Here is a 45,839-nt window from a genome sequence, read left to right as displayed (position 1 = left end):
CCGTTCGGGCGGTCCGTCCGTCGTTGAGCTTCGAACGAATGGACTAGATCACCTCATCATTTTGATGACCGGAAAACTTCCTCCTCGCTGCGTGGCCGAGCTTCTTGCCGGGGTTTGAGGTGATCGTTTAGAAGAATGTCCGCCAGATGTTCGGTCAGGCGCTGCGAGCCAATTGCGCCCAGGGACCCGCCTATGCCCGCCCGCGGCCATGTCCGACTGGTGGATCAACCAAATCCCGGACGTTCGTTCGCGAAAATCGTCCGATTGGGGGAGGTCCGATACCGGACATCCGGCCAACACTGAATCCGAACGGCGACGGCGGACCCGGTCTGTTGTCGATGAATCGCCGACCGGGGTGTAAGAACTGGCTTCGGCGCGACATAAAGAGGGCATGAAACCGATGGGGGATCCACTCGAGGCAGCCTTCACAGCCGCCTACGAAGCGCACTACGCGGCAGTGCTCCGCTACGCGAGCCGCCGGGTGGATCACAACCTGGCGCGTGACGTGACCGCCGAGACCTTCGCCGTCGCATGGCGCCGCCGGGAGGAACTGGCCTTCGACGAGATCCTGCCGTGGCTGTACCGCACGGCCGGACTGGTCACCGCCAACGACCGAAGGCGCGTGTACCGGCAGCAAGACTTGCACGTGAAGCTGCGGGCCGAGATCGACCCGCCGCCGGCCGGTGATCATGACGGCCTGAACGCCGAGGCCCGCCTGGCCGAAACGCTCGACGCATTGGCGACGTTGAGCGATGCCGACCAGCAGATCCTGCGACTGCACGCCTGGGAGGAACTCGACGGGCGGGCATTGGCAACAGCCGTCGGTTGCAGCACGACCGCGGCAGGAGTGCGACTGCACCACGCCCGCCGCAGACTGCAACGCGCCCTACGCAGCCGCGACCAGCCCACCTCCGCGGACTCGAAGCCAACTGCCGGCACAACCCCGACCGCGTGGCCGGGACCGACCTTCGAAGGAAGCCGCAATGCCTGAGCGCGACGCGATGCGGGATCTCCGCGAGATGAATCCCGTCCCACACACTGCCGAATCCACCCTCGACGCCCGCGCCAGTGCCGACCTGCACCGCATCCTGACCGGCGACCTGCAAACCGGCGACGCGAACCCCACCGCTCCCGGGCGTCGTCCAGGTATGAAACGGGCCCGCATCGGCGGCCTGACGCTCGTCCTGGCCATCGGGGGGTCGGCCGCAGCCCATGCAGCGGTCGGTGGCGGATCCGGCAGCCCGATCCCGGGCGGGCCCAACCCTCCCGCCGACAAGCAGGCCATCCAGCAGGCCTACGCTGCCCGGCAGGCCGCAGGCGAGGCGAACCCGGCTCCGAAGAACCCCGCAGCAGCCGCGGCCATCGCGCAGGCGGCCAATGCCCAGAACGGCCCAACCCAGACACCGCCCACTGGCATCCTGGACACACAGGAGGGTCCGTTCTCGGCCTCGAATTTCCTCGTCCAGAACGAGTGGCAGGGCCCGGTCGGCGGCAACTGGGTGGCGGTATACGCCGGGGAGATCATGCGAGGGGAGCAGGACCCCACAAAGGGCCAGCCCGGCCTGTACGTGTACGTCTACAAGAGCCCCGGGACCGGCACGCCCACCAGCCACACCTACCAGCAGGCGCCAGGAGCCGAGGGCGATACAGCCAAGATCCTCAGCGAGTCCAACGGTGCCCTGACCATCCAGACCTCCGGCGGAAGACAAAGCAAGTTCGACCCCGCGACAGAGAAGTTCGAGTAGCCCCCACCCGACACTTGCCGGCGAGGATCGCGACTCCATGTGATTGATCCGAGCGGCGCCCCAGGCGCCGCGAGGAACACGAGTAGCGCCGCATGCTGAGGAAGGCCCGTCGGACCCCGTCCGGCGGGCCTTTTCGCGCGCCACGACTCGCCGCAAGCGTTCACAGAAACCAAAAAGGCAGCACTCAGGGATTGCGCAGGCGCAGGCCCAAATATCTGACCAAGCCGCTTCCCCGGGGGGGTCTCGAAGGAGCGGTCGGCTGGGGGGCCGGAAGATGTCGAAGAAGTGGCTGCCGCTCGCGTCCGCGCTGACCGCGACAGGTGTCGCCGCGGTGCTGCTCGTCGCGACGCCGGGCGGCACGGTAGGGGTCGCGCACGCGGCGACCGCGACCGGCACGACCCACACGGCGAGTACCGCCAAGTCGGCCTCGACCGCGACCCGGACCGCGGCCACCCCGACGGCCCCGTCAGCCCCGTCGCTCAGCGCGAAGGCGGCGAAGAAGTTGGCCGAGTCGGCCGCGAACCGGGTGTCCTCGGCGATCGTGGACGTGGATGCCAGCAACTCGACGACCGGGGCGGCGGGCACCGGGATCGTGCTCACCGCTACCGGTGAGGTGCTGACCAACAACCACGTCGTCGCCGGCTTCGACCGGATCACGGCGACCGACATCGCAACCGGGAAGACCTACACGGCCAAGGTCGTCGGGACCGACCCGGCCGACGACATCGCGGTGCTTGCGTTGGTCGACGCCTCCGGCCTGCCGGTCGCGAGCCTGGCGACGAGCGCGCTGAGCGTCGGTTCGGCCGTGGTCGCGGTGGGCAACGCGAACGGGACCGGTGGCGCGCCGAAGTGGGCGTTGGGTTCGGTGACCGTTCTGGGCGCGTCGGTCACCGCGACCAACGAGGAGGGCAAGTCGCCGGAGAGCCTGACCGGGATGCTGAAGACGACCACGCCGATCGTTCCGGGCTACTCGGGCGGGCCGCTGGTGAACAGCGCCGGCCAAGTGGTCGGCATGGACACCTCGGGCCAGTTCTCGTCGCTGAGCAAGCCGGCGACCGCGGCCTACGCGATCCCGATCGCACAGGCGCTGGCCGTGGCGAACCAGCTGGTCGCCGCCGCGCAGTAGGCGGTCTCGGGGGGCCCGGCCGCCGGATCAGGCGGGAGCGCCCGCCAGCGCTCGGCCCGTCGGCGCGGTCTGCGGAGCGTCCGCGACCCGGCCCGGCGGCGGGATCAGCCCGATCACCAGGCGGACGACCGCGCACGCCATCCCGATGCTGACCAGAGTCCCGAACCGCACCCAGTTCGGCGAGGTGTCCTGCGCGTTGATCGCGATGATGACCGCCGCGCCGGCACCGAAGTTCCCGCCGAGCATCGTGATCGGGAAGATCGCGACCGTCCCCAGCGCCGACCACTTGTCCCTGGCCCGGTGCAGCAGGTTCGCGCACACCACCGCGAACGTGACGGTCTGCACGCCCTCCAGCACCGCGATCACGATGGGGTAGTGCCAGAGCCGGAACACGTGCGGGCCCCAGTAGGTGTAGGTGCCCATGTTGATGCCCGCGATCTCGAACACGCAGGACTCGAGGATCTCGATGCCGAACCACATCCAGAGCCGGTTCGGGGTCATCCTGCCGTCGTGGATCTCCTTGACGATGAAGATCGCCGGCAGGCCGTAGAGGATCACGTAGCCGCTGTAGGCCCACACCGGCTGCGGGATGTTGAAGATCGTGTACGTCTTCTGCATCCCGCGGCCGGAGTAGAAATACAGGTTGAACATCACGTCGTACAGCGGCTCGGCGAGTGCCCCGACCCCGGCGGCCACGATCATGCAGGCGTAGATGGGGTGCTTGGCCCGTCGGCTCATCCAGATCGACAGGCCGAACACCGCGGCGGTGATCACCCAACTGGCGATCGTCAGCACGTTCTGGCCGGCGTGGTTCAGGTGGTGGGCGGTGACGCCGGGCGGCGTGACGACCATGTGGGTGGCCCTTCCAATGCGATTCTTCGAAGGGCAGCAACGTAGGAGTTAGCCATCGCTAACGTCTAGAGCAAACGACTACTCCCCCACCAGGATCCGCACCCGGAACCGGCGCTGAGCGATCATGCAGTGCGGCTTCGAATGAAGGCACGGGGCGTCGGTGGTCGCGCTCAGGTGCGCCGTACCGCCTGTCGCGGCACGGAACTGCGCGGAGACCGGACCCGGTGCCGGGTAGCCGCCGACGTGCGCGGTCGGTGTCAGCACCTCCGGGGCGTCGCTTTCGGGCGCGTCCCAGGACGGGCCGCCCGACGACGGCAGGTTCACGACGACCAACGTGCCTCGGCGGATGATGTACGACCGGCCGGAGTCCTGGACGGTCAACGTGAGCACGCTCTTGCCGGGCGGTGGCAACTCGCCGGCCCGGGCCGCGGCCGGGCCTGTGCAAAGCAGTGCCGCGGTCAGCGCGACCAGCGCGGCGCAACGACCTCCGGACAAGCTTCCGACCCCCTCCCGTCGCCGGCACCGGTACGCGAGGGACCCTCGCGAACGGCCGGGACATTCATCACAGCAAGGCATCCATTGCGGTGCAAATCCCGACATCGGTACGACCGGCCCGGATCGGACCCGCCAGAATGGGGCGTCCCACGTGAGCCGGTCGGAAGCAGGTCCATGCGTCTACGCAACCCGCAGTGGTTGGCCGTCGCGGCCGCCGTCGCGGTTCTGAGCAGTGTCGCGGGCTGCGGCTCCGGCTCTGCGCACCCGACGCCGTCCACGAAGGCGCTCCCGCCGACCGCTGCCGATGCCCACGCGGTGGCCCAGGCCCTGGCCGCGCTGCCGGACAAGCCTGCCGACTACGTGGCGACCGACGTGCGCTCGGCAGTGACCCCGCAGTTGGCCACCGCGCTGCCCACCGGTGCGACGCTGTCCGCCGACGAGGCCACCTGGCACCCGGACGGGCTCGACGGCGGCACGATCACGGTCACGATGACCGCGCCCGGCACCCCGCCGGCGGTCTTCAGCGCCGTGATGATCAAGGAGCCGAGCGGCTGGAAGGTCGTCGGGACGATGCCGATGAACCCAGGCGCCCCGCCCGCCGCCACCGGCACCGCGCCGGTCGCGCCGCCTGCGCAGGCGCCGGCCGAGAACCCGCCCCCCACGCCGAAGGCCAAGAAGCACAAGAAGGCCGTCCCGAGCCCCAGTCCCAGCGCCGACCTCGGATCGACCCAGTGAGCCGTACCCGGTTCGCCGCCGTCACGATCGCCGCCCTGAGCCTGCTGGCCCCCGCTGCGGCACTGGCCCGACCGGCCGCGGCCGCCGTGCCCACCGCCGGCCCCCCGTCCGCGTCGAACTGCGGGCAGGTGCAACTGGCGCCGGTGCTGGCCAGCGACCCCGGCGACAACGGCTCGGCGATCACCCCGCAGCCGGACCGCCGCGGTGTCTACGTGCCGATCATCATGGTCCCGGACTGGACCGGCCTGGCCACCCATGACGACTCCCGGACCGGCGACTTCTCCGCGCCGCTGGACATGAGCAGCACGGGCAACCCGCCGGCCGCCTCGCGCGCATCGCTGATCGGGACCCTGCAGCAGATCCCCGGCGCGGCCGTCTACACGTTCGACTACCGCAAGAGCGCCGGCAAATGGGTCGATGACCCGGGTATCGGCCCGGCGCTCGGCGACGCCATCGACTGCCTCACCGCCGACCTCGGCCAGAAGGCCATGCTGGTGACCCACGGCCTCGGCGGCGTGGCCGCCCGCTGGGCGGTGGCGGGCAACGTCGCCGGGCACGACCGCGGCGACAAGGTGAGCGACGTCATCGGCTACGGCTCCCCGCAGCAGGGTTCGCAGATCGCCGACCTGCTGAACACCGGAGTCGGCATCACCGCCTCCGAGCCCCGGACCATGCTCCGACTGCTGATCGGCGCCTGCGCCGGGCTGGCGCCGACACCGCTGGACCCCCGTTCGCCCTGCGGGTTCCTGCCGGCGCAGGCGCAGGCGCTCGGACTCGGCGGCGGCGACGGCTACCAGGCGACCTCGCAGCAGCAACAGAGCCTGCAGCCCTACCCGGCCGGTGTGAACGTCGACTCATTCGCCGGTGACGTCACGGTCAAGGCGCCGGCGCTGGGCTGGTTCAACGCCCGGCCGTTCCGAACCGACGCGATCCCGATGGGCGACCTGGTCGCCTCCGCGGCCTCGACCACCGCCGGAGCGCACACCCAGCTCCGGGCCGGGTGCTCGTTCGCCACCACGGCGTTCGGCACCGGCTCGCAGAGCGTCGGCCTGGCGCTGACCAACGCGAACGCGGCGGCCGCCGGGCCGTGGGCCTCCACCGACCAGCCGTGCTACTCCGCCGACCTGCCCAGGGTCTCGGAGTTCGCCGACTCGTTGACCCAGATCGTCACCAAGGAGATCCGCAACCGGCAGCCGCTGCTGTCCAGCGAGGTGCAGTCGCTGCCGGTACCCGAGCTTTGCGGCCACCCGGCGGGCAACCTGGTGAACGGGAAGCTGCCGAACGTCGACCCGACTCAGGGCTATGTCGCGCTGGCCGCCTCCCTGGACCCGAACCGGACTGGCGACTACATCGCCTACGGCGACATCACCCACGACAGCGTCCCGGACACAGTCGTGGTGCTGCAGTGCAGCGACTCGAGCAACGTGGTGCAGCAGATCGTCGCGGCCTACGACAGCCAGGGCACCGCGCTCGGCGTGATCGCGCTGGACCAGATCACCAAGCAGCCGCGCAACGACATCTACTCGGTCAAGGTCGCCGGCGAGCAGGGCGAGATCCGGTGGCGGACCACCCGCCCGACCGACTCGGCCTGCTGCCCGACCGTCGACGCCTACGCGACGTTCACCTGGGACCAGACCGCCGGGCTGAAGGCCGGCACGCTCCAGTCCTACAACGAGACGATCCCGGCCGGGCAGCTGATGGACTTCGCCCGGACCGCGAACACCGGCAAGAAGGCCCTGCAGTTGGTGGCCTCGGCGGACATCCTGAACGCGATGATCGCGGCCAACCGAGACACCGCCGCGTTCGAGTCCCTGACCTGTTACGGCCCGTCGCCGGCCGACACCAGCTGGCCCAAGGAGGCCCTGACCGAGTACGGGCAGACGTGGCCGCCGAACGACGGGATCCAGCACGGCGACCGGTTCTGCCTGATCAAGCTGAGCTCGCAGAGCGCCACGGCCGCCTCGGCGAACCCGGCGGCGCCGGGCGCCCCGCCCAACCCGCAGGAGCCGGAGCGCTACGCCCTGCTCGGCATGCAGCACGCCGGGTTCAAGTCCTGGAAGGCCGTGGAGTTCCGGATGCCGAACGGTCAGGTGACCACCCCGGGCGGCTCGCAGCCCGGCGGCCCCATCGGCGGCGGCGGGGGCGGGTTGTTCGGGGGCGGCGGGCCGCTCGGCGACTTCGGTCCGCATCAGCGCCGGTCGCCGTAGCGCCCCGGGAACGGAAGAGGACTTCGGCCCGGCCGGGCGACGACCCGGCCAGAGCGAAGTCCTCGACCTGCGCCGCGGGGTGCGTCCCCAGCGTCGGCCCGGTCCGCGGTGCAGCCGGCAGCCGTCGCGGCCTCACGCGACGATCACCTGATCCGCATTCGGCCGGCGCCCGACGCCGGTTTGGTGGAGTTTGTCGCCGCCGCGCGGACTCCTCAGGCCGCGGCCCAGACCTCGACCAGGCCGCGGGGTGCCGTGTGCCCGACGAGCCGGTACCCGTTGGCCAATGCGGCCCGGGTGGCGGCCAAGGCGGGGGCCGCAGCCCCCGTCGCGCGGTCGACGCCGACCAGCAGCACGAAGGCGATCGGCGCCCCGGTCAGGCGGCGGGCGCCGTCCAGGTCGACCCGGGGCGGGACCTGCTCCAGCCCGGTGAGCGTGGGGTCCACGGCTCGGCGCAGGTCACGGTCGGGCCGGAAGCGGGCCGGGAAGTAGTCGAACACCGCCTCGTAGTGGCCGACGTCGATCGAGGCGGAGCGCACGGCCAGTTCGGAGGACAGATGCCGCAGCGGGTCGGCGTGCGGGTTGCGCCCGGCGGACGGCGTGAACTCGGCGAAGCGCAGCGCGATCAGCGTCGAGCCGGGCCGCAGGAATTTGGCCGCCGAGACGTATTCCGCGGCCAGGCGGTCCTCCCGTCGCAACTCGGGCAGGCGGACGGCGCCCAGAGCCGCGGTTGCCACCAGGCAGGCCCCGACTGCCGCCGCCGCCCACCGGGTCGGGATCGGCCGGGCGAGCAACCAGAGCAACCCGAACAGGATCGGGAACACACTGAGCCGTTCGCCGATGAACCCGAACGCGGTCCCCAGGTCCTCCGGGGCGAGCAGGAACAGTCCGACGGCCGCGCAGGCCGCCAGAGCGATCGACTCAACAGCCTCAGCCGGGGGCGCGGCCCGCCGGGTGGCGACGGCAATCGCGAACAGCACCGCCGCCAGCGCGCCGGCCACCACGTTGTCCGCCCGCGTCCAGGTGACCAACTGGGTGTGCAGGCTGATCAGCCCGCCGAGCGCCCCGAACGGTCCGGCCCAGTGCGGCGCGCCGCTCCCGGAGCCGTGGACCAGGTAGGCCCCGGTCAGCCCCAGCCCCGGCGCGGTGGTGAGCGCCGGGGGCAGCAGGCGCCGCGGTCGGATCGCCACCACCACGGCGCCGAGCAGGACCAGCGCCGCCACGAAGCCGAGCAGGTGGGTGAACCAGGTGGCCGTCAGCAGCACACCGAGCGCCACGGTGCGGGTGGGCGTCCAGGCCGGGGCGGCCCGCAGCGCGACACCGGCCGCGCCCAGGCACAAGGCGGTGGCCAGGCAGAAGTTGTGAAAGCCGTAGACGTAGAGGTAGTTGAAGGCCAGCGGCAACGCCGCGATCCCGGCCCAGCCGCATTCCGGGCGCAACGCGGTGATCGCGTACCGCAGGCCCAGCGGCAGAGCCACCACGCAAGCCATCAGGACCGTGCGCGCGGCGGCGTCCGGCCCGAACAGTCGGATCAGGCCGGCCAGCAGCAGGCTGGTGGACAGGTTCGGCGTCGGGAACCAGTCGAGGCGGTAGTACTCGCCGAAGACGGCGACGTCGCCGTGCCGGGCGATCACGTCGCCGCCGAGCAGGTGGGCCGGGCCGTCCACGGTGTGCGGCGGGAAGACCGCGACGGTCGCCCCGGCCACCAGCAGCGGCAGCCAGAACGCGGACTCGGTCAGGACCCGTGCGCTTCGCAGTCGCTCACTCGGGCTGCCTAGCACGTGCCAATTGACCCACGCGCCGCCGAGGCGACGCCGAACGGGTCAGGCAGGTTCGGCGGCGGAGACCGAACCGGCCGGGACGAGCACCGGCAGCCGGTCGTCGAGCGGAGTTTGGTCCAGCTCGGTGCTGGTGCCGTCGAAGCCCGCGGGCCCGACGCCGTGGCGCAACTGGAGGCGGCTGAGCCGGACCGGGCCGGAGCCGGTTCCGGAGCCCGGCTGGTGGTGGACCACCCAGACGCGGCGGTCCGGCAGCAGGGCGGCGTTGCGCGTCAGGAAGCGGAGGGTCTCCCGACGCCCGGCCCGGGAATGCCCCGACCAGCCCAGGAAGATCGCGACGTACGGCTCGACGGTGGGCACGTAGGTGATCGGCTGGACGTCGACCTCCAGACCGCTCACCTCGGCGATCTGGCTCGCGACAGCACCTGCCTGCCGGCTGGTGAAGCCGGTACTGGCCGCGTACGCGACTAGCACTCGAGCGGTCATCCTGCTCTCTCCCGTGCCGTCGACGCAGCCTCTGCGCCGGTGCTGCACATCTTTCGGCGTCAACCCACTAACGGCTGAACCGACCGGATATTTCCAAGAATAACCTGAGAATCAGGTCACGGAAGGCAAAACCTGAAACTGGCACCCACCGCAGGGGCGGTGGTCGGTACTGAGATTTCATCGGCATCCGGTTTGTCGATCATGAGGATTCCACGTCGGCAACCCGTTCCGGCAGACCCAAACGGGGTGGGAATTCGCGGCGCCGCCGGGCGGGCCGCCTCTACGCTGAGACGGTGGAGATCACCCAGTCCAGCAAGCTGTCCAACGTCGCGTACGACGTCCGCGGTCCGGTGCTCGAGGAGGCGAACCGGCTCGAGCAGACCGGCCACCGCATCCTCAAGCTGAACATCGGCAACCCGGCCCCGTTCGGCTTCGACGCCCCCGACGACATCGTCGCCGCGATCGTCCGGAACCTGCCGAATGCAGCCGGATACAGCGACTCCAAGGGCCTGTTCTCGGCCCGCACCGCGGTCGCGCAGTACTACACGACCCTCGGGGTCGACGACGTCGACGTCGACAGCATCTACCTGGGTAACGGCGTCTCCGAGCTGATCGCGATGTCCTTGCAGGCGTTGCTGAACACCGGGGACGAGATCCTCATCCCGGCCCCGGACTACCCGCTGTGGACCGCGGTGGCGACCCTGGCCGGCGGGCAGGCGGTGCACTACCTGTGCGACGAGGACTCCGACTGGATGCCCGACCTGGCCGACGTCGAGGCCAAGATCACCTCGCGCACCAAGGCCCTGGTCGTGATCAACCCGAACAACCCGACCGGCGCGGTGTACTCCCGGGAGATGCTCGAGGCGCTGGCCGCGCTGGCCCGCCGGCACAACCTGGTGCTGTTCTCCGACGAGATCTACGACCGGATCCTCTACGACGACGCGGTCCACGTCCCGATGGCCATCGTGGCGCCGGACGTCCTGACGATCACCTTCGGCGGCCTGTCGAAGTGCTACCGCGTGGCCGGGTTCCGATCGGGCTGGGCCGTGATCACCGGCCCGCGCCAGCACGCCCGCAGCTACCTCGAAGGCATCACCATCCTGGCGAACATGCGGCTGTGCGCGAACGTGCCCTCACAATGGGCGATCCAGACCGCGCTGTCCTCGGCGCACGGCATCGACGACCTGGTCCTGCCCGGCGGCCGCCTGCTCGAGCAGCGCGACACCGCCTACGAGATGTTGAACGCGATCCCCGGCGTCTCCTGCACGAAGCCCAAGGGCGCGCTGTACTGCTTCCCGCGCCTGGACCCGAAGGTGCACCCGATCGTCGACGACGAACGGCTCTGCCTGGACCTGCTGCGCAGCGAACGGATCCTGCTGGTGCAGGGCCGCGGCTTCAACTGGCCGCGCCCGGACCACGTCCGCATCGTCACGCTGCCGCACGTCGAGGATCTGCGCGAGGCGATCACCCGCATCGCTCGCTTCCTGGAGACCTACCGCCAGTAGGGCCGCCCGGCCGCCCGGCCGCCCGCCAACAAACCGCACTTCTGCTGCCTGTCCCACCTATCGGCGCGCTCCGATGGGTGGGACAGGCAGCAGAAGTGGCGTGGTTCGGGGGGGTCAGGTGGTCAGGTCAGGTCAGGTCAGGAGCCGAGGTGAGCCTCGCGGCGGGCCAGCTCGGCGACGCCGGTAGACAGCTCGCAGGCCAGGTCCAGCGCCCGGTCGGACATCGGGTTGCGGCGGATCCACCAGCAGATCAGGTGGGTGATCTGGCCGGCCAACTCCGGGTGCAGGCGCAGCGCCTCGGCGGCGCTGACCTTACGGGCCGAGGCCGCCAGCAAGGCGTACCACTGCCCGTCGCGGAACCCCAGCTCGCGGCCCAGCGGACCGGACAACGTCGCGTCGTAGCCTCTGCTGACGTCCGCGTCGAGCCAACCGGCCGGGCTGTCCGGGACGGTCGCGGCCGGTGGCCAGACACCGGCCTGCGGCAGCGGACCGGACGGGTGCTCACTGTCCAGGATCGGGTCGGCACGGAACAGCTCGGACAGGTCGACCGGCTGGGTGCGCTGGTCGAGGTGTCCGCCCCGGACGGCCACGTCGCCCCACAGTTCGACCGGCTGGGTCGCGTCGGTGGCCGCGGGCGCGGGCGCCGGCTCGGCGGGCGTCATGTCGGTGGCCATGTCCAAGGCCTCGGTGTCCTGCTGGGCGGTCGTCGGCCAGGGGTCGGTCAGCGGGTCCCAGTGCCCGTCCGCCGTGACGGCCGGCTTTCCCAGGCCGCGACGGATCACGTCGGCATCACCGATCTGCTCGAAGCCGGTCTCCCCGAGGTGCCAGTACTGGGCACGGAACTCGTAGTCGCCGGCCTCGGCCGGGGCGAACTCCGGGTACCCGAACGCGGGCGCGGTGGTACCACCGCTCAACTGCGCGGTAATCGACGAAGGGCCGGTCAGCAGATCGGCGGGATCAGGACGCGAACCACGCCCGGTGGGCGAGGTGGCCGGTTGGGGCCATGCGTCATCTTGGTGGCGGGCCATGAAAGTTCTCCTCCCCGGGGCGGCGTTGGGTAACCGGCGCGGGCGACATTGGCAGAGTCGATTCGTGGAGCACGCTCGTCAAGACGCGCGAAGCCGAATTGCCCGCACTTTGACTTCACAGGGGACCAAGCACAGGACTCGCCCCGACCCGATTTGCGCGACTGTTGCCGCGCCTTCGCGGAGATCACGAACGCCGCATCCTGGCTGAGTGCTCCCGGGGGCCCGGGAGACAAACCCCGCACGGCGCTGTAAGGATGCCTGGGCAACCCCCGACCAGGAGCCGCCGATGCGCAGCACCATGCAGGACTCGCCGCTGACGATCAGCCGGATCGTCCGCTACGCGACCACCGTCCACTCCGAGGCGGAGGTGGTCACCTGGACCGGTTCCGACTCCCGCCGGGCCTCCTACGAGACGCTCGGACGCCGCGCCGCGCGTCTGGCGAACGCCCTGCGCGGGCTGGGCATCACCGGGGACCAACGCGTCGGCACGTTCGCGTGGAACAACGCCGAACACCTCGAGGCCTACGCCGCCGTGCCGGCGATGGGCGCGGTGCTGCACACGTTGAACATCCGGCTGTTCGCGGAGCAGTTGTCCTACATCGCCAACCACGCCGGTGACGAGGTGATCATCGTCGACGGCAGCCTGGTCGGGCTGCTCGCGCCGATGCTTCCGCACATGCTGACGGTTCGTCACGTCCTCGTGACCGGCGGCGCCGACCGCTCGCCGCTGGAGGGCTGCGGCAAGGCTGTCCACGACTACGAGGAGGTCCTGGCCGCCGCCTCCGACGAGTTCGACTTCTCCGACGACCTCATCGACGACGAACACGACGCCGCGGCGATGTGCTACACGAGCGGCACCACCGGCAACCCCAAGGGCGTCGTCTACTCGCACCGTTCGATCTGGCTGCACTCGATGCAGTGCTGCATGGCCGAGACGTTCGGGATGTCGGCCCGCGACCGGTCATTGCTCATCGTGCCGATGTTCCACGCGATGGCCTGGGGCATGCCGTACGCGGCGCTGCTGTGCGGCGGCAGCGTGCTGATGCCGGACCGGTTCCTGCAGCCCGAGCCGCTGGCCAAGTTCATCTCCGTCGAACGCCCGACCCTGGCCGGCGGCGTGCCGACCGTGCTCACCGGGCTGCTGGCCTACCTCGACGCGAACCCGACCGACGTGTCCTCGCTGCGCGAGGTGGCCGTCGGCGGGTCCGCGTGTCCGCCGGCACTGATGAAGGGCTGGGAGGAGCGCCACGGCGTCCGCCTGCTGCACGCCTGGGGCATGACCGAGACCTCGCCGATCGGCTCCATCGGCCGGCCGCCGCCCAACGCGTCGCCCGAACTGGCCTGGGTCCGGCGGCTGAGTCAGGGCCGGATGCCGGGTGCGGTCGAGGGGCGTCTGGTCGGCGACGACGGCACGGTCCTGCCGAACGACGGCAGCAGCCTCGGTGAGCTCGAGGTGCGCGGCCCGTGGATCGCCGGTTCCTACCACCAGAACCGGGACATGCCCGACCCGGACACCGGGGCGGCCAAGTTCCACGACGGCTGGCTGCGGACCGGCGACGTCGGCTCGCTGACGCCGGACGGCTTCCTGACGCTGTCCGACCGGGCCAAGGACGTGATCAAGTCCGGCGGGGAGTGGATCTCCTCGGTGGACCTGGAGAACACGCTCATGGGCCATCCGGACGTGCTGGAGGCCGCGGTGATCGGCGTCCCGGACCCGAAGTGGGACGAGCGTCCGCTGGCCGCGGTGGTCCCGCGGCCGGACACGAAGGTGGACTTCGCGGAGCTGCGTGAGTTCCTCGCCGAGAAGGTCGCCCGCTGGCAGCTGCCGGAACACTGGGCGTTCGTGGCCGAGATCCCGAAGACCTCGGTCGGCAAGTTCGACAAGAAGGTGCTCCGGGCCCAGCACGCCGCCGGTGAACTGGACGTCACGACCCTGGGCTGACCCCGCCGGCGGCAGCCAGCCCACCACCTCCCCATCTTCTGCGCGTGTCCGCGCCCTTCCCGAGAGTTTTAGGGCGCGCGACACGACAGAAGATGCGTGCTTGGGCGGGCGGGCGTCGGGGCGGTCAGCCGCCGAGAACCGCCAGCAGTCCGGCCAGTCGGTCCTCGACGTCCGGGCCGGACGCCCGGGCGGCCAGCCCGAGCTTGCTCTGCCCGGAGCTGAGCCGGGTCGAGTGACCCACCGTCAGATCCGAGGTCGTGTAGGCGATGACCGGGACCGGCGAGTCGCCGTTGAGGCTGCGCAGCCAGTCGATCCGGTCAGTCGGCAGCGCCAGGTTCCGCAGCACCAGGTCCGGCTTGACCTCGCCGGCCCGGGCCGCCGCGCGGGTGTCGGCCCGGGCGTGGGTCGCCACGTATCCCAGCTCGGTCAACCGGTCGCCCAGCGCCGCGGCCACCCCGGCGTCCGGCTCGACGACCAGGACGTTCAACGGCCGGTCGGCGGGCGGCAGCACGGCCCCGATCAGGGCCGTCGGCTCGCTGGCGGTCTCGTTCTCACCGAACTCGCCCAGCCCAACGGTCAGCACGAGCGGCAACCGGGCGGCGGAAACCGCGCCGGCCAGCGACTGAAGCATCTTGCGCCCCAGGGTCCCGCCCTGCGGGTCGACCAGCACGACGGCGGTGCCCGCGGGCACGACCGCCGGCGGCTCCCGCCGGTCCAGGGCCACCGAGCCCAGCCCTCTCGAGCCCAGCGCGTCGGCCAAGCCGGCGCCGGCCCGCGGCCAGGTCAGCACCTGGGTGGGCCGCGGTCGGTCCTCGACTGCTACCTCGGTGGCCGCCTCACCGACCATCGGCCGGGCCTCGGTGGCCTCTGCCGCCGGCCGCCGAGCGGGCATCGGGATCACGTTGCCGGAGATCTCCGGCGCTTGCGGCGGCGGGGCCGGAGGCGGCGTGGGGACCGGAGGGACCGCGGACGGAGCCGGCGGCGCCTCGGTCCGGGCGTGCCGCCGGTGCGGACGTGCCACAGGCGGCGCCTTGACCTCGACCGGCAGGTCGAGCACGAACGTCCGGCGCCCCGGCGCCGCCTCGATCAGCAGCCGACCGTCGTGCCCCTCGGCCACCAACTGGACGTAGCCCAGGTCCGGCCCGGTCGGGCCGCCCTCGGCCCGCAGGTACTCGAGCATCGACTCGGCCAGCGGCCGACCGCCGTCGCTACCGGCGACCGTCAGTCGCACCCGGTCGCCGTCCAGGCGGGCGCCGAGCTGGACAACCTCGCCCTCGCCGCTCGCGGCGACAGCGATCCGCAGCAACTCGGCCAGGCCGGCGGCCAACCGGCCGCTGTCGGCCGGGACCTTCCCGGCGTAGTCGTCGACCTCGATCAGCACCCCGACGTCCTTTGCGGCCGTCCGGACCACGTCCGCGGCTGCCGTCAGAAGCACGTTGACCTCGGTGGCCGGGCGCTCACCCCAGCCTTCGCCGGCCATGAGGTCCTCGTAGTCCAGCGCAGCGGTCAGTGCCGCCTGCACCCGTGCCGCCTCGGCGTGGAACGGGAACGCCGCCAGCAGCGGCTCCACCTCGGTGGTCAGCAGGTCGATCAGGCGGTTGCGGCGCCGGTTGAGCTCGTGGCTCTCGGTGACGTCGGTCAGCGCGAACACGGCCCCGACGACTTCACTGCCGTCCTTGATCGGCGCCGTGCTGACCTCGACCGGGACGGGGGTGCCGTCGGCCCGCCAGACGATCTCCGGGCGGCGCTGGATCCGCCGCCCGGTGCGCAGGGTTCGCGCCACCGGCGACTCGTTGGGCGGATACGGGGTGCCGTCGGCCTTGGTGTGCCACACCGCCGAGTGCAGCTCCTGCCCGGCGATCGCGCTGACCCGCACCCCGAACAGCCGACCCGCCGCCGGGTTCGCCAGAACCACCCGGCCGTCGCGGTCGACCCCGCAGACGGCCTCCTCGGTGCTGCGCAGCACTGCCTGCGTCGCGCGGCCGGTGCGGACCAGCTCGGCCTCGGCGTCGATCCCGCTGCTGTGGTGCATGGAGATCAGCAGACGTTCCTCCCCGCCGCCCCAGGGGACCGGCGTGCAGGTCACCTCGACGCCGAACACGACGCCGTCCAGGGAACGGGCGACCATCCGCCGCGCCTTGCCGTCGGCACCGTCCGCCGCCTCGGCGACATCGGCCATCGACGGAAGCAGTTCACCCAGCGACAGTCCGATCAGCGGTTGACCCGAGATAGCACTGAAAGCCTCAAGGGCCTTCGCGTTCGCGTTCTCGACGATCCCGGCCGGATCGACCAGCAGCAGGGCGTCGGGAAGGCGGTCGAGAATCGCGGCCAATCGCGCCGTACTGCGAGTAGGCCGAGATGCCATGGACCGCAACACCTCCGAGGAGCCGGTGCGCCTGGGCGCGGCGGCGCCGCCACCCGACCGGCGCAGTCTTGCATGAGGCGATCATGTCCGGAATGGCACTCCCCCTTATTGGACGGGACTTTGCCGCGACGCGCGCAGGACGGATAGCCTGTGCCTGCTCAGCACTCAGGAGGCTTCGCCTAGTCCGGTCTATGGCGCCGCACTGCTAATGCGGTTTGGGCCTTAAAGCCCATCCGGGGTTCAAATCCCCGAGCCTCCGCGGGACGGGGGGGCCGTGCTCGGCGCGTTCCGCGCGCCTCGCCCGGTCCGCTCCGGTTCATTACATTGCGACGCTCCGCGTCGCTTCGCCGCGTCCGCGGGCGGTGCCTGCCGGCGGCACTCGTCCTTTCCAGTGGCGTCCCCTAACTGCGGCGGGCCCAGCGTTTCGAGGCCCAGGCGCTGGCAACGATGAAGACCAGGCCCGCGGGCAGGAGCCAGGGCGGGATGTCGGTGTTGGCCTTCGGGGCGGCCAGCGGTGCCGGCGTAGGGGTTGAGTTGGGGGCGGCCGGCGCAGCCGTGGTCGGGGCTTCGGTCGGGGCCGCGGACGGCTCCGGAGGCAGCAACGGGTTCACGTCCGGATACTGCGTCGGGTCGACGGCGAGCATCTTCTGCGGGGAGACAATCCCGTAGCCGTACTCGGTGTCGAAGCCGAAGGGGCGGTTGCCGGCCGGGTTGTGGATCAGGGTCTGGATCAACTGGTTGCCCGTGGCGTTCGGGTACTTCGCGGCGACCAGGGCCAGCGAGCCCGCCACCAGGGGCGTGGCCTCGGAGGTTCCGCTGTAGATGACCTGGCTGCTCCAGCGGCCGTTCTGGAAGGAGCCGGTGGGGATGTCGGCGCCCGGGGCGGAGATCACGAACGCCTTGCGGTCCTCGATCACGTTGCCGGTCCAGGGGGCACCGGCGGAGTCGACCGCGGCCACGGCGACCACGCCCGGGTAGGCGGCGGGGTAGCGCACCGAGCGGTCGACCGGGCCGTCGCCGGTCGCGGCGATCAGCACGGCGCCGGAGCGCAACACCGCGTTCACCGCGTCGTGCAGGACCGGGGAGTCGTCGCCGCCCAGGGATGTCGTGATGACCCGGGCGCCATCCGCAGCAGCCGTGACCAGCGCGCTCGCCACGGCCTCGGCCTCGTCGGCCCCGACGCAGTTGACCGAGGACAAGGTGCTGGTGGCGTCCTCGACGGCGTAGGTCCGCACGGTCGCGTCCGGTGCGACCCCGGCGACCCCGACCCCACCCGGCGCGGTGCCCACCCCGGACCCGGCAATGTTCACCACCACCGAGGTGCCGTGTGCGGCGGCCGCGCCCTTGCCGGTCGCGCCGCCGCCGCAGAAGTTCCGGACCGGGACGACGTGCTGCCCGCGCAGTTCGGGCACATCCGGGTCGATCTGGCTGTCGATCACGCCGATCACGGCCCCGGTCCCGGTCGTCACCTGGTGGGCCGCGGCCAGGTCCATGGACTTGTACCACCAGGCCTGCTGGCCCACACCCACCGTCTCGGCACAGGCCACCGCGCCACCCAACGCCAGGAACGCGGCCACGCCATTCACAACAAGTTGCACTGCTGGATTCCCCCGCGGAATCGGTACCGGCCGAAGATCTCGCCCGTCACGGCCGCAGCAGAGCCGCCGCGAACGCCACGTCGTAACCGGCACACAGGTCCGGGTACCAGCTCGGCAACCGACCGCCCGGGCCCGCCTCGTGGTTGACGTCGAACATCGCGTGCCCGACCCAACCCAGCGCCAGCAGACCACGCCGCAGCAGTGCCGGACCGGGCCCGGGCCCGAAGCGCGCGCCCGCGACGGCCAACCCGGTCGCCACGACGACACCCGCAGCCTCGCGCAGGGCCGGCTTGGACACCCGCCGCTCGCGTCGCGCCGCCGGGTACACGACCGCGGCCACGACCAGGCCCACCGCCGCCAGCTCCGGACGCACCGACGGCACGACCCGCCGCGCCGCGGACTCGACCAACCAACCCGACAACGCCCCGACCCCGATAGCGGCCGTGCGCCGGGCCGGACACCTTCCAGGCATCGGCCACCTCCCGACGCAGACGTTACGCCGGCGCCCCTCGGCTCGTTTCGCCTCCCAGCACTGAGCCGCTAGACTCGGCAACCGGCCTCGCGGCCAGGCGCTCGTAGCTCAACGGATAGAGCATCTGACTACGGATCAGAAGGTTGGGGGTTCGAATCCCTTCGAGCGCGCGATGCTCAGGCGACCTGTGTCCGCGGACAGCGCGGACCGGGTCGCCTCGCATTTAACCGCGACGCTCCGCCTCGCGGCGGGGGCTGCGCCCCCGAACCCCCGCTGCCTCGGCCGGCGTCAGGTCGCGATCTGCCCCCGAGGTGATCACGAGCTGGTCCGGCTCGGCGCCCAGCACCCGACCGTCGATGCGGACCTCGACGAGCTCGGGGTCGAAGCACACCAGCGAGCCCACCCGGGCCGCCTCCGGGTACGGGTCGGGGTAGGTCCAGGCCGCGGCCGGCACCCCGGCGACGTCGAGCAGGTCGGCCACGCCCTTGTACGGGCAGAACGTGTTCTCCTCGGCCGCGACGAGCGCGCCCGCGTCGACGTCGGCGGCGGGGACGTACCAGCGGGTCGCGAAGCCGGTCTCGTAGAGCGCCAGCGGGCCGTTCGTCTCGGCAACCACCCGCTCGCCCACCCGCACCACCAGGTGCCGGGAGGTGCTGCGGATGTCGACCCGGTGGTACGGGTCGGCCGCGTGCCCGAGGACGCGCTCGTCCTCCTCGTAGAACCCGTCCATCGCCCGCCAGACGAAAGCGACCCGGTCGCGCAGCACCGCGGCGTACTCCGGCGGCGCCGGGTGCTCCCAGGCCCCCCGCTCGACGACCCGGTCGTCGGTGCGCACGGCCAGCCAGGTGGTGGCGCCGAGTTCCGGGTGCTCCGTGCGCTCGCCCCGCGGCCCGAGCACGGCCGCCACATCGGCTCGCGGGAACCAGGCCACCGGGTAGCGCCCGGGCTCGTGCAGCAGCAGCACGTCCTCGCTGTCGGCGACCCAGTCCTCTCCCAGGCGCACCCGCATCCGGCGGCGCAACGGCTCGGCGTAGAGCATCCGGACCGGCAGGTCCCCGGCGACAAGGAACCGGCCGACGGCCGCCTTGCCCAGTGGCCCCTGCTGCCAGGAAAGTCCCATGACCGCTCTTCTCCTTCTCCGTGGGATCTGACGCAGGCTCAGAAGTGCCCGCAGGTAGGCATGTCCTCGGGGGCCGGGGCGCCCGTGGCGGCCACCCCGCTCGGCGCGTAGACCTCCAGCCGGATCCCGTCCGGGTCGCTGAAGTAGATGCCGCCGGAGTCCGCGCCCTCGGCGTGCCGCACGATGCCGCCGTAGCGACGCTCGATGCCGAGGTCCGACAGGCGCCGCTGCAACGCGTGCAGCTCCTCCACCGACGCGACCTCCAGCGCCAGGTGATGCAGTCCGGGCCCCGTTGCGGTGAACGCCCCGTCGGCCTGGTGCCACAGCGTGACCAGCACGTTCCCGTCGCGGCCCAGGAACACCCAGTCGCGTTCGGCGTCGGAGCTCTGACCGAGCGGCTCGAGGTCGAGGACCCGGATGTAGAAGTCCCGGGAACGGGCGAGGTCGGTGACGTTGAGCCCGACGTGCCCGGGGCGGACGGCGAGGGCGGTGGCGGTGGTCATGACTGGACTCCTTCGACTCTGGGCGGGACCGGGGCTAACCGGTGATCCGACTATTTCAGGTTAGGGCTAACTAGTCAAGAGCTGTGTTGTGGTTAGAATGGGCCATGGCGATGACGCGACCGCTGACCGGTGAACCGCTGGGCGTGGACCTGCTGAACACCACGTGGCGCTCGGGTACCGGCCCGGTCGACGTGCTCGACGACATCGCCGGCACCCGCGACTGGCTGCTCGAAGCGGGCATCGCCGGCCCGACCACCGAAGCCGTGCGCGAGGCACTGATCCGGGCCCGGGCGGCGATCCGCGCCCACGCCGAGGCGCCCGACTCCGAACCGGCGATCTCCGCGCTCAATGAAGTTCTGCGCTGGGGTCGCAGTTGGCCGGCGGTCAGCGCGACCGGGCCGATGGTCGAGCGGGCGGTCGAGGACCCGGCCCGCTGGGCGGGCTGGTTGGCGGCGGTCGACTACGCCGAGCAGGTGGCCGCACGCCCCGGGCGGATCCGGTCCTGCGCCCATCCCGATTGCGTCCTGTGGTTCGTCGACACCAGCGCCCGCGGCACCCGGCGCTGGTGCTCGATGGCCGGCTGCGGCAACCGCGCCAAGGCCGCCCGGCACTACGCCCGGTCACGACCCGGCGACGAGTGAGCCTGGCTCTAACTGTTATTTACGGCTTGACAGGTTAGCTCAACTGGCGCATCCTGGTGTAGCGGACCCAACCAGGGAGGCGTCATGGCGACGACGATCACGCGGGGCTTCCACCCCGGGGAGCTCGCGATCCAGGAGCGGGCCGGGGTGTCGCAGGACGCAGCTCGGTTGGCCGGGATGCTCGGAGCGCCGCGACTCGAGGGCGGGTTGGCCCGCTTCCTGACCGAGATCCGGTTCGCGGCGATCACCGGCCGCGACGACACCGGTCGGCTGTGGACGTCGCTGCTCACCGGCGCGCCGGGCTTCATCCGGGTCGACGGAGGCTCGCTCGCGGTCGCGACGAACCCGGACCCGACCGGCCCCTTGGCCCGACTGCAGCCGGGTTCGGAAGTGGCGCTGATAGCGATCGAGTTCGGGATCCGGCGCCGGGCGCGGATCAACGGCACGTTGACCGCGGTGGGCCGGGACGGGTGCACGATCGAGGTCGACCAGGCCTTCGGGAACTGCCCGGCCTACATCCAGCAGCGCGGACTCGACGTCGATGACTCGCGCCCCAAACCCGCCCCGACCACCGAGACGACCACGCTCGACACCGAACTGACGTCACGTCAGATCGACATGGTGCGTGCGGCCGACACGTTCTTCCTCGGCACCGCCCATCCCACCCGGGGGATGGACACCTCGCACAAGGGCGGCCGTCCCGGATTCGTCCGCGTCGAGCCGGACGGCTCGGTGTGGTGGCCGGACTACGCCGGGAACAACATGTTCAACAGCCTCGGCAACATCGCCGAGAGCCCGGAAGCCGCGCTGCTGTTCGTCGATTTCGAGCGCGGCAGCGCCCTGGCCGTGTCCGGCCGCGCCGAGGTGACGTGGGTGCCTGCGGGCAGCCCCGGCGACGACGGCGGCACCGGCCGCCGCGTCGTCCTGCGGCCGGAACGCGTCACCGAGTCCGCGCTCCCGCTGCGCGGCACCGACCCCCAGCCGTCCCCGGACAACCCCGAGCTGCGCTGAGCGCAGCCCTCAGCCGCTGTGCACCAGGATCAGGATCGCGACGCCGTCCCCGTCGGACAACGCTGAGGAGTCCCAGCGGATGCGGGGCACGACCCGGCCGTTGACCGAGGCGGCCACGCGGCGCTGATCGGCGAAGCCCATGCGGGCCGCGACCACGTCCGCCAAGGTGGTGCCGAAAGCGCGACTCTCCGCGGCGCCGTTCACCGTGAGCACCAACGGGGCCTCGTCGACGATCATGCGAGTTCCTTCCGGCCGTATCGAACGTCGCGTCCGAACGCCGGACCCCGGCAGCACCGTTGGCGCCTGCCGGGCGGAGACCGCCGACCGACTTGGGTGCGTGCCGGATCGCGATCAGGTGGCGTGATCCGGTGTGTCCAGCATTCGACGAATCACCCGATTCGACCACTGACATTTGTCACCTTCGCCGGCAAATTCACCGTCATGAGCCGGTTGTGCGGGACCGCTCCAGCACCGCCTCGACGATCGGGATCAGGTTCACCAGGATCGCCAGTAGCGCGCCGACGACGAGCAATGTGAAGTGGACCTGCTGGGCCGGCCCGAGGTGCAGCCAGTAGGCGAACCACAGCCCGCCGATCAGGAAGAACAGGAACAGCCCGGCGAACATCATCAGCGCCTGATTGGTACGGCGGACGAACGGCGTCAGGTCCGCCCCCGGGGTCCGGATCGCGCGGATGCCGGTCACCACGGCCCGCCACAGGAACCCGGCGGTCAGGACCTGGTAGGCGATGATCGCGGCGAACAGCGGCCCGGCGGCCCCACCGGACCAGGCCCGCCACGCCAGCCCACGGCCCGCGGCGTGGTCGGCGATGATCGCCTTCATGCTGATCGTGTCGCCGATCAGGGTGCGGTTGGTGTCGAAGTCGGTGGCGTTGTTGAGCGCGATCAGGCTCAGCCACAACGCGATCCCACCCAGCACGAAGACCGCCATCGGCGCGAGCCCGGTGCGGACCCCGGCCGCCGGTTCGGGTGCCCGGTCGAGTCGATCGAGCACCCTGCGGTGCGCAGTGACACGTGCCGAGGGGGATTCCACGCTCATCTGCCGAACGCCTTCCGTCAGATCGAGCCGGCCGCCGGTCGAACGGCGACCGGCCGTTGGTTCAAACCACTTCGAGCAAGCGAGGGGTGTCGACCGGGGTCGCTCCGGCAAGGACCGCGTCGATTGTCTTGCCGGCCGCGCGGTGCTCCTTGGGGACCAGCCCGTCCTTGTCGAACGCAGTGAACTCGATCCCGGCCGACGCGCACTTCTGACCGGCCTGGTGCACGGTCAGGTCGACGGTCATCCGCAGCCGGCCGGGGTCGTCGAGGTCGGCGTCGCGGACCCGGCACTCGACGTCGGCCTGGACCGGGAACAGGAAGTTCTGGAAGCGCAGGTCCATCCCGTGCCAGATGTAGCTGTAGCGGCGGTCCGGCCAGCGGACCGCGACGAACTGCTCGCAGACGGAGATGAACATCTGCCGGAACGCCTCGATGACCACCATCCCCTGCAGGTGCTCACCGCTCTGGTGGTCGAGCAGGAACTCGTTCTCCGGGTGCAGTCGCAAGGAGGCCCGGTAGGTGTCGTCGCCGGTGCTGCGCAGGCCCGCGAGCACCGCGTTGGCCTCGCGCTGCTTGTGCGTACGCGAACGGCTGACCACAGCGGGTTCCTCGGACTCCAGCAGCACCGAGTCCAGCAGTCCGCGGGAGCGCAGGCCGTCGCGGACGAAGTCGCGGTCGTAGGTGGTGATGCCCTGGCCCCAGCTGATGGACAGCGGGCCACGCAGGTTGTCGAAACAACCGGCTCGCACCTCGGCGACGAAGCCGGACACCGTCCGCACGGACTGGTGAGTGGCGAACTGCGCGAACTGGTCGCCGACCAGGCAGACTGTGGTCAGCAAACGCTCGGTCATGCTTCCGACCCTGCCTTTCCGCCCGTGGCTTCGAGATCGGGGGGAAGCAATGGACGTCCGTGGCGAGTACGCGAGCCAACCATATGGTTGGGTGGCTCCCAAATCAATTACACACCCAGTACGCGACGAAGCAACTTCCGCCACGCCTCCTGGAGCGGGCGAACCCGTCGAGATTCTCCTCAGCCGGAGGTGACCCGCGCTCCGGCGGCCACGTGCTTGGCGATCTGCAGGATCTGGTCTCGGATGACGCGGTCCTGCTCCCGAACCGAACGCACCTGCGGGCGAACGATCTGCCTGGTCAGCTGGGGAACCGCGCTCGGCCAGGCGGCCAGCCCGATCAGGCACAGCAGCACCGCCGCGGCCTCGGGGCCGGCCGGACAACCCAGCGAGGCCGCCATGGCCTGGACCTTCAGGCCGTAGCGCTCCAGCCGCTTCTCCTCACCCGGCAGCTCTTCCTCGCGAGCGTGCAGGGACTCCCACATCAGCAGGCGGACCAACTCTGAGCGGCTGCGGTGGAAGTCGTAGACCGCCCCGACCCAGGCCTCCAGATCCTGCCCCGGCTTCGACACCGACTCGGCGAGCTCGTCAAGGGCAGCCTCGACCGCTGCGGCGAACAGGGCGTCCTTGCTGCCGAAGTGGCCGTAGACGCGCTCCTTGTTCACCCCGGCCTGGGCCGCGATCCGGTCGATCCGCGCCCCGTCGATGCCGAACGCGGCGAACTCCCGTCGAGCTGCCGACAGCAGCTTGCGCCGGGTCAACTCTGCGTCCCGAACCACTGCCATGACTCGAACTCCAACCGTCTGGTTGTCGCATTGTGACCCCAACCGAGCTGTTGGTGCGCCAAATCCGGAGGTCGAGAGCCAAATCGTGTCGGAATCCGACGGGCCGTCCGGGAATTGCACATTGACAGCCAACTAGTTGGTTGGTTCCCTGGGCCATGACCACGCTCACCGGCCACCACGTGCGGCTCCTGGCTCCTGGGCGGGGGGGAACCAGGGGTGGACGCCACGGTACGTCTCCGAGCGTGGTCGCGTTCGTGTCCACGGTCGGCGCGCTTTGTGCGGTCGGTGTCGTGGTCGTCGGACAGCTCTACACGGCGCTGCCGCTGCTGGGGAGGTTCGGCCGATCCTGGTCGACCACCGCCGGCAGCGCCGGGTGGACGGTGACGGCGTTCAGCCTCGGCTACGCCTTCGGCTTCCTGCTCTCCGGGCCGCTGTCGGACCGGATCGGCCGCCGCCGCGTGATCCTGCTCGGGCTGGTCGCGACCTGCGCGGCCACCGCGCTGCTGGCTGGTGCCGGCAGTGAGGTCGCCGGCGTCGGGCTGCGCGGGTTGCAGGGCATGTGCGCCGCAACGTACGCGCCGGCCGCCCTGGCCTACCTGGCCGAACGGATCGAGCCCGCCCGGCGGGTCGCGGCCACGACGTGGCTGACGAGTTCCTTCCTGGCTGCCGGGGTCATCGGCCAGGTCTATGCCCAGTCCGTCGCCGAAGCCATCGGCTGGCGGGCTGTCTACTGGACCAGCGCGGTGCTGCTGGCGGGCGGCGCCGCGCTCCTACTTCTCGTCCTGTCTCCCGGAGGCGTGACCACGGTCGGCTCGACCGCGCAGGTCTACCGATCGATGGGTCGACTGCTGACCCGGCCGGGGCTGGTCCTGCTGCTGGTCGCGACCGGGACCGTCCTGTGCGGGTTCGTCGCGCTGTACGCCGGACTGGCCGAGGCCGGGCCGCGCGGGATCGCGCGTTCGCCGCACGCGATGCTCGAGCTGCGGGCAAGTGCGTTGCCGGCCATGCTGCTCGTCCCGTTGTGCGCGCCTCGGTTGGCGCGGATCGAGGCGACGCATCGGGTGTGCCTGGCGCTGACCACGGCCGCGGCGTTCAGCGTCGTCGGTGCACTGCTGGGGCTGACCGGGTCGCTGTCGACCGGCGCGCTTTTCGTGCTGCTGCTGGGTTTCGTGAGCGGGATCGCGTTGGCCATCCCGTCGCTGGTGCAGGCGATCGGCGTGCGTGCCGGTGCCGCCCGCGGGGCCGGGGTGGCGCTCTACACGTTCGTGTTGTTCATCGGCGCCAGCCTCGGGCCGGCGCTGGCCTCGATCACGTCCGGCCACGGCTTCGCCGCGGTGGCCGGTTGCGTCGGGGTTCTGTCGGCCGGCGGGGCGGTCGCGGCTGGGGTAGCAGGACACATTGAGAACAAACCGGGGCGGGGACAGATCGCGTGAACTCAATTGCCTTCTTCGATGTCGACGAGACATTGCTCAATACCAAGAGCATGTTCGACTTCCTGCGCTTCCGGCGGACTGCCGAGGAGCGCCGGAAGGCCACCGAACGCCTCGCCTCGATGGCGCAGGCCGGGATCGACCGGACCGAGATCAACCGCGCCTACTACAACCTGTGGGCCGGGGAGAGCTGGGTCGAACTGATGCAGGCCGGGGAGGCCTGGTACGCCGACCTGTGCTCCGGCCGGCGCATCGGCCCGCCGTTCATCGCCTCGACGTTGGCGGCGTTGCGACGGCACCGGGCGGCCGGGCACGGGATCGCGCTGATCTCGGGCTCGTTCCTGCCGTGCCTGCGGCCGCTGGCCGACGACCTCGGCGTCGAGATCGTGCTGTGCACGCACCCGGACCTGGACTCCGCGGGTCGGCTGACCGGCACCGTCCGGCATCCGATGATCGGCAAGGCCAAGGTCGTGGTCGTGCATGCCACGGCCCGTCGGCACGGGGCGGAACTGACGGACTGTCACGCCTACGCCGACCACGGCAGCGACCTGGCGATGCTGCGCAGCGTCGGGCATCCCAACGTGGTCGGCGACGATCCGCGACTGTTGGCCGCGGCACGCCTCGAAGGCTGGCCGGTGCTGTCCGCGGACATGGTCACCGACTCCGCCGCCGAGCGCGTCCGCTCGGTCGAGGCAGGTGTCCGACCATGACCGCGGCATGCGCGGAACCTGGGCCGGGCCTGCTGAGCCCGACCGTCCTGGTCAAGGACGACCTGGCCCGGCGCCCGTTGGCCGCGCGCTGCTGCACGTTCACCGAGACCGCGGTGATGCTGCGCCTGGCCGGGCAAGTTCGGTTCGAGGGCGGCAGCATGCGGTTGAGCGCCGTGCTCGACCACCCCGGTGCCGCGCGCCGACTGGCGATCGCGGTGACCTCATTGCTGGGTTCGGAGCCCAGGGTCGAGAGGACACCGGGTCGGGCCGGGATCGGGTCGCGGTGGGTCGTGCGCATCGACACCGGCGCGCCGGCGCTGGCTCGCAAGGCCGGCCTGTGCGACGGCACCGGCCGTGCCGTGAGTGGCATTCCGCAGCATGTGATGGTCTCCGCGGCCTGCTGTCAGGTCGCGGCCTGGCGGGCCGCGGTGCTGGCCACCGGGACGATGCCGACGACCGGCGGCGAACGTCGCCTGCGCGTCGGCTGCCCCGACCTGCAGGCCGCGATGTCGCTGGCCATGCTGGCCGGGCGGATCGCGGCCCGGGCCCGGGTCCCGGCCGCGGGGCCGCCGCAGGTCGTGATCGAGGTGGCGGGCGAGGTTGCCGCGATGCTGCGCGCGATCGGCGTCGGCGAGGCCACGCTGGAGACCTGTGCGCCACCCGTCGGAAGGCCCAGACCACGGGCCGTCAGTTGAGCGCTTCAAGCTGAAGCGCGCCCCTTTGCGCGCCGGTTACCGTCGGGCCCTCCCGTGGACCTGGAGGTCTCTGGTGACCTGGATCGAGGTCGTCGAGTACACCGACCCGGCGTGCTCCTGGGCGTGGGGCACCGAGCCCAAGTTCCGTCGCCTGCAGTGGCAGTACGGCGATCGCATCCGCACCTGGCGGCGGGTGCTGCTGGGGATCTTCTCGCCCGGGTGGGCGCAGGTGTTCGGGCTCGAGGCGCGCACCGAGGCGGCCCGCGTGGCCTACGAGCAGTACCTGGTGCCGGTCACCGAGGCCACCGGGATGCCCGGACCGATCCCGTTGCACTGGGCCATGTCCGACTGCGAGACGGCCTGCCGGGTCGCGAAGGCGGCCGACTTCCAGGGTGAGCCGGTCTCCGCGGCGGTGCTGCGTCGGCTGCGAGAGAGCTGGTTCGTGCACGGCCGGCCCGCCGACAGCGTCGAGCTGTGCCTGGCGGCGGCGCACGGCGTGCCAGGTCTGGACCCCGACCGACTGGCCCGCGACCTCGCCGACCCGGCCACCGAGGCTGCTTGGCAGGCGGACTGGGAGGAGGCCAGAAACCCCAACGAGTACGTCTGCAACCTGCCGGACACCCGTGCCGGCCGCGGCGCCGCGCAGCAGCAGAACGGCCGCATGCGCTACGGCCTGCCGTGCGGGATCCTGCGCGGCCCGGGCGGCGAGGTCACCGTGTCCGGCTGGTGCGAGTGGACGGTCTGGGAGACGGCGCTGGAACGGGTGTGCCCAGGCGCCGGTGCCGCGGCGCGGCCGCTGCCGACCCCGGCCGAGGCCTTCGCGAACTGGCCGACCCTGGCCCGCGCCGAGCTCGACGAGCTGTGCGGGCCCGGCTGCGAGCCGCCGTCGGACATGGTGGAGCACCGCACGGCGGGCGGGGTCATTTGGGCCACCCCGAGCGAGGCAGCGAGCTGGCCTGCACTGGTCGCCTACTGACGCCGCCTGAGCACCCGTTCTGGTCGTCGGGGACACGCTAGGGACACCACGGCCGAAAGGTGTCATCGTTGGTCCATGAGCGAGCGTGATGCGCTCACCGCCGGGCCGAACCGAGCCCTGGACCCGACCCGCGCCGCGGGCCGTCGCTTCCTCGTGGGCTACGGGATCATCCTGACCCTGGCCGGGCTGATCCTCGCCGACGAACCCGACCACAGCCGGGCCTGGCGCAGCCTGGGCATCGTCGCCGCCGTGATCGGCCTGGCCTGCGTGGTCGCGCCGTTGGCCCGACGTCGTCGGCAGCCCGAGCCGGACGCGACGGCCGGGCCGGGGGCCCCGGACGTCCGCACCGAGTCCCCGGCGGTCGGCCCGCTCGGCGTCGACGAGAAGGCACGCTCGGCCCGGCACGCCGAACTCGACCGCCGGGCCACCCAACTGGCCGCGGCTCAGGTCCGGCTCGACCTGGCCGCCACCGACCTGGCGATCGAGCAGGGCCGCCTCGACGAACGCAACGCCGCCCTGCTGGTCGAGCAGACGAAGCTGGACGAGCAGGTCGCCGACCTCGCCGCTCGGCGGCATGCGGTGCACGGCGGCTAGGACCGTCCCGTTCGGCCCAACCTCATTGCTGCTGCACACCGGTTCGGCCTACCAAATAGAGGCATAGCGGCCCAACCTCGACCAGCCGGCGACATCCTCGGCAACGTCAGCAGCCCGCCGCTGTGCACGTCATCCGGTAGGGATCCGCGGTATCGGTCCGCGCGACAACGAGGAGAGCGCATGAGCGCGAAGGTGTGCCTCAACATGATCGTCAGGGACGAGACGACGATCATCGACCGATGCCTGCAGGCCATGGACGGCAACGTCGACGCCTGGGTCATCCTCGACACCGGGTCGCTGGACGACACCCCGGCCAAGATCGCCGCGCACTTCGAGGCGCGCGGGATCCCGGGAATCCTGCTGCACGGTCACTTCGGCAACTTCGCGGAGGCCCGCAACCGCGCGCTGGCCGCTGCCCGAGAGTCGCAGCTGGACTTCGACTACCTGCTGTTCCTCGACGCCGACTCCGAACTGCTGGTCGAGGACCCGAACTGGCGCACCGCGCTGACCGAGCCCGCATACCGCCTGCGGGTGCCCAACACGACGATGCGCAACGACGCCGTCAGCCTGCTGCGGCGCGACCAGACCGCGGAGTACCGCGGGGTCAGCGCCGAGTGGCTCGACCTCGGCGGCAACGTGCCGACCGAGCTGACCGGTGTCTGGTACCTCGACCGGGCCGACGGTTCCGGCCAGGCCACGCGCGCCGCGCGCGACATCGCGCTGCTGCGCCCCGCCCTGGCGGAGGACCCGGAGAACACCCGCTACGTTTTCGCGCTGGCGCAAGCCTACCGCGAGGCGGGCGACCTGATGTCTGCCATCGATGCCTACACGGGCCGGGCAATCCTGGGCGGTTGGGACGAGGAGGTCTGGTACTGCCACTACCAGATCGCGCAACTCTCCGAGCGGCTCGGCCTGCCCGAGCCGATCGTCGTCCACGGCTACCTGACGGCCTGGCAGTTGCGCTCGACCCGGGCCGAACCGCTGGTCGCACTGGCCCGCTACTACCGCGAGCACGGCGGCCGGCACGCGCTGGCCGAGCTGTTCGCGGCGGCGGCGACCACGATCCCGCGGCCGGACGACCAGTTCTTCGTCGACGACGCCACCTACGACTGGCGCGCCGAGGACGAGTACGCGATGGCCGCCTACTGGCGCGGCCGGCACGTCGAGGCCGCGATCGCCTGCCGCGCACTGCTGGCCGGACCGCGCCTGCCCGAGGACCAGCGCGACCGGGTCAACGCCAACCTGCAGTACGCACTCGACGCGGGCGCGACCGAGACCGCCTGAGCCTGTCCGGCTGAGCCCGTCCCACTGTGCGGGACGGGCTCAGCCGCGCTCGGCCAGCATCGCCTGGAACTCGGCGGTGGTATTCACGTGCGGGAACGGCGTCGCGGGCTCGGGCAGGCCGAGCGCGCCGCAGATCGGGCCCCAACCGTCGCCCGGGTGCCACTCCACCAGCCGATCGGCGGGGGCCGCGGCCCGGACGTGCTCGTTGTGCGCCAGGTAGGCCGCCTTGGCCGACTCCTCGTCGCGCCAGTCCGGGGTGAAGTTCTCCATCAGCACGCGAACCATGCGCTGCCACGGATCTGACGGGGCATCAGTCGCGAACGCGGGCTGCATCGCCTGGAAGATGGTGTCCGAGGCGCTGCGCCACCAGGCGTCCGCGTCGCGGGTGGAGAGCAGGATCGGCGCGTCCGGGAACGCCTCGGCCAACTGCTCCCAGAACGGCGCACCCGGCCAGTCGACGATCGCCCCGTAGTCGCGCAGGAACTCCTGCCAGTCCGGCGGGTTGCCCTCGTAGGCCTGCCGCCAGACGTCGGCCTGCGCAGGGTTCTGCCGCACCTCCATCATGTGGTGGCAGGGGGCGCCCAGGAGTTGCGTCAAGGCCTCGCGCAGCGACGCCGTGCCCGTCCGCCCCAGCCCGGCACCGATCAACCGAACCGTCATCGCTCCCCCTCGCCAGCTCCCGAAACCCCTCGTCGCGAAGCGTACGCAGCAGACGCGGACAGGTCCGTGACCGGTCGTAGGAAGTCCGAAGCCGGCCCCAAACTCCGCCCGCCACATTGGGCCCGCAGGCCTTCGAGCGCCCCGCCGGACGCGACCGTCGGCAGACGGTTTCTCAGGAAGCGCTGTCCGTTTCGAGTCCGACGCCCGGTGTGTACTACAAAGAGTGAAAAGTCCGGTCGAAATTCCACCAACCCCGTACAGGACAGGACAAGCAGCGCTGCCGGAACAGTTGCGAGGAACTAACTTCCTCGAGTGACCCTGAGAATTCCCCGGAATGTGCGGCTGGCCGGTCGAACTGCTCTCATCCTGGCCGTCGCAACCGGGCTGGTGGGGTGCACCAACCCACTGGAACGTCGGGATACCGGTGCGGCGCTCGCCGTGCCGGCACCCGCGCCGGCCACTCCGGAGGAGACCGTCGGGGCGACTCCGTCGGCCACCCCGACCCCGAGCGCCACCGCGGACGCCGACAATTCGGCCTCCGGTGTGGCCGTCGCCGACTCACTGCGCGCGACGCCGCTGCCTCCGGGTGAGAAGCCGCCGCAGTTCATCGTGATCTCCTTCGACGGCGCCGGCAGCCTGGACCGCTGGAACTACTACCGGAGCATCGCCAACGAGGTCGGCGCGCACCTGACGTATTACCTGTCCGGGCCGTACCTGGTGCCCAAGAGCAAGGCCAACCTCTACAACCCGCCGCACCACCAGCCGGGCGCCTCCGACATCGGCTGGTCCGTGAGCGACGCCGACGTCCAGGCCCGGATGGCGCAGGTGTACCAGGCCTACAAAGAGGGAAGCGAGATCGGCACCCACTTCAACGGGCACTTCTGCGGCGCCGGCGGCGGCCTGCACTGGACGGCCGACGACTGGCGCAGCGAGATCACCCAGTGGTTCACGTTCCTGCACAACTGGCGGACCAACGCCGATGCGCCGGACGCCGACCCGCTGCCGTTCAAGGACTCCGAGGTCGTCGGCGAGCGCACCCCGTGTCTGGAGTACAAGCCGTCAACGCTGTTCCCGGTGCTGAAGTCGATGGGCTTCCGCTACGACACCAGCGACACCGGCTACCTGCAGTGGCCGCGCACGGACCCGGCGACCGGCATCTGGGAGATCCCGATGCAGGACCTGCGCGCGGCCGGTACCGGCACCCATGTGCTGTCGATGGACTACAACTTCTACGACATGCAGACCCACGCGGTCGACGGGTCGCCGGCGCTGTACCCGGCGTACCAGAAACAGGTCCTGGACACGTACCGCAATGCCTACCAGGCGGTGTTCGACGGCAACCGCGCCCCGCTGATCCTCGGCGACCACTTCGCCAACTGGAACCACGGCATCTACACCCAGGCGCTGGGCCAGTTCATCTCCGAGACCTGCGGGCGGCCCGAGACCAAGTGCGTGACCTTCACCGAGCTGATCAACTGGATGGAGGCGCAGTCGCCGGAGACGCTCAAGGCGCTCCAGGCCCTGCCCGCGCAGACCATGGGGGCCCCATCCGATCATCGATGATCGGATGGGGCTCTCTCATACGCGAGACGTCATCCTGATGACGCGCCAGGTATGAGAGTGGTCTGAGCCACTTGGCGACCCGGGTTGCCGTAGCGCGCGTCCCCAGCCGGTCGTTGTCCACAGGCCGACGTTTGCTCCAAGCGCGGGAGCGACCGTTCCGTCATGGTCGCGCTATGCAGCTCCCTTCCCGGTTCACGACCGGCCCGTTCACCACCCTCGATGCCGCGGGCAACGGGTGCACGCTCGGCGAATTGCGGCAAGGCGTGCGGTCCGGCCGTCTGGTGCAGCTGCGCCGGGGCGTCCTCGCGACCGCCGAGGCTCGTCATACGGCGACGCGGCTGGACACGACTTGGCACGCCCAGGACATCGAGGCGCTCGGTCTGGCGATGCCCCGTCGTCGTCTCGTCGCGGTCGGTACCTCCGCCGCCCGGATTCACGGTCTGCCTATGCGCTCGACGCGCCCGGCGGAGTTGGCTGTAGCGGTCAGTGGCCGCGCGGGCACCGCGGGAACCCATCGGCACGGCTACTACCTGCGGGTCGCGCGGCTACCCGAGGCTCACGTCGAGGAACGTCTCGGTGTTCGGGTCACGACGGCCGCTCGCACTGTCCTGGATCTGGCTGCCCACGATGGTTTCGACGACGGGGTGGTCGCGGCCGAGGGCGCCTATCGACTCGGGTTGCTGACGCCTGATCAGCTGCGTGCCACAGTCCTGGAGCTGGAGCGCCCGGCCCGGCATCGAAGTCGCCCGCGAGTGTGTCGAGTTCGCCGATCCGGCAACCGAGTCGGTGCTCGAGTCGATCTCGCGGTTGTCGATGCGAACAGCCGGGATCCCCATGCCGCAATTGCAGGTGGTCCTCCTCGACGACGGCTACCGGAGGATCCGGGTGGACTTCTTTTGGCCGCTGCTGCGACTGGTCGGCGAGGCGGATGGCGAGGCCAAATACACGATGAACGGCCGAGACCCGCGTGCGGCGAAGCGCGACGAAGCTGAGCGTGAGCGCATCATTCGCGGCCTGGGCTTCGACGTCGTGCGATGGGACTGGCACATCGGTAACGACCCCGACCTGTTGGACGCGCTTCTGCGCGCCGCTATCGCTCAAGCGCAACGGCGCCTGGGTCGAGTCGGCTGATCGGGCCCGCCACCGTCTCTCATACGCGAGACGTCATCCCGGAGGCGATTCGAGCCCGGAAACGTCGGCCCGCGTATGAGAGTGCGACGCTCCGCTCATCGATGAGCGGAGCGTCGTAAATTGGCCGGCGCAGGGATGGGGGCGTGGGGCAACCTTGGTCGGGTGAGACCCGGAAGCGCCGCCCGCCTCGGACTGCTGGCGGCGCTGTGGGGCTCGAGCTTCCTGTGGATCAAGCTGGCGCTGCATGGGCTCTCGCCGGTCCAGCTCACGGCGTTGCGGCTCGCGATCGGAGCGGCCGTGCTCATTGCGGTCGTGCACGCCCGCGGGCTGCGGCTGCCCCGAGAGCGGGAGACCTGGCAGGCGTTGATCTTGGCCGCGTTCTTCGCCAACGCGCTGCCGTACACGCTGTTCGGGGTCGGGGAGCGCTCGGTGGACTCAACCCTCGCCGGGGCGATCAACGCGACCACTCCGCTGTGCACCTTCGCGTTCGGCCTGGTCGGCCGCGCGGGCCGGTCGGACGCCGAACCGCTCGGGACGCGCCGGGTCGCCGGCCTGGTGGTCGGGTTCGCGGGCGCGGTGCTGTTGCTCGCCCCGTGGCGGGCCGGGCACGGCGGGACGACGGGTGGCTCGCTGGCTTGCCTGATCGCCTCGGCCGCCTACGGGTTGTCGTTCGTCTACATGGGCCGTCGGCTGGTCGGTCGAGGCATCCCGCCGCTGGTGCTGGCCGCGGGCCAACTCACCGCCGCCACCGGTTGGGCACTGATCGCGCTGCCGTTCCTGGGCCGCTCGGCGGTGCATCCCCACCCGGAGGTGATCGGCGCGGTCGCGGCGATCGGCCTCGGCGGCACCGGGCTGGCCTTCGTACTGAACTACAAGCTCGTGGTCGACGAGGGCCCGGCGGTGGCCAGCACGGTCACCTACCTGATGCCGATCGTGTCGGTGCTGCTCGGCGCGGCGTTCCTGGACGAGTCGGTCGAGCCGAATCTGATCCTCGGCACCGCGGTGGTGTTGGCCGGCGTCGCGCTGGCGCAGCGCCGTCCGTCAGCCTCAGGGCACCGCGACGGGGACGGCGTGGTTGGTCACCGGGATCAGACATTGGGCGGCGCTGCACGCGCCGTAGGACACCACGACTTGGGCCGAGTTCCCTGAGCGTTTCACCGGCAGTGTGACGGTCACCGGCCCGTCCGGGTACACCGGCAGCTGCGTGGACAGCCCGGTCAGTTGCAGCATCCGGACCGGTTGATCCGCGGTGGCCGCGCCGGTCGCGGTCAGCCCGCCGGTCACCCGCAATCGGGTCGGGATCCCGAGGCCGTCCACGCCACCGTCCGGTAGATCGACGCTGTAGATGTGGAAGCCGGCCTGCTGGGGCCGGAACGTCGCGGCGACGGTGTCGCCGGAGACCCGCAGCGTCACGTCGACCCCGCCGGCCGAGAAGCCGGTCGCGGTCGGCGGTCCCGCGTGGTGGCTGCCGCACCCGGCCGCCGACAGCACCAGGGTCAGCGCGACCAGCGGCCTCAGTGCTGCCAACGCCTCAGGAACGTCGCGACCTGGGCCGGGGTCATCCGGCTCGCGTCGGCGAACGAGCCGTCCTCTGTCGTGGTGCGCACCTGGCCCTGCGGGGACAGTACGACCAGCGCGGGGATTCCGCTGTGCTGATAGTCGATCCCGTACTTGGCCGCGAGGTCGGTGTTGCGGTCGAACTTGCCCACGTCGATCTCCACGACGTGGAAACCGGCGACCAGTGGTTGCACCGTGGGCGCGGTGAACGTGTGGGCCAACGCCACGCAGTCCGGGCACCAGGAGGCGCCGAAGTCCAGCAGCACCGGCTTGCTGTCGGCCTGTGCGGCGTCGAGCGCGGCGGTGATGTCCGCGGTGGCGTCCCGGCTCGGGTCGAACGCGGAGGCGGTGCTCGACGCCGTCGCCGACGGGCTCGCGCTGGGCGCGGCGGTCGGGGCCGGGGAGGCGAACGTCGGGTCGTCGCCGCCGGGGAACGGTTTCGAGCCACCACCACAGCCGGCCAGGACGAGCACGAGCCCGACGGTGGGCAGGGCGCAGCGGAAGCGCATGTCAGTCATCCTGGCCCACCCCGTCGGCTGGTGGCGACTCGGCCCGATCCGGTTGCGCGGGATCCGGGACGGCCGGCACCAGCAGCGCAATGCGCGGCCGGGGCGCCCGCCGACGAACCAGCAACGCCCCATAGACCGACTCGGCCATGTCCTCGGCCAGCCGCAGCCCCGTGCCGGGCACCGCGTCGACCGCGAATCCCGCGCCCTCGTCGCTGACTTCGACGGCCACAGAGTCGCCGAGCGCCTCAACGGTCACCGTGATGTCACCGGCCCCGTGCCGGGTCGCGTTGTCCAGCAGCACGTCGAGCACCTGACGGACCACCGCGGCCGGGCATCGTGCGGCCGGGACGTCGTCGCAGCGCAGCCGGATCGCCCGCTGGGACGGCAACTGATGCCGCGTCACTGCGGCGCGGACCTCGGCCGCGACGTCGCACGGGGCGTGCTCGTCGGTGCTGCGGACTGCCAGCAGGTCCGCGACGATCGTCTGCAGGTGCCGGGCCCGACCCAGCGAGGTCTCGATGTGCTGCACCCGCCGGGCCTCGTCGGGCTCCCGCAACGCGTTCTCCAGCCCGGTCAGCAGCCCGGCCAGCGGGGTGCGCAGTTGGTGCGAGACGTCGCGGGTGAACGCCCGCTCCCGGTGCACCACGGCCCCGATCCGCCGCGCGGTCTCAAGCAGTGCGCTGCCGGCCTCGTCCGTCTCCCGCAGTCCCCATTTCGGCAGCGCCAGGTCGAAGGCCCCGGCCCCCAGCGCCCGAGCCGCGTCGGTCAACTGCTCGACCGGCGTGGCCACCCGGGAGGCCAGGCGGGCCGCGACCAGCCGGGTCAGCGCCAGCGTGCACCCGGCCAGGACGAGCAGGGCGATCCAGCCGTAGACGATCCGCAGCACGACCCCGCTGACCGCCGTCCCGGCCCGGACCGTGCCGATCACAGTGCCGTCGGAGACCACCGGGACCGAGACCGCGTACTCGCCGTCCTCCCGGTCCTCGTGCTCGGCGGTGTCGACCGGCAGGGCCGCCAACTTCGAGTGCAGCGGCCCGGCGCCGACGACCCGAATGCCGTCGCGGGTGTAGATGCCGATGTCGGTCGAACCGAGCAGCCCAGGCACTGCGAGCGGCCGGCCGACCACGATCGGTGCATCCGGCACGTTGGCCGAGACCCGGGTCGCGTCGTGCTGCAGCGCAGTGATCGTCTGCGACCGGACGACCACCGCGACCGTGGCCGCCAAGGGAACCGCGAACAGCAGCAGCGCGATCCCGGCCGCGCCGAGGATCACCCGCCGGATCCGGCTGCGCAGCGAGATCGTCGGGCGTACCTCGTCCTCGCCCGGCACTGTGCCCGGCCGAGGACGGCGGCCCGGCCTTGCGGTCATGTCCCTGAGCGTAGGGCGAGCGGTGCTCCGCGTATGAGAGAACCCCACCCGCGTATGAGAGAGCCCCATCCGATCATCGATGATCGGAGGCACCGGTCCCACTCGCGGCGCAACAGTTGCCGGAAAGCACATAAATACCCGGAAAAGGGGCCGAACCGGGCATTACCGGCAATCCGTCTCAATTCGTCCCTATTCGTACATTCATCCGATTTGCATGAATTCTCATGTCAAATTGGAGGCATGCTCACAAAAGCTCTCGGCGCCGGTGGTGCGCTCATCGTCGCGACCGCGCTGGCCACCTCCGGCGGCCCGTACGGCGCGAGTCCCGCCGCCGCGGCGATCTCTCCCCCTGCCACGCCGGCCAAGGTCGGGCCCGCGCGCCTGGGTTCCGTCCCGGCCGGGCAGCGCCCGCCGCAGGTCGTGGTGGTCGCGTTCGACGACTCCGGGAACACGTTCAACGGCACCGCCGGCCACTTCTCGATGTTCGACTACTGGCTGTCGGTGGCCCGGAACTACGACGCCCGGATGACGTTCTTCCTCTCCGGCACCCAACTGCTGACCAGCCAGACCCAGCACACCTACGACGCGCCGCAGTGGGGCCCGGCGAACATGAACATGGGCATGCTGGTGCCCCACATCGAGTCGTTGCCCGGGGAGTCCGAGACCGATGCCGTGCGCCATGAGATGACCGATCTGAAGCGGGCTCACGCCGAGGGCAACGAGATCGGCACCCACTTCATGGGCCACATCTGCGGCTCCGGCAAGGGCTCGGTCGGCTCGTTCTCCCAGGCCGACTGGGAGCAGGACCTCCAGCAGTTCTACAAGGCCGTCGACAACGCGAACATGACCAACCACCTGAACCCGCCGATCGACCTCGGGTTCAAGGGCGAGGACGTGGTCGGCGACCGGACGCCCTGCCTGGAGGGCAATTTCCGCAACCTGTACCCGGTGATCGCCAAGCACGGATTCACCTACGAGACCAGCCCGACCCCGGAGATCCGTTGGCCGTACCGCGGTGCGTCCGACACCGGGCCGTCCAACCTGTGGGTGTTCCCGCTGGCCACCGTGCCGATGTACGGGAGCTCGCACTACGACCTGGACATGGACTGGAACATCTGCGACTACCACGAGAAGGACTGCCTTGACGCGCCGGTGGACAAGGCCGCGTCCGCGCGCTGGAGTCAGCAGGCGCTGGACACCTACCGAACCTATTTCGAGAAGTCCTACACCGGCGACCGGGCGCCGCTGTTCATCGGCGACCACTTCGAGATGTGGCACAACGGCGCGTACACCCAGGCCCTGACCTCGTTCGTCAAGGAGACGTGCAACAAGCCGGAGGTGCGCTGCGTCAGCTACCAGGAGGCCGCGAGCTGGCTGAACAGCACCCCGACGGCGCAGCTGGACACCTGGCGCACCGGAGCGTTTCCGCACTACGCGGGCGCGAAGCCGCCGGCCTACGGCAGCCCGGTGCCCGACGTGCTGATGCCCGCGCCGTGGCCCGTCAAGGCTGAGCCGGTCAAGGCTGAGCCGGCCAAGCCGGGGCAGGCCAACTCGACGCAGCCGGGGCCGCCGCAGGCGAAGCCGGAGCGGCCCAAGTCCGAACCGGCGAAGACGGCGGCGCCGACGCCGATCCGTTAGCTCAGTGGCCGATGCCGACCCGGGTCCGCAGCAGGCGGGCCCGGGCACGGCCGGTGACCGGCCGCCGGTCGGGTACGTACAGGTCGATCAGGCACACCGGGCAGACGTGGTCGACGCCGGTCACCGAGTCCTCGTAGTCGTCCACCTCGGTCCCGCACGAGGGGCACATGCCAGGGTAGGTCACCAGCGCGTTCGCGATCCGCATAGCCGCCTCCGTCGCGTTGACGGTTGCGAACTTAGCCGGCCCGCGTGCACGCCCGGCGTCGGCGAAGTGAACGTGGGCCCAGGTCCGGCCGACGGCTACTGTGACACCGGTTCGCTCGCAAGCTCGCTCACTTCAGCCGCAAGGTGGTGACCGCGCCCTCGCCGGCCAGGATCCGCCCGGTGGTCGGATCCATCCACGCGTCGATGACGGCGTACTGCCCGGCGGGCAGCGAGTAGCCGAGGAACTGCGACTGGCCGGCCGACAACGGCGCGGCCATCGCCGCCCCGCCCGGGGCGAACGGGTTCGGGCCGCCGCCGTCGGAGAAGAACCGGACTACCTCCTCGCGGCTCGCGGACGGCAGGATCGCCCGCAGGAGAAGAAAGTGGTAGCCGGTCTCCACGTCGTCGGCGTTCTCCAGCTCGACGGTCCCGTTGTGGGGCAGCACCGACGGGGCGAACAGGTAGTTGTCGTCGCCCTCGGTGATCCGGCCAGAGGGCCGGGCCGGCAGCGGCAGGTACTTGCCCCAGTGCACGTGCAGCACCGTCGGCGGCGCGGCCGGGGCCTCGAGGTCCTCGAGCCAGACGTCGCCCGCGGGCAGGTCGACGGTGATCGTCGTCGGGTGCTTGGCGTCAACCCGGGCACCACCGAGGGAGACCAGGTTGTCCTGCGCCGCGTGCTGGTAGGACGCCACGGTCGTCGGGTCCGCCCGCGGGTGCCCCGGGGTCGCGGCGGCGCCGGAGGACGGGTTGGCGGGGTTCACCGACCACAACGAGCGGATGCCGTTGGTCGGGGTCGCGATGTCGGCCCGCGGCCCCTCGGTCGGGCTGATCAGCCACAGGTGGTGGACACCGGACTGCGACTTGATCCGAAACTTCATCCAGCCGGCCGCGACGTCCGGTCCCCCGGAGACCCGCACCCCGGTCGCCGACATCGAGACGTCGACGTGCGGCGGTGCCTTGGGCCCCGGGATCGTCGCGAAGATCAGGCCGACGCCGCCCGCGAGAATCACCGCGGTGGTGCGCAGCCCCGCCGCGGTCGTAACCTCACGCATCAGGTCTCCGTCCGCCCGCCGACCGGGATCCGGCGATTCTATTCGGCGGAACCGCGGCGCCCCGGCAGCGCAAGCCGGCGGGCCGCCGCGTGGATCACTTGACCGTGAGGATCTTCACCGAGTTCTCGGCGACGTACGGCTGGCCGGTCTTGTCGTCGACCCACAGGTCGAGCAGGGCGTACCTGCCTTTCGGCACCGAGTACTGGACGTACTCGGAGTGCTGCGGCGACAGCGGCTCGGTCCCGACCCCGAACGTGGACGAGACGGCGAACGGGACTTTGGTCGATTTGCCGGCAAAGAAGTTGACCACGTCCGACTTCGTCGCGCCCTTCACGAGTTGCAGGAAGCCGAGCTCGTGCCAGGCCTTGGATCCGGTGTTGCTGAACTCCACCGTGCCGCTGCGGGGCAGGGCGCTCGGCGCGTGCAACACATGGTCGTTGGCCTCGGTGACCCGGGCGTCCGCGTGCGGCTGCGACGCTCCGCTGCCCTTGCCGATCACCAGCGTGCTGGCAACCGTGTTGGTGTCCAGGTCCAGGATCGCCACCTTGCCGACCGGCAGCTTGAGCGTGAACGTGGCCGCTTTTCCTTTGCTGACCGCCGACCCGCCGCCGAAGGCCACCATCTCGCCCTCGGCCGTGGTGATTTCCTGAGCCGCCTGGGACGCCGAACTCGCAACGCCGGTGGACGTGGTGCCCGCCGACCCGGTCGAGCCATTCGTGTCGGCCGGACGGGCTACGGGGGACGGGTGTGCCAGCACGGACTTGTGCGGGCGAATGCCCTCGCTGGCCTGGGCCGCCTTGGCGCCCATCCCGGGCCGGGCGGCGGTGAACCACATGTCGTCGGTCGAGGAGATCTTCACCTTGACCCAGCCGGCCTTGAGGTTCTTCACCCCCGAAACCTTGACGGAGCTTCCGTTGCCGCTGATCGTCACCTGTTGGCTGCTCGACGCCTCGGCTTCGCCGCCCGGCAGCAGTGCGACCGTCATGCTTGCGACGCTGATCGCCGCGAGAGCCGCAGCCCGGCACCGGTTCGGATGCATACGCATCGGCCAGTCCTTCCCGTCCTGTCAATGAAGCAGGTCGGGATAGACCTATCAGGTGCTCCGAACGGGCGGACTACGCCTCGGTGGGGATGGGCCCGCTCACCCGGTCGCCGCTGCGGACCATGCGCACCGCGAGGACCAGCAGCACGCCCTCGACGGCCAGACTGAGCAGTCCCAGCGGCTGGGTCCAGTTGCCCTTGTCGTCGGTGTGGCCGGGCAGGCCGGTGCTCCGGGTCAGCACATAGCCGATCATCGGGCCGGCGGCCACGCCCAGCGCGAGCCACCACGTGTTGCGCAGGATCCGGCCCTGGGCCGCCATCAGCGCGATCGCGACGAGGATCGCCGCGACCTCCAACGCGTAGTAGCCGACCTGCATGTAGCCGTCGTTGTTGCCCGGGAATCCGCCCTGGTCCTTGACGTGGATCCAGTAGACGCCGAACGCCGGCAACGCGCCGAACAGGCGCAGCAAGCGGTCGCGAACCGGGGACGAGGCGGCCGAACGCGGGCGGGCGCGGTGCGAGGCGATGGTGGCGGACATCTCGGACTCCAACGGGATCGACGTTCCTCGAGATCGAGAATGCGCCGGTTTCATTGCCGTCCGCTTGGAGAATTCCGAGCGCTAACTTTCGCCTTGTGCGGCGAAAGTCAGCACGGAGGGAAAAGTCGCCCGATAGCCGCCTATTGGATGCCGACCATGTCGACGACGAACACCAGCGTGGCGTTCGGCGGGATCTTCGGGGTCGGGGACATCTCGCCGTAGCCGAGGAACCCGGGAATGACGATCTCGCGACGACCGCCTATCTGCATCCCCACGAGACCACCGGAGAAGCCGGGCACGAACCCGCTCAGCTCGCCGGTGAACGGAATCGCTCCCTTCTCCCACGTGGCGTCGAAGACGCTGCCGTCGCTGTAGAGCGCCCCGACGTACTGGATGCTCACGGTGTCCGACGGGCCTGCGGCGCGGCACTTACCGACAACCAGGTCGCGGATCAGGAGGTTCTTCGGCGGCGACCCGGTGCCCTTGGCCAGGGTCGGTTCCTTGTCCATCGCAGTCGCGTTGGCCGTCACCGCAGGCATTCCCGAAGCCGCACCGGAACCTTTCGGCTTCGCCGAGGCCGTCGGCAGGGGGCCCGGCGCAGGAACGGCTGTCGAGCAAGGCTTCGGGGTCGGCGTCGCAGCCGCACTGGTGTTGCCGCTCGACGCGGGCGGCGCAGCGGACTGCGTGTTGTCGCTGCCGCTGCTCCCGCAGCCGGCCAGGGCCATCGAGGCTGTGACAACCGTTGCGCACAGGCCCAGCGTCCCGGTTCGGATCATGCGTGCCGCCTTCACTGGGCCGTCGCCGATGCGGACGGGCTGGAGGACTTTGTCGCCTTCGAGGTCTTGGTGGGCGTCGGTGAGCTGGTCGAGCCACCCTTGCTGGTGATGGTCACCTTCTCGATGGTGGTCTTGGTCTTCGGCGGTCCGTCGCCCCCGGCTGTGGTGGTACCGGCCGCGGCGATCTGGGTGATCACGTCCAGTCCGGAGGTGATGTGCCCGAACGGGGTGTAGTCCGGCTGGAACTGCGAATCCTTGAAGATCATGAAGAACTGGCTGCCGTTGGTGTTCGGCCCGGCATTCGCCATCGCGACCTCGCCCTTCGGGTAGGTCGCCCCGGCGAGGTTCTCGTCGGCGAAGCTGTAGCCGGGCCCGTTCTGGCCCGTGCCGGTCGGGTCGCCGCACTGCAACACCGCGTCGGTGACGCCGCCCTGGGAGACGTCCAGCAGGCGGTGGCACGGGCTGTTGTCGAAGAAGTGTTGCTTGGCCAGGCTCACGAACGAGTTCACCGTGCAGGGCGCGGCCTTGGCGTCCAGGGCGATGACGATCGTGCCGTGGTTGGTCACCACCGTCGCCGTGTAGGTCTTGGTCGTTTCGGCCACTCCGGGCGGCAGTTCGACTTTCTTGTCGCTGCTGTTCGAGCCGTCGGCCGGGTAGACGCAGTTCGCCGTGCCCGGTGCGGCGCTCGGGCCCACCGGAGCCGTCGGCGCGGACGATGCGCCCGGACCGGTCGACGCCGAGTTGCCGCTTGCGGCGGAGTCGGAGGACTTGCTGCCACCGCAGGCGGCCAGCGCGGTCGTGAGGCCCAACACCAGGGCGAGGTCGAAGATCTTCACACTCACAGATTCTGTCGGACTCGCGGACCTCGGACCCGGGCGCCTCGCCGCGAGGCGCCGGTTGCTGACGCCTCCTCACATGTGCCAAGGTCGCGACCTGCGCACTCGTCTGCGGGAGGTCGGCTGATGGCGAAGCCTCGAAAGCTCAAGTGGCTGGACGTCCCCGAGGACCACGACTACCCGGCGGCCGCCAATTATTTGTCGCTGGTACTGCCGGCAGACCTTGTTGCCGCGTCGATCGGTGGCCTGCGCACAGCACCGGACGAGTACCGCAAGGCCAAGGACATCCTGCGCGCCGCGGGGCTGAGGCTGCTGCCGCGCAGCAACCCGCACGTGGCCACCGACCTGGCGAAGGTCGCCAAAGGCCTGCCGCTGTCGCCGATCCTGCTGGTGCGCGGCGACGCCCGGATCCCGGCCCCGCTGCTCGTCGCCGACGGCTACCACCGGGTCTGCGCCAGCTTCCATCTGGACGAGAACACCGACATCCCGTGCCGGATCGCGGACCGGCCCGCGACGGCGCCGCCTGCCCCAGCCGCGGCGAAAACGGCGAAGCGCGCCCGGACGGGACCGCCCGCCAAGCGCGCAACGGCAGCACCGTCAGCGAATCGGGCCCCTGCAGCGCCGCCGGCGCCCCCGGCACCACGCGCTGAGCAGGTCGTGCCGGGTTGACGTTCAACACCCTGGCGCTGATCACCGCGGTCGCGCTCGTCGGACCGCTGCTCGCCCTGCCGGAGCGCCTGCACGTCCCGGTGGTGATCGGTGAGCTGGTCGCCGGGGTGGTGCTCGGGCCGACCGGCGTGCACCGGCTCAACGCCGGCGACTCGACATTCACGTTCCTGGCCGACATCGGCTTCGGGCTGGTCATGTTCGTGGCCGGCACTCACGTCCCGGTCCGCGACCCCTCGCTGCGCCCGGCGCTGAGGTCCGGGGCCGGCCGTGCGGTGCTCGTCGGCGCCGTCGCGGTCGCGGCCGGCATCGGGGTCTCGAAGGCCTTCGACACCGGCCATGCCGCGTTGTACGCCGTGCTGATGACGTCGTCCTCGGCCGCGCTGATCCTGCCGATCCTGGAAGGCGCCGGGGTCACCGGTCCGGTCGTGGTGAACCTGCTGCCGCAGGTGGCGATCGCGGACGCGGCCTGCATCGTGCTGCTCCCGCTGGCGATCGACCCACCACGCGCCGGACGCTCGGCAGTCGGCGCCCTGGCCGTGCTGGCGGCGGCTGCGGTCTGCTGGTTGCTGCTGCGCGAGGCGGAGAAGCGGGGTTGGCGCTCGGCGGCCCACGACGTCTCGAAGCAGCGCCACTTCGCCCTGGAGCTGCGGGTCAGCCTGCTGGCGCTGTTCGGACTGGCCGCGATCGCCACACAGACCCACGTCTCGATCATGCTGGCCGGGTTCGGGCTGGGAATCGCGGTGACCGCGGTGGGCGAGCCCCGACGGCTGGCCAAGCAGATGTTCGGCCTGACCGAGGGCTTCCTCGGGCCGGTGTTCTTCGTCTGGCTCGGGGCCTCGTTGGACCTGCGCGAGCTCGGGCACCACCCGTCGTTCATCCTGCTCGGCGCCGTGCTCGGGTTCGGGGCCGTCGGCACCCACCTGGTCCCGGCGTTGACCCACCAGCCGGTCGCCGCCGCGGCGCTGGCCTCGGCGCAACTCGGCGTACCCGTCGCGGCGGCCACTCTCGGCACCCAGCTGCACAAGCTCAACCCCGGCGAGCCAGCGGCGTTGATCCTGGGGGCGCTGGTCACGATCGCCGTTGCCTCGGCCTGCGGGGCGCTGCTGGCCCGCCGGTCGCCTGCCGCACCGGCACCGGCACCGGAGCCGGCGCCCACCGCTCCCGCGGCTCCTGCCGCATAGGCTGCCCGGCGTGAAGTTCACCGGACTCCCCACGGCGGCCCTGGACTTCTACGACGACCTCGAGGCCGACAACTCCAAATCGTTCTGGACGGCGCACAAGACCGTCTACGAGGAGTCGGTCCGCGCCCCGATGGAGGCGCTGGTCGCCGAGTTGGCTCCGGAGTTCGGCGAGGGCAAGTTGTTCCGGCCCTATCGCGACGTCCGGTTCGCCAAGGACAAGACGCCGTACAAGACCCACCAGGGCGCCTGGTTCGAGTCGTCCTCGGTCTACGTGCAGATCTCGGCGGCGGGCCTGTTCGTCGCGGCCGGCTACTGGCGCACCAGCACCGAGCAGGTGACCCGGATGCGCCGCGGCGTGGCCGACGACATCGTCGGCCCGCAGTTGGAGAAGGCGTTGCGGACCGCTCGCGGCAAGGGCTTCACGATCGGCGGGCAGCAGCTCACCCGGGTGCCCCCCGGTTTCGAGAAGGACCACCCGCGGGTCGATCTGCTGCGGCACAAGACGTTGGTGGCGTCGAAGGAACTCGGCTTCCCGGACTGGCTGGCCTCCCCGCGGACCCGCGCCGAGATCACGAAGCTGTGGCGGACCCTGGCGCCGCTGACCACCTGGCTGCACACGCACGTCGGACCGGCGTAGGCACCCCGGACACCGGGAAGGGGTGGGCCGGGCGGGCGGTCCACCCCTATTCCCCCGGTATCCGCTCAGCGGCGGCGGTCCGGGCCGGACTGCCAGTTGTTGTCGTGGTGGTTGTTGTCGAAGCGGCTGTTGTCGTGGCGGTCGTGGTTCCACCAACCGGAGACGTCGTCGCACTGCCGCCAGTGCGAGTCGCCGGCCTGCCAGTGCTGGGCGAAGCACCAGTCGTGGTGGTTCATCGTGGATGACGCGCTCTCGACGGTCGCCGCCGACGCGCTCGACATGCCTGCCGCCGCCACCGCACCGAAGGTGGCCAGCACTACTGCAACTCGACGCAGGTTCATTTTGGGAGGTCTGAATCGCCCCGGCTTTGATGGAGGCTCTGATGCTATGGGAGAATTGCATCGTGGCGCCTCCGAAGAAATATCCACCCGAGTTGCGTGAACGCGCTGTTCGATTGGTCTTTCAGATACGCAAGGAACGTGGCACCACCCAT

The 45,839-nt window shown here is 71.0% G+C and carries 48 protein-coding genes and 2 tRNA genes; 24 read left to right on the top strand and 26 right to left on the bottom strand.

Annotated elements, in window-relative coordinates:
* Positions 1-400 precede the first annotated feature (400 nt).
* From VHU88_20925 to VHU88_20915, 3 genes are all read left to right on the top strand, one after another.
* The gene (locus VHU88_20925; protein ID HEX3614161.1) at positions 401-991 is read left to right on the top strand and encodes a sigma-70 family RNA polymerase sigma factor; all 591 of its coding nucleotides are present in this window, start codon (positions 401-403) and stop codon (positions 989-991) included.
* A complete protein-coding gene (locus VHU88_20920) occupies positions 984-1,745 on the top strand; it encodes a hypothetical protein (GenBank protein HEX3614160.1) in 762 nt (253 codons plus the stop codon). The genes VHU88_20925 and VHU88_20920 overlap by 8 nt, the downstream gene beginning before the upstream one ends.
* Before the next feature lie 274 nt (positions 1,746-2,019).
* Positions 2,020-2,871, top strand: coding sequence for a trypsin-like peptidase domain-containing protein (locus VHU88_20915; GenBank protein HEX3614159.1), 852 nt, complete (start codon positions 2,020-2,022; stop codon positions 2,869-2,871).
* Between the two features lie 27 nt (positions 2,872-2,898).
* On the opposite strand, the gene VHU88_20910 is transcribed toward VHU88_20915, so the two are convergent.
* Both VHU88_20910 and VHU88_20905 read right to left on the bottom strand, forming a co-directional pair.
* Positions 2,899-3,723, bottom strand: a complete 825-nt coding sequence (locus VHU88_20910; GenBank protein ID HEX3614158.1) for a hypothetical protein — start codon at positions 3,721-3,723, stop codon at positions 2,899-2,901.
* Positions 3,724-3,801: 78 nt separating this feature from the next.
* The gene (locus VHU88_20905) at positions 3,802-4,218 is read right to left on the bottom strand and encodes a hypothetical protein (GenBank protein ID HEX3614157.1); all 417 of its coding nucleotides are present in this window, start codon (positions 4,216-4,218) and stop codon (positions 3,802-3,804) included.
* 174 nt (positions 4,219-4,392) lie between these two features.
* Between VHU88_20905 and VHU88_20900 the strand changes: the two genes are divergently transcribed.
* Positions 4,393-4,953 carry a hypothetical protein gene (locus tag VHU88_20900; GenBank protein ID HEX3614156.1) on the top strand — a complete coding sequence of 187 codons (561 nt, stop codon included), beginning with the start codon at positions 4,393-4,395 and terminating at the stop codon, positions 4,951-4,953.
* Entirely contained in the window at positions 4,950-7,160 is a 2,211-nt protein-coding gene (locus VHU88_20895) for a hypothetical protein (protein ID HEX3614155.1), read from the top strand. Before VHU88_20900 ends, VHU88_20895 begins: the two co-directional genes overlap by 4 nt.
* A 212-nt stretch (positions 7,161-7,372) precedes the next feature.
* Here the strand turns inward: VHU88_20895 and VHU88_20890 are convergent, their stop codons facing one another.
* Together VHU88_20890 and VHU88_20885 are read right to left on the bottom strand one after the other, a co-directional pair.
* The gene (locus VHU88_20890) at positions 7,373-8,938 is read right to left on the bottom strand and encodes a hypothetical protein (protein HEX3614154.1); all 1,566 of its coding nucleotides are present in this window, start codon (positions 8,936-8,938) and stop codon (positions 7,373-7,375) included.
* A gap of 42 nt (positions 8,939-8,980) precedes the next feature.
* Positions 8,981-9,421: a hypothetical protein gene (locus VHU88_20885; GenBank protein ID HEX3614153.1), complete on the bottom strand. Its 441-nt coding sequence runs from the start codon at positions 9,419-9,421 to the stop codon at positions 8,981-8,983.
* Positions 9,422-9,714: 293 nt separating this feature from the next.
* On the opposite strand from VHU88_20885, the gene VHU88_20880 reads away from it, so the two are divergent.
* Positions 9,715-10,926 (top strand): pyridoxal phosphate-dependent aminotransferase, encoded by a 1,212-nt coding sequence (locus VHU88_20880; GenBank protein ID HEX3614152.1) that lies wholly within the window; start codon positions 9,715-9,717, stop codon positions 10,924-10,926.
* 137 nt (positions 10,927-11,063) lie between these two features.
* Here VHU88_20880 and VHU88_20875 read toward each other — a convergent pair whose 3' ends face one another.
* Positions 11,064-11,840, bottom strand: coding sequence for a hypothetical protein (locus VHU88_20875; protein HEX3614151.1), 777 nt, complete (start codon positions 11,838-11,840; stop codon positions 11,064-11,066).
* A gap of 400 nt (positions 11,841-12,240) precedes the next feature.
* On the opposite strand from VHU88_20875, the gene VHU88_20870 reads away from it, so the two are divergent.
* A complete protein-coding gene (locus tag VHU88_20870; GenBank protein HEX3614150.1) occupies positions 12,241-13,896 on the top strand; it encodes a long-chain fatty acid--CoA ligase in 1,656 nt (551 codons plus the stop codon).
* 124 nt (positions 13,897-14,020) lie between these two features.
* On the opposite strand, the gene VHU88_20865 is transcribed toward VHU88_20870, so the two are convergent.
* Positions 14,021-16,261 (bottom strand): PAS domain-containing protein, encoded by a 2,241-nt coding sequence (locus tag VHU88_20865; GenBank protein HEX3614149.1) that lies wholly within the window; start codon positions 16,259-16,261, stop codon positions 14,021-14,023.
* 168 nt (positions 16,262-16,429) lie between these two features.
* Between VHU88_20865 and VHU88_20860 the strand changes: the two genes are divergently transcribed.
* Positions 16,430-16,520, top strand: a tRNA-Ser gene (locus tag VHU88_20860).
* Between the two features lie 142 nt (positions 16,521-16,662).
* Here VHU88_20860 and VHU88_20855 read toward each other — a convergent pair.
* On the bottom strand, positions 16,663-17,838 hold the full coding sequence (locus VHU88_20855) for a S8 family serine peptidase (protein ID HEX3614148.1): 1,176 nt from the start codon (positions 17,836-17,838) through the stop codon (positions 16,663-16,665).
* A gap of 67 nt (positions 17,839-17,905) precedes the next feature.
* The gene (locus VHU88_20850; protein HEX3614147.1) at positions 17,906-18,331 is read right to left on the bottom strand and encodes a hypothetical protein; all 426 of its coding nucleotides are present in this window, start codon (positions 18,329-18,331) and stop codon (positions 17,906-17,908) included.
* Between the two features lie 97 nt (positions 18,332-18,428).
* On the opposite strand from VHU88_20850, the gene VHU88_20845 reads away from it, so the two are divergent.
* A tRNA-Arg gene (locus tag VHU88_20845) sits at positions 18,429-18,501 on the top strand.
* A 53-nt stretch (positions 18,502-18,554) separates the two neighbouring features.
* Here the strand turns inward: VHU88_20845 and VHU88_20840 are convergent.
* A complete protein-coding gene (locus VHU88_20840) occupies positions 18,555-19,451 on the bottom strand; it encodes a DUF427 domain-containing protein (protein HEX3614146.1) in 897 nt (298 codons plus the stop codon).
* A 38-nt stretch (positions 19,452-19,489) separates the two neighbouring features.
* Positions 19,490-19,954, bottom strand: a complete 465-nt coding sequence (locus tag VHU88_20835; protein ID HEX3614145.1) for a VOC family protein — start codon at positions 19,952-19,954, stop codon at positions 19,490-19,492.
* A gap of 104 nt (positions 19,955-20,058) precedes the next feature.
* Between VHU88_20835 and VHU88_20830 the strand changes: the two genes are divergently transcribed.
* Positions 20,059-20,595 (top strand): CGNR zinc finger domain-containing protein, encoded by a 537-nt coding sequence (locus VHU88_20830; protein HEX3614144.1) that lies wholly within the window; start codon positions 20,059-20,061, stop codon positions 20,593-20,595.
* A gap of 84 nt (positions 20,596-20,679) precedes the next feature.
* A complete protein-coding gene (locus VHU88_20825; GenBank protein ID HEX3614143.1) occupies positions 20,680-21,606 on the top strand; it encodes a pyridoxamine 5'-phosphate oxidase family protein in 927 nt (308 codons plus the stop codon).
* Between the two features lie 9 nt (positions 21,607-21,615).
* Here VHU88_20825 and thiS read toward each other — a convergent pair whose 3' ends face one another.
* The 4 genes from thiS to VHU88_20805 all read right to left on the bottom strand — a co-directional run bounded on the left by thiS (position 21,616) and on the right by VHU88_20805 (position 24,295).
* Positions 21,616-21,843 (bottom strand): sulfur carrier protein ThiS, encoded by a 228-nt coding sequence (gene thiS, locus VHU88_20820; GenBank protein HEX3614142.1) that lies wholly within the window; start codon positions 21,841-21,843, stop codon positions 21,616-21,618.
* 202 nt (positions 21,844-22,045) lie between these two features.
* The gene (locus VHU88_20815; GenBank protein ID HEX3614141.1) at positions 22,046-22,663 is read right to left on the bottom strand and encodes a DUF2165 family protein; all 618 of its coding nucleotides are present in this window, start codon (positions 22,661-22,663) and stop codon (positions 22,046-22,048) included.
* A gap of 61 nt (positions 22,664-22,724) precedes the next feature.
* Positions 22,725-23,513, bottom strand: coding sequence for an AfsA-related hotdog domain-containing protein (locus VHU88_20810; protein ID HEX3614140.1), 789 nt, complete (start codon positions 23,511-23,513; stop codon positions 22,725-22,727).
* A gap of 179 nt (positions 23,514-23,692) precedes the next feature.
* Entirely contained in the window at positions 23,693-24,295 is a 603-nt protein-coding gene (locus VHU88_20805; protein ID HEX3614139.1) for a TetR family transcriptional regulator, read from the bottom strand.
* Between the two features lie 242 nt (positions 24,296-24,537).
* Between VHU88_20805 and VHU88_20800 the strand changes: the two genes are divergently transcribed.
* The 6 genes from VHU88_20800 (at position 24,538) to VHU88_20775 (ending at position 29,984) form a co-directional block, all read left to right on the top strand.
* Positions 24,538-25,728 (top strand): MFS transporter, encoded by a 1,191-nt coding sequence (locus VHU88_20800; protein HEX3614138.1) that lies wholly within the window; start codon positions 24,538-24,540, stop codon positions 25,726-25,728.
* On the top strand, positions 25,725-26,435 hold the full coding sequence (locus VHU88_20795; GenBank protein ID HEX3614137.1) for an HAD-IB family hydrolase: 711 nt from the start codon (positions 25,725-25,727) through the stop codon (positions 26,433-26,435). The genes VHU88_20800 and VHU88_20795 overlap by 4 nt, the downstream gene beginning before the upstream one ends.
* A complete protein-coding gene (gene whiA / locus VHU88_20790; GenBank protein HEX3614136.1) occupies positions 26,432-27,130 on the top strand; it encodes a DNA-binding protein WhiA in 699 nt (232 codons plus the stop codon). The genes VHU88_20795 and whiA overlap by 4 nt, the downstream gene beginning before the upstream one ends.
* 73 nt (positions 27,131-27,203) lie before the next feature.
* Entirely contained in the window at positions 27,204-28,106 is a 903-nt protein-coding gene (locus VHU88_20785) for a DsbA family protein (protein HEX3614135.1), read from the top strand.
* A gap of 75 nt (positions 28,107-28,181) precedes the next feature.
* Positions 28,182-28,700, top strand: coding sequence for a hypothetical protein (locus tag VHU88_20780; protein HEX3614134.1), 519 nt, complete (start codon positions 28,182-28,184; stop codon positions 28,698-28,700).
* Positions 28,701-28,880: 180 nt separating this feature from the next.
* A complete protein-coding gene (locus VHU88_20775; GenBank protein HEX3614133.1) occupies positions 28,881-29,984 on the top strand; it encodes a glycosyltransferase in 1,104 nt (367 codons plus the stop codon).
* 39 nt (positions 29,985-30,023) lie between these two features.
* Here the strand turns inward: VHU88_20775 and VHU88_20770 are convergent, their stop codons facing one another.
* A complete protein-coding gene (locus VHU88_20770) occupies positions 30,024-30,644 on the bottom strand; it encodes a sulfotransferase (GenBank protein ID HEX3614132.1) in 621 nt (206 codons plus the stop codon).
* 312 nt (positions 30,645-30,956) lie between these two features.
* On the opposite strand from VHU88_20770, the gene VHU88_20765 reads away from it, so the two are divergent.
* Complete coding sequence (locus tag VHU88_20765; GenBank protein ID HEX3614131.1) at positions 30,957-32,207, top strand: hypothetical protein; 1,251 nt, start codon at positions 30,957-30,959, stop codon at positions 32,205-32,207.
* 545 nt (positions 32,208-32,752) lie between these two features.
* On the opposite strand, the gene VHU88_20760 is transcribed toward VHU88_20765, so the two are convergent.
* The gene (locus tag VHU88_20760; protein HEX3614130.1) at positions 32,753-33,043 is read right to left on the bottom strand and encodes a hypothetical protein; all 291 of its coding nucleotides are present in this window, start codon (positions 33,041-33,043) and stop codon (positions 32,753-32,755) included.
* Between VHU88_20760 and VHU88_20755 the strand changes: the two genes are divergently transcribed.
* A complete protein-coding gene (locus VHU88_20755) occupies positions 33,042-33,338 on the top strand; it encodes a hypothetical protein (protein HEX3614129.1) in 297 nt (98 codons plus the stop codon). The two genes, VHU88_20760 and VHU88_20755, sit on opposite strands and share 2 nt — an antisense overlap.
* 162 nt (positions 33,339-33,500) lie before the next feature.
* Complete coding sequence (locus VHU88_20750; GenBank protein ID HEX3614128.1) at positions 33,501-34,487, top strand: DMT family transporter; 987 nt, start codon at positions 33,501-33,503, stop codon at positions 34,485-34,487.
* On the opposite strand, the gene VHU88_20745 is transcribed toward VHU88_20750, so the two are convergent.
* Genes VHU88_20745 through VHU88_20735 form a run of 3 tightly spaced genes read right to left on the bottom strand, consistent with a single transcriptional unit; the run spans position 34,386 to position 36,773 of the window.
* Positions 34,386-34,865: a hypothetical protein gene (locus VHU88_20745; GenBank protein ID HEX3614127.1), complete on the bottom strand. Its 480-nt coding sequence runs from the start codon at positions 34,863-34,865 to the stop codon at positions 34,386-34,388. The genes VHU88_20750 and VHU88_20745 overlap by 102 nt on opposite strands.
* Positions 34,853-35,413, bottom strand: a complete 561-nt coding sequence (locus tag VHU88_20740) for a thioredoxin family protein (GenBank protein HEX3614126.1) — start codon at positions 35,411-35,413, stop codon at positions 34,853-34,855. The genes VHU88_20745 and VHU88_20740 overlap by 13 nt, the downstream gene beginning before the upstream one ends.
* Entirely contained in the window at positions 35,406-36,773 is a 1,368-nt protein-coding gene (locus VHU88_20735; GenBank protein ID HEX3614125.1) for a HAMP domain-containing sensor histidine kinase, read from the bottom strand. The genes VHU88_20740 and VHU88_20735 overlap by 8 nt, the downstream gene beginning before the upstream one ends.
* A 240-nt stretch (positions 36,774-37,013) precedes the next feature.
* On the opposite strand from VHU88_20735, the gene VHU88_20730 reads away from it, so the two are divergent.
* Positions 37,014-38,411 carry a hypothetical protein gene (locus VHU88_20730; GenBank protein ID HEX3614124.1) on the top strand — a complete coding sequence of 466 codons (1,398 nt, stop codon included), beginning with the start codon at positions 37,014-37,016 and terminating at the stop codon, positions 38,409-38,411.
* A 1-nt stretch (position 38,412) separates the two neighbouring features.
* Here VHU88_20730 and VHU88_20725 read toward each other — a convergent pair whose 3' ends face one another.
* The 6 genes from VHU88_20725 to VHU88_20700 all read right to left on the bottom strand — a co-directional run bounded on the left by VHU88_20725 (position 38,413) and on the right by VHU88_20700 (position 42,859).
* Positions 38,413-38,616: a hypothetical protein gene (locus VHU88_20725; GenBank protein ID HEX3614123.1), complete on the bottom strand. Its 204-nt coding sequence runs from the start codon at positions 38,614-38,616 to the stop codon at positions 38,413-38,415.
* Positions 38,617-38,743: 127 nt separating this feature from the next.
* Positions 38,744-39,667 carry a hypothetical protein gene (locus tag VHU88_20720; protein HEX3614122.1) on the bottom strand — a complete coding sequence of 308 codons (924 nt, stop codon included), beginning with the start codon at positions 39,665-39,667 and terminating at the stop codon, positions 38,744-38,746.
* 94 nt (positions 39,668-39,761) lie between these two features.
* Complete coding sequence (locus VHU88_20715; GenBank protein HEX3614121.1) at positions 39,762-40,652, bottom strand: hypothetical protein; 891 nt, start codon at positions 40,650-40,652, stop codon at positions 39,762-39,764.
* Between the two features lie 130 nt (positions 40,653-40,782).
* Entirely contained in the window at positions 40,783-41,247 is a 465-nt protein-coding gene (locus tag VHU88_20710) for a hypothetical protein (GenBank protein ID HEX3614120.1), read from the bottom strand.
* Positions 41,248-41,387: 140 nt separating this feature from the next.
* Complete coding sequence (locus tag VHU88_20705) at positions 41,388-42,023, bottom strand: FKBP-type peptidyl-prolyl cis-trans isomerase (GenBank protein HEX3614119.1); 636 nt, start codon at positions 42,021-42,023, stop codon at positions 41,388-41,390.
* Between the two features lie 11 nt (positions 42,024-42,034).
* Positions 42,035-42,859: a peptidylprolyl isomerase gene (locus VHU88_20700; protein ID HEX3614118.1), complete on the bottom strand. Its 825-nt coding sequence runs from the start codon at positions 42,857-42,859 to the stop codon at positions 42,035-42,037.
* A gap of 126 nt (positions 42,860-42,985) precedes the next feature.
* On the opposite strand from VHU88_20700, the gene VHU88_20695 reads away from it, so the two are divergent.
* From VHU88_20695 to VHU88_20685, 3 genes are read left to right on the top strand one after another with little or no spacing between them, the layout of a single operon-like run.
* Positions 42,986-43,528: a hypothetical protein gene (locus tag VHU88_20695; GenBank protein ID HEX3614117.1), complete on the top strand. Its 543-nt coding sequence runs from the start codon at positions 42,986-42,988 to the stop codon at positions 43,526-43,528.
* Positions 43,525-44,709 (top strand): cation:proton antiporter, encoded by a 1,185-nt coding sequence (locus VHU88_20690; GenBank protein ID HEX3614116.1) that lies wholly within the window; start codon positions 43,525-43,527, stop codon positions 44,707-44,709. Before VHU88_20695 ends, VHU88_20690 begins: the two co-directional genes overlap by 4 nt.
* Before the next feature lie 10 nt (positions 44,710-44,719).
* A complete protein-coding gene (locus VHU88_20685; protein ID HEX3614115.1) occupies positions 44,720-45,346 on the top strand; it encodes a DUF2461 domain-containing protein in 627 nt (208 codons plus the stop codon).
* A gap of 65 nt (positions 45,347-45,411) precedes the next feature.
* Here the strand turns inward: VHU88_20685 and VHU88_20680 are convergent, their stop codons facing one another.
* Positions 45,412-45,687 (bottom strand): hypothetical protein, encoded by a 276-nt coding sequence (locus VHU88_20680; protein HEX3614114.1) that lies wholly within the window; start codon positions 45,685-45,687, stop codon positions 45,412-45,414.
* Between the last annotated feature and the right edge of the window lie 152 nt (positions 45,688-45,839).

It is taken from the genome of Sporichthyaceae bacterium (genome assembly GCA_036269075.1).
GTDB lineage: Bacteria > Actinomycetota > Actinomycetes > Sporichthyales > Sporichthyaceae > DASQPJ01.
Note: the sequence above shows the minus strand (reverse complement) of the source record. Positions and strands in the feature narration are given on the sequence as shown.

Excerpts from the sequence above, each read along its gene's own strand:
- VHU88_20925 (HEX3614161.1), top strand. The coding sequence starts at position 401 with ATGGGGGATCCACTCGAGGCAGCCTTCACAGCCGCCTACGAAGCGCAC.
- VHU88_20920 (HEX3614160.1), top strand. The coding sequence starts at position 984 with ATGCCTGAGCGCGACGCGATGCGGGATCTCCGCGAGATGAATCCCGTC.
- VHU88_20915 (HEX3614159.1), top strand. The coding sequence starts at position 2,020 with ATGTCGAAGAAGTGGCTGCCGCTCGCGTCCGCGCTGACCGCGACAGGT.
- VHU88_20910 (HEX3614158.1), bottom strand. The coding sequence starts at position 3,723 with ATGGTCGTCACGCCGCCCGGCGTCACCGCCCACCACCTGAACCACGCC.
- VHU88_20900 (HEX3614156.1), top strand. The coding sequence starts at position 4,393 with ATGCGTCTACGCAACCCGCAGTGGTTGGCCGTCGCGGCCGCCGTCGCG.
- VHU88_20885 (HEX3614153.1), bottom strand. The coding sequence starts at position 9,421 with ATGACCGCTCGAGTGCTAGTCGCGTACGCGGCCAGTACCGGCTTCACC.
- VHU88_20870 (HEX3614150.1), top strand. The coding sequence starts at position 12,241 with ATGCGCAGCACCATGCAGGACTCGCCGCTGACGATCAGCCGGATCGTC.
- VHU88_20865 (HEX3614149.1), bottom strand. The coding sequence starts at position 16,261 with ATGGCATCTCGGCCTACTCGCAGTACGGCGCGATTGGCCGCGATTCTC.
- VHU88_20850 (HEX3614147.1), bottom strand. The coding sequence starts at position 18,331 with ATGCCTGGAAGGTGTCCGGCCCGGCGCACGGCCGCTATCGGGGTCGGG.
- VHU88_20840 (HEX3614146.1), bottom strand. The coding sequence starts at position 19,451 with ATGGGACTTTCCTGGCAGCAGGGGCCACTGGGCAAGGCGGCCGTCGGC.
- VHU88_20835 (HEX3614145.1), bottom strand. The coding sequence starts at position 19,954 with ATGACCACCGCCACCGCCCTCGCCGTCCGCCCCGGGCACGTCGGGCTC.
- VHU88_20830 (HEX3614144.1), top strand. The coding sequence starts at position 20,059 with ATGGCGATGACGCGACCGCTGACCGGTGAACCGCTGGGCGTGGACCTG.
- VHU88_20825 (HEX3614143.1), top strand. The coding sequence starts at position 20,680 with ATGGCGACGACGATCACGCGGGGCTTCCACCCCGGGGAGCTCGCGATC.
- thiS (HEX3614142.1), bottom strand. The coding sequence starts at position 21,843 with ATGATCGTCGACGAGGCCCCGTTGGTGCTCACGGTGAACGGCGCCGCG.
- VHU88_20815 (HEX3614141.1), bottom strand. The coding sequence starts at position 22,663 with ATGAGCGTGGAATCCCCCTCGGCACGTGTCACTGCGCACCGCAGGGTG.
- VHU88_20810 (HEX3614140.1), bottom strand. The coding sequence starts at position 23,513 with ATGACCGAGCGTTTGCTGACCACAGTCTGCCTGGTCGGCGACCAGTTC.
- VHU88_20805 (HEX3614139.1), bottom strand. The coding sequence starts at position 24,295 with ATGGCAGTGGTTCGGGACGCAGAGTTGACCCGGCGCAAGCTGCTGTCG.
- whiA (HEX3614136.1), top strand. The coding sequence starts at position 26,432 with ATGACCGCGGCATGCGCGGAACCTGGGCCGGGCCTGCTGAGCCCGACC.
- VHU88_20780 (HEX3614134.1), top strand. The coding sequence starts at position 28,182 with ATGAGCGAGCGTGATGCGCTCACCGCCGGGCCGAACCGAGCCCTGGAC.
- VHU88_20775 (HEX3614133.1), top strand. The coding sequence starts at position 28,881 with ATGAGCGCGAAGGTGTGCCTCAACATGATCGTCAGGGACGAGACGACG.
- VHU88_20770 (HEX3614132.1), bottom strand. The coding sequence starts at position 30,644 with ATGACGGTTCGGTTGATCGGTGCCGGGCTGGGGCGGACGGGCACGGCG.
- VHU88_20755 (HEX3614129.1), top strand. The coding sequence starts at position 33,042 with ATGCCGCAATTGCAGGTGGTCCTCCTCGACGACGGCTACCGGAGGATC.
- VHU88_20760 (HEX3614130.1), bottom strand. The coding sequence starts at position 33,043 with ATGGGGATCCCGGCTGTTCGCATCGACAACCGCGAGATCGACTCGAGC.
- VHU88_20740 (HEX3614126.1), bottom strand. The coding sequence starts at position 35,413 with ATGACTGACATGCGCTTCCGCTGCGCCCTGCCCACCGTCGGGCTCGTG.
- VHU88_20735 (HEX3614125.1), bottom strand. The coding sequence starts at position 36,773 with ATGACCGCAAGGCCGGGCCGCCGTCCTCGGCCGGGCACAGTGCCGGGC.
- VHU88_20730 (HEX3614124.1), top strand. The coding sequence starts at position 37,014 with ATGCTCACAAAAGCTCTCGGCGCCGGTGGTGCGCTCATCGTCGCGACC.
- VHU88_20725 (HEX3614123.1), bottom strand. The coding sequence starts at position 38,616 with ATGCGGATCGCGAACGCGCTGGTGACCTACCCTGGCATGTGCCCCTCG.
- VHU88_20720 (HEX3614122.1), bottom strand. The coding sequence starts at position 39,667 with ATGCGTGAGGTTACGACCGCGGCGGGGCTGCGCACCACCGCGGTGATT.
- VHU88_20715 (HEX3614121.1), bottom strand. The coding sequence starts at position 40,652 with ATGACGGTCGCACTGCTGCCGGGCGGCGAAGCCGAGGCGTCGAGCAGC.
- VHU88_20710 (HEX3614120.1), bottom strand. The coding sequence starts at position 41,247 with ATGTCCGCCACCATCGCCTCGCACCGCGCCCGCCCGCGTTCGGCCGCC.
- VHU88_20705 (HEX3614119.1), bottom strand. The coding sequence starts at position 42,023 with ATGATCCGAACCGGGACGCTGGGCCTGTGCGCAACGGTTGTCACAGCC.
- VHU88_20695 (HEX3614117.1), top strand. The coding sequence starts at position 42,986 with ATGGCGAAGCCTCGAAAGCTCAAGTGGCTGGACGTCCCCGAGGACCAC.
- VHU88_20680 (HEX3614114.1), bottom strand. The coding sequence starts at position 45,687 with ATGAACCTGCGTCGAGTTGCAGTAGTGCTGGCCACCTTCGGTGCGGTG.